General features: G+C 45.8%; 53 protein-coding genes and 2 pseudogenes (2 of these 55 only partly in view). 28 read left to right on the plus strand and 27 right to left on the minus strand.

Going from position 1 to position 57671, the window contains the following annotated elements; all coding sequences use genetic code 11:
• Positions 1-181: the 3' portion of a DsbA family protein gene (locus tag LFX17_RS13935; RefSeq protein ID WP_238747135.1), read on the plus strand. It extends 470 nt beyond the left edge of the window; only the last 181 of its 651 coding nucleotides appear in the window; its start codon lies beyond the left edge, outside the window; its stop codon occupies positions 179-181.
• Here the strand turns inward: LFX17_RS13935 and LFX17_RS13940 are convergent.
• Together LFX17_RS13940 and LFX17_RS13945 are read right to left on the minus strand one after the other, a co-directional pair.
• Positions 178-570, minus strand: a complete 393-nt coding sequence (locus LFX17_RS13940) for a phage holin family protein (protein WP_238730773.1) — start codon at positions 568-570, stop codon at positions 178-180. The two genes, LFX17_RS13935 and LFX17_RS13940, sit on opposite strands and share 4 nt — an antisense overlap.
• 12 nt (positions 571-582) lie before the next feature.
• On the minus strand, positions 583-771 hold the full coding sequence (locus LFX17_RS13945) for a hypothetical protein (RefSeq protein WP_135574830.1): 189 nt from the start codon (positions 769-771) through the stop codon (positions 583-585).
• 133 nt (positions 772-904) lie between these two features.
• On the opposite strand from LFX17_RS13945, the gene LFX17_RS13950 reads away from it, so the two are divergent.
• Both LFX17_RS13950 and leuA2 read left to right on the plus strand, forming a co-directional pair.
• Positions 905-1516, plus strand: coding sequence for a tetratricopeptide repeat protein (locus LFX17_RS13950; protein WP_319941275.1), 612 nt, complete (start codon positions 905-907; stop codon positions 1514-1516).
• 212 nt (positions 1517-1728) lie between these two features.
• Positions 1729-3096 carry a 2-isopropylmalate synthase LeuA2 gene (gene leuA2 / locus LFX17_RS13955; protein WP_406600502.1) on the plus strand — a complete coding sequence of 456 codons (1368 nt, stop codon included), beginning with the start codon at positions 1729-1731 and terminating at the stop codon, positions 3094-3096.
• 252 nt (positions 3097-3348) lie between these two features.
• Here leuA2 and LFX17_RS13960 read toward each other — a convergent pair whose 3' ends face one another.
• The 4 genes from LFX17_RS13960 to LFX17_RS13975 form a co-directional block, all read right to left on the minus strand.
• Entirely contained in the window at positions 3349-3987 is a 639-nt protein-coding gene (locus LFX17_RS13960; RefSeq protein ID WP_238731608.1) for a TetR/AcrR family transcriptional regulator, read from the minus strand.
• Between the two features lie 110 nt (positions 3988-4097).
• Positions 4098-7370 carry an efflux RND transporter permease subunit gene (locus LFX17_RS13965; RefSeq protein ID WP_238747137.1) on the minus strand — a complete coding sequence of 1091 codons (3273 nt, stop codon included), beginning with the start codon at positions 7368-7370 and terminating at the stop codon, positions 4098-4100.
• A gap of 194 nt (positions 7371-7564) precedes the next feature.
• Positions 7565-8263, minus strand: a complete 699-nt coding sequence (locus tag LFX17_RS13970) for an Lcl domain-containing protein (protein WP_238730777.1) — start codon at positions 8261-8263, stop codon at positions 7565-7567.
• 18 nt (positions 8264-8281) lie between these two features.
• A complete protein-coding gene (locus tag LFX17_RS13975; RefSeq protein WP_238747138.1) occupies positions 8282-9037 on the minus strand; it encodes an LIC_13076 family protein in 756 nt (251 codons plus the stop codon).
• Between the two features lie 198 nt (positions 9038-9235).
• On the opposite strand from LFX17_RS13975, the gene LFX17_RS13980 reads away from it, so the two are divergent.
• The 4 genes from LFX17_RS13980 (at position 9236) to LFX17_RS13995 (ending at position 13691) form a co-directional block, all read left to right on the plus strand.
• Complete coding sequence (locus LFX17_RS13980) at positions 9236-10222, plus strand: YheT family hydrolase (RefSeq protein ID WP_238730779.1); 987 nt, start codon at positions 9236-9238, stop codon at positions 10220-10222.
• 98 nt (positions 10223-10320) lie between these two features.
• Positions 10321-10803: a DUF1564 family protein gene (locus LFX17_RS13985; RefSeq protein ID WP_238730780.1), complete on the plus strand. Its 483-nt coding sequence runs from the start codon at positions 10321-10323 to the stop codon at positions 10801-10803.
• A 564-nt stretch (positions 10804-11367) separates the two neighbouring features.
• Positions 11368-12579: an acetyl-CoA C-acetyltransferase gene (locus tag LFX17_RS13990; RefSeq protein ID WP_238730781.1), complete on the plus strand. Its 1212-nt coding sequence runs from the start codon at positions 11368-11370 to the stop codon at positions 12577-12579.
• Between the two features lie 185 nt (positions 12580-12764).
• Positions 12765-13691: a hypothetical protein gene (locus LFX17_RS13995; RefSeq protein WP_238730782.1), complete on the plus strand. Its 927-nt coding sequence runs from the start codon at positions 12765-12767 to the stop codon at positions 13689-13691.
• 195 nt (positions 13692-13886) lie between these two features.
• Here LFX17_RS13995 and LFX17_RS14000 read toward each other — a convergent pair whose 3' ends face one another.
• The 3 genes from LFX17_RS14000 to LFX17_RS14010 are packed head-to-tail and all read right to left on the minus strand — an operon-like array spanning position 13887 to position 16358.
• Complete coding sequence (locus tag LFX17_RS14000; RefSeq protein ID WP_238747139.1) at positions 13887-15047, minus strand: acyltransferase family protein; 1161 nt, start codon at positions 15045-15047, stop codon at positions 13887-13889.
• A 13-nt stretch (positions 15048-15060) separates the two neighbouring features.
• Entirely contained in the window at positions 15061-15288 is a 228-nt protein-coding gene (locus LFX17_RS14005; RefSeq protein ID WP_238730784.1) for a Rho-binding antiterminator, read from the minus strand.
• Between the two features lie 50 nt (positions 15289-15338).
• Positions 15339-16358: a DUF2804 domain-containing protein gene (locus tag LFX17_RS14010; RefSeq protein WP_238747140.1), complete on the minus strand. Its 1020-nt coding sequence runs from the start codon at positions 16356-16358 to the stop codon at positions 15339-15341.
• Between the two features lie 126 nt (positions 16359-16484).
• On the opposite strand from LFX17_RS14010, the gene LFX17_RS14015 reads away from it, so the two are divergent.
• On the plus strand, positions 16485-17369 hold the full coding sequence (locus tag LFX17_RS14015; protein WP_118956471.1) for an LIC_13029 family protein: 885 nt from the start codon (positions 16485-16487) through the stop codon (positions 17367-17369).
• A 60-nt stretch (positions 17370-17429) separates the two neighbouring features.
• Here the strand turns inward: LFX17_RS14015 and LFX17_RS14020 are convergent, their stop codons facing one another.
• A complete protein-coding gene (locus LFX17_RS14020; RefSeq protein ID WP_238730785.1) occupies positions 17430-18020 on the minus strand; it encodes a hypothetical protein in 591 nt (196 codons plus the stop codon).
• Positions 18021-18186: 166 nt separating this feature from the next.
• On the opposite strand from LFX17_RS14020, the gene LFX17_RS14025 reads away from it, so the two are divergent.
• The gene (locus LFX17_RS14025) at positions 18187-19017 is read left to right on the plus strand and encodes an aldo/keto reductase (protein WP_238747141.1); all 831 of its coding nucleotides are present in this window, start codon (positions 18187-18189) and stop codon (positions 19015-19017) included.
• A 9-nt stretch (positions 19018-19026) separates the two neighbouring features.
• On the opposite strand, the gene truD is transcribed toward LFX17_RS14025, so the two are convergent.
• Positions 19027-20250 carry a tRNA pseudouridine(13) synthase TruD gene (gene truD / locus LFX17_RS14030; RefSeq protein ID WP_238747142.1) on the minus strand — a complete coding sequence of 408 codons (1224 nt, stop codon included), beginning with the start codon at positions 20248-20250 and terminating at the stop codon, positions 19027-19029.
• A gap of 103 nt (positions 20251-20353) precedes the next feature.
• On the opposite strand from truD, the gene LFX17_RS14035 reads away from it, so the two are divergent.
• A complete protein-coding gene (locus LFX17_RS14035; protein WP_238730788.1) occupies positions 20354-20803 on the plus strand; it encodes a MarR family winged helix-turn-helix transcriptional regulator in 450 nt (149 codons plus the stop codon).
• Positions 20804-21012: 209 nt separating this feature from the next.
• Positions 21013-21459, plus strand: a complete 447-nt coding sequence (locus LFX17_RS14040) for a DoxX family protein (protein WP_238730789.1) — start codon at positions 21013-21015, stop codon at positions 21457-21459.
• A 274-nt stretch (positions 21460-21733) separates the two neighbouring features.
• Here LFX17_RS14040 and LFX17_RS14045 read toward each other — a convergent pair.
• Positions 21734-23416 (minus strand): annotated as a pseudogene (locus LFX17_RS14045) (GMC oxidoreductase); the annotation flags it as partial.
• Positions 23417-23526: 110 nt separating this feature from the next.
• On the opposite strand from LFX17_RS14045, the gene LFX17_RS14050 reads away from it, so the two are divergent.
• Together LFX17_RS14050 and LFX17_RS14055 are read left to right on the plus strand one after the other, a co-directional pair.
• A complete protein-coding gene (locus LFX17_RS14050) occupies positions 23527-23805 on the plus strand; it encodes a GNAT family N-acetyltransferase (protein WP_238730790.1) in 279 nt (92 codons plus the stop codon).
• Positions 23805-24140 (plus strand): VOC family protein, encoded by a 336-nt coding sequence (locus tag LFX17_RS14055; RefSeq protein ID WP_238730791.1) that lies wholly within the window; start codon positions 23805-23807, stop codon positions 24138-24140. Before LFX17_RS14050 ends, LFX17_RS14055 begins: the two co-directional genes overlap by 1 nt.
• Here the strand turns inward: LFX17_RS14055 and LFX17_RS14060 are convergent.
• The 3 genes from LFX17_RS14060 to LFX17_RS14070 all read right to left on the minus strand — a co-directional run bounded on the left by LFX17_RS14060 (position 24137) and on the right by LFX17_RS14070 (position 26999).
• Positions 24137-25375, minus strand: coding sequence for a BaiN/RdsA family NAD(P)/FAD-dependent oxidoreductase (locus tag LFX17_RS14060; protein WP_238747143.1), 1239 nt, complete (start codon positions 25373-25375; stop codon positions 24137-24139). The two genes, LFX17_RS14055 and LFX17_RS14060, sit on opposite strands and share 4 nt — an antisense overlap.
• Before the next feature lie 133 nt (positions 25376-25508).
• Entirely contained in the window at positions 25509-25937 is a 429-nt protein-coding gene (locus LFX17_RS14065; protein WP_118956195.1) for a DoxX family protein, read from the minus strand.
• A gap of 177 nt (positions 25938-26114) precedes the next feature.
• Positions 26115-26999: a pirin family protein gene (locus LFX17_RS14070; RefSeq protein ID WP_238730793.1), complete on the minus strand. Its 885-nt coding sequence runs from the start codon at positions 26997-26999 to the stop codon at positions 26115-26117.
• Positions 27000-27069: 70 nt separating this feature from the next.
• On the opposite strand from LFX17_RS14070, the gene LFX17_RS14075 reads away from it, so the two are divergent.
• Both LFX17_RS14075 and LFX17_RS14080 read left to right on the plus strand, forming a co-directional pair.
• The gene (locus LFX17_RS14075) at positions 27070-27543 is read left to right on the plus strand and encodes an LIC13081 family protein (RefSeq protein WP_238747144.1); all 474 of its coding nucleotides are present in this window, start codon (positions 27070-27072) and stop codon (positions 27541-27543) included.
• A 67-nt stretch (positions 27544-27610) separates the two neighbouring features.
• Complete coding sequence (locus tag LFX17_RS14080; RefSeq protein ID WP_238730795.1) at positions 27611-29299, plus strand: GAF domain-containing hybrid sensor histidine kinase/response regulator; 1689 nt, start codon at positions 27611-27613, stop codon at positions 29297-29299.
• A gap of 97 nt (positions 29300-29396) precedes the next feature.
• Here the strand turns inward: LFX17_RS14080 and LFX17_RS14085 are convergent, their stop codons facing one another.
• The 4 genes from LFX17_RS14085 to ilvB are packed head-to-tail and all read right to left on the minus strand — an operon-like array spanning position 29397 to position 33327.
• The gene (locus LFX17_RS14085; RefSeq protein WP_238730796.1) at positions 29397-29996 is read right to left on the minus strand and encodes an anthranilate synthase component II; all 600 of its coding nucleotides are present in this window, start codon (positions 29994-29996) and stop codon (positions 29397-29399) included.
• Positions 29993-31375 carry an anthranilate synthase component I family protein gene (locus tag LFX17_RS14090; protein WP_255723646.1) on the minus strand — a complete coding sequence of 461 codons (1383 nt, stop codon included), beginning with the start codon at positions 31373-31375 and terminating at the stop codon, positions 29993-29995. Before LFX17_RS14090 ends, LFX17_RS14085 begins: the two co-directional genes overlap by 4 nt.
• Positions 31281-31619, minus strand: coding sequence for a hypothetical protein (locus LFX17_RS14095; protein ID WP_238730798.1), 339 nt, complete (start codon positions 31617-31619; stop codon positions 31281-31283). The genes LFX17_RS14090 and LFX17_RS14095 overlap by 95 nt, the downstream gene beginning before the upstream one ends.
• Positions 31620-31644: 25 nt before the next feature.
• Positions 31645-33327 (minus strand): biosynthetic-type acetolactate synthase large subunit, encoded by a 1683-nt coding sequence (gene ilvB, locus LFX17_RS14100; protein ID WP_238747147.1) that lies wholly within the window; start codon positions 33325-33327, stop codon positions 31645-31647.
• Between the two features lie 478 nt (positions 33328-33805).
• Between ilvB and tpx the strand changes: the two genes are divergently transcribed.
• Entirely contained in the window at positions 33806-34321 is a 516-nt protein-coding gene (gene tpx, locus LFX17_RS14105; RefSeq protein WP_238730800.1) for a thiol peroxidase, read from the plus strand.
• 10 nt (positions 34322-34331) lie between these two features.
• On the opposite strand, the gene LFX17_RS14110 is transcribed toward tpx, so the two are convergent.
• Together LFX17_RS14110 and LFX17_RS14115 are read right to left on the minus strand one after the other, a co-directional pair.
• Positions 34332-35432 (minus strand): zinc-dependent alcohol dehydrogenase, encoded by a 1101-nt coding sequence (locus LFX17_RS14110; protein ID WP_238747149.1) that lies wholly within the window; start codon positions 35430-35432, stop codon positions 34332-34334.
• Positions 35433-35616: 184 nt separating this feature from the next.
• On the minus strand, positions 35617-37098 hold the full coding sequence (locus tag LFX17_RS14115) for an aldehyde dehydrogenase family protein (protein ID WP_238730802.1): 1482 nt from the start codon (positions 37096-37098) through the stop codon (positions 35617-35619).
• Positions 37099-37625: 527 nt separating this feature from the next.
• Between LFX17_RS14115 and LFX17_RS14120 the strand changes: the two genes are divergently transcribed.
• The 7 genes from LFX17_RS14120 (at position 37626) to LFX17_RS14150 (ending at position 47424) form a co-directional block, all read left to right on the plus strand.
• The gene (locus tag LFX17_RS14120) at positions 37626-39152 is read left to right on the plus strand and encodes an HDOD domain-containing protein (RefSeq protein ID WP_238730803.1); all 1527 of its coding nucleotides are present in this window, start codon (positions 37626-37628) and stop codon (positions 39150-39152) included.
• A 315-nt stretch (positions 39153-39467) separates the two neighbouring features.
• On the plus strand, positions 39468-40754 hold the full coding sequence (locus tag LFX17_RS14125) for an LruC domain-containing protein (protein WP_238747150.1): 1287 nt from the start codon (positions 39468-39470) through the stop codon (positions 40752-40754).
• 82 nt (positions 40755-40836) lie between these two features.
• On the plus strand, positions 40837-41898 hold the full coding sequence (locus LFX17_RS14130; RefSeq protein WP_238730805.1) for a sensor histidine kinase: 1062 nt from the start codon (positions 40837-40839) through the stop codon (positions 41896-41898).
• Complete coding sequence (locus LFX17_RS14135; RefSeq protein WP_118956183.1) at positions 41895-42566, plus strand: response regulator; 672 nt, start codon at positions 41895-41897, stop codon at positions 42564-42566. Before LFX17_RS14130 ends, LFX17_RS14135 begins: the two co-directional genes overlap by 4 nt.
• 406 nt (positions 42567-42972) lie before the next feature.
• Complete coding sequence (locus LFX17_RS14140; protein WP_238747151.1) at positions 42973-45624, plus strand: XrtN system VIT domain-containing protein; 2652 nt, start codon at positions 42973-42975, stop codon at positions 45622-45624.
• Positions 45625-45634: 10 nt separating this feature from the next.
• Positions 45635-47059: an exosortase N gene (gene xrtN, locus LFX17_RS14145; RefSeq protein ID WP_238747152.1), complete on the plus strand. Its 1425-nt coding sequence runs from the start codon at positions 45635-45637 to the stop codon at positions 47057-47059.
• Positions 47060-47100: 41 nt separating this feature from the next.
• A complete protein-coding gene (locus LFX17_RS14150; protein ID WP_238747153.1) occupies positions 47101-47424 on the plus strand; it encodes a hypothetical protein in 324 nt (107 codons plus the stop codon).
• Positions 47425-47431: 7 nt separating this feature from the next.
• On the opposite strand, the gene LFX17_RS14155 is transcribed toward LFX17_RS14150, so the two are convergent.
• The 5 genes from LFX17_RS14155 to LFX17_RS14175 form a co-directional block, all read right to left on the minus strand.
• Entirely contained in the window at positions 47432-48136 is a 705-nt protein-coding gene (locus LFX17_RS14155) for a DUF1554 domain-containing protein (RefSeq protein ID WP_238730809.1), read from the minus strand.
• Positions 48133-48951, minus strand: coding sequence for a fibronectin type III domain-containing protein (locus LFX17_RS14160; RefSeq protein ID WP_238747154.1), 819 nt, complete (start codon positions 48949-48951; stop codon positions 48133-48135). The genes LFX17_RS14155 and LFX17_RS14160 overlap by 4 nt, the downstream gene beginning before the upstream one ends.
• A gap of 1 nt (position 48952) precedes the next feature.
• On the minus strand, positions 48953-50587 hold the full coding sequence (locus LFX17_RS14165) for a hypothetical protein (protein WP_238747155.1): 1635 nt from the start codon (positions 50585-50587) through the stop codon (positions 48953-48955).
• Complete coding sequence (locus tag LFX17_RS14170; protein ID WP_238747156.1) at positions 50584-52866, minus strand: adenylate/guanylate cyclase domain-containing protein; 2283 nt, start codon at positions 52864-52866, stop codon at positions 50584-50586. The genes LFX17_RS14165 and LFX17_RS14170 overlap by 4 nt, the downstream gene beginning before the upstream one ends.
• 95 nt (positions 52867-52961) lie before the next feature.
• Positions 52962-53396, minus strand: coding sequence for a YHS domain-containing (seleno)protein (locus tag LFX17_RS14175; RefSeq protein ID WP_238747157.1), 435 nt, complete (start codon positions 53394-53396; stop codon positions 52962-52964).
• Between the two features lie 81 nt (positions 53397-53477).
• Between LFX17_RS14175 and LFX17_RS14180 the strand changes: the two genes are divergently transcribed.
• The gene (locus LFX17_RS14180; protein WP_238730814.1) at positions 53478-54518 is read left to right on the plus strand and encodes a mechanosensitive ion channel family protein; all 1041 of its coding nucleotides are present in this window, start codon (positions 53478-53480) and stop codon (positions 54516-54518) included.
• Between the two features lie 36 nt (positions 54519-54554).
• Complete coding sequence (locus LFX17_RS14185) at positions 54555-55409, plus strand: LA_0991 family prenyltransferase-like protein (protein ID WP_238730815.1); 855 nt, start codon at positions 54555-54557, stop codon at positions 55407-55409.
• Here LFX17_RS14185 and LFX17_RS14190 read toward each other — a convergent pair.
• Complete coding sequence (locus LFX17_RS14190; protein WP_238730816.1) at positions 55399-56100, minus strand: fatty acid desaturase family protein; 702 nt, start codon at positions 56098-56100, stop codon at positions 55399-55401. The two genes, LFX17_RS14185 and LFX17_RS14190, sit on opposite strands and share 11 nt — an antisense overlap.
• A gap of 77 nt (positions 56101-56177) precedes the next feature.
• On the opposite strand from LFX17_RS14190, the pseudogene LFX17_RS21040 reads away from it, so the two are divergent.
• The 3 genes and pseudogenes from LFX17_RS21040 to LFX17_RS14205 form a co-directional block, all read left to right on the plus strand.
• Positions 56178-56301 (plus strand): annotated as a pseudogene (locus LFX17_RS21040) (DUF2721 domain-containing protein); the annotation flags it as partial.
• 128 nt (positions 56302-56429) lie between these two features.
• A complete protein-coding gene (locus LFX17_RS14200; RefSeq protein WP_238747158.1) occupies positions 56430-57236 on the plus strand; it encodes an SDR family oxidoreductase in 807 nt (268 codons plus the stop codon).
• Between the two features lie 138 nt (positions 57237-57374).
• Positions 57375-57671: the start of a fumarylacetoacetate hydrolase family protein gene (locus LFX17_RS14205; RefSeq protein ID WP_238747159.1), read on the plus strand. It continues 651 nt past the right edge of the window; the window shows 297 of its 948 coding nt (coding positions 1-297); it begins with the start codon at positions 57375-57377; its stop codon lies beyond the right edge, outside the window.

Below are 57671 nucleotides of genomic sequence, written 5' to 3' on the forward strand. Positions count from 1 at the left end.
CGGGGATACGGATCTAGAAACCAAAAACGATTTTTATTTCGGCTTTTCTTTAGGAGTCAGCGCCTTTCCGACGCTCGTGTTTTCGGACGGACTCGAGAACGGAATTCTTACCAGAGGGTATTACTCCTACGAGCAAGTGAATTCCATTCTCAAGGATTACTTTCGATCGGTGAGAATTTAATTCGAGATTTTTTGTTTTTCTTTTTTTCTTTCTTTAGATTCGGTCTTACCGACGTAGTTCGCAAGCACCAGAAGAATTCCTCCCAAAAACGCGGACCAAAATCCGGGCACCGATAAGGTTCCGGGAAACCAATCTCCGATGATGAGAATGACCCACGCATTGATGATGAGCCCGATCAATCCCAAACTCAAATAGTAAAACACGATTCCGATTCCGAGAGTCATGATTATCAGTATAAGACGAAGGATCGCGTTGATCAGTACGAACGCGCAAACGACGATCACGGAATTGACCCAACTGCCTACTATGTGAAAATCGGGATGAATTAAGGGAAAAACGAATTCGACAACGAGAGACATCAGGATTAAAGAAAATAATAAATGGGTCATAGCACTTCCGCGTTAAACGTAAACGTCGATATTGTTTCCGATGGAAGGAGGGGGCGTTCCCGGAGGTACAACTTCCGAATCGGGACTTTTCACTTGGTTGTCCTGAGTCGCGACGATTTCTCTCGGAGACGAACCTGTCGCTACGGGCGCAATCGAATCGGAAAATAGAATTTGTCTGGATCCAACCGCCATGTAAGACATCGCCTTTCTCCTTTTCGGTAATTTTATCGCAGACTTCCCGCGGTTAAAGGGAAAAATGGGTACATCTTGGAAAAAACTTTCCAAAATTGGATATGATCCGCGGCCCTTCGATAAAGTCGTAATCGATTATAACATGAAACTGCAACAAGCTCTTGAATACGTTAAAAAAGGGGATCTCCCCGGAGCGAAAAAAGCTCTGATCGAATTTCTGCAAAACAATCCGGACGATCCGATCGGAAATTATCATTTGGGAATGTGCCATTCTCACTTGAACGAGCTCGATGCCGCGGAGGAGAAGTTGACAAAAGCGATTTCGTTCAACGAATCCTTTGTCGCAGCGCGAGTCGGCCTCGGCGTTTTATACGCGAAGAAAAAGGACAAACCCAAGGCGGAAATTCAATTCACAAAAGTTCTCGAACTCGACGAGAACAACGTAAACGCGAAAAAGAATCTGGCTTCTCTTTATACGGGAACGGGAAACGTTCAAAAGGCGATCGATCTGTATTTGTCCGTTCCGGCCGAAGAACGCAAGGACGTCGTTTCGCTCTACGCGATTTCCTTTTGTTATCTCAAATTGGATCGGCTTCTCGAAGCGAGAGAATTCTTCCGCGAATTGGAAAAACAGCCGATTCCGGAACCGATGAAAAAAGAAGTTTCCGAACTGAAAAACCTCATCGAGGAAAAGAATATCGAGTCCGAAGGGATTTGGACCTTGATCCAAAAACCGGATTCTCCCGAACACTAAAAGAGACAAACTCCAAACTTCTTCGAGTCGGAATTGATAAGCGAACTTAAAAAAATCCTTGTATTTTTTCCCGATCCTTCCGAGTCTAAATCTAACATGTTTCGCAACGTATTTCTACCGACCAGCCTTGAGCTTCTTCTCCTCCTTAGATAGGGGGAGCCGGTAGAGTTGTAAAAGAACACACGAGCCTGCTCCTCCTGGAGTGGGCTTTTTTGTTTCCGGAGAATTCTCCCCGATTCGGAAACCCACTCCTAAGCCGGCCGGTTTTAAGGAGAAAACCAATGAGACAAGATTCGGAACCGGGAAACGTAGACTTCTCCCGCGCGGTCAGCGCATCGGCAAGTTCAAAAGAAATTCAACTCGTTTCGGAAATTCTTCAGAACCCCCTTCCCAAACATCCTCCCTTTTTTATGGATGTGACTTTGAGAGACGGAAATCAAGCGTTGCGTAAACCTTGGAATCTTGATCAAAAGGAAACGATCTTCAAACAACTTCTGAAACTCGGCGTGCAAGGAATCGAAGTGGGTTTCGCTTCCTCCAACGATCAAGAGTTCGAAGCCTGCAGTCATCTTTCTTCCATCGCGCCCGATAACGTAGTCATCTCTTCTCTTTCGAGAGCCGTGGAGAAGGAGATCGAAATTTCCTGGAAGGCGATCCGTCACGCGCCGAAACCGAGACTGCATATCGTATATCCGATCTCTGCGTTTACGATTCAAAACGTGTTGAAGTTGAGTCCGGAAAAAGTTTTGGAAAGAATTTCGGAATCGGTCGCTTACGCAAAAAGTTTGGTCGGTTCGAGTGGAGAAGTTCAATTTTCCGGTGAACATTTCGGTGACGCTCTGGAGAATTTGGATTTTGCCGTCGAAGCGTTTCGCACCGCATTGAACTACGGAGCGGACGTGGTCAATCTCCCCAACACTGTGGAACGATATCGTCCTTGGTTGTTCGTTTCGATGGTGAAGGCCGTAACGAACGCGTTGCCCGAAGATACTAAAATTTCCATCCATACGCACAACGATTTGGGAATGGCGACTGCGACCACCGTGGAATCGTATTTTTCCGGCGCGGTTCAATTGGAAACCGCATTGAACGGTTTGGGTGAAAGAGCGGGAAACACGAACACGTACGAAGTCGCAATCGCGCTTCACAACTGCGGCGTGAACGTACCTTTGAATTTTTCGGCGATCTATGAAACGTCCCGTTTGGTTTCGTATCTTTCCGAAGTTCCGATTTACGAAAAAGCACCGTTGATCGGCGAAGACGTGATCTCGCATCGATCGGGGATTCATCAGGACGGAGTCGCGAAAACGAGGCACCTGCAAAAAGGCGCCTATCGCGCGTTTGACGCCGGCTTGATCGGAAGACCCGAAGGAGATCGGATCGAGTTCACGAGCCAATCGGGAAGAAGCGCGGTCTTCTGCATTCTGAAAGACGCGGGAGAAGATATCACGTTGGAACAAGCGGGAAGACTACAGCCGATTTTAAAAAAGATCTCGGAAGAATCGGGAAGAGGAGAATTGACCTTGGACGAAATTCAAGTCGAGTGGAACAAAATGAAGGCGATCCGTTCGGCAAGTTAAAACGGTCGATGAATGGCTGCGGGAGTTCCCACAAAATGCGGGGAAATCCGCTTGCATTCATGCGGTTTTTCTGATATGGAAAAAATGCCGTAGATTTGCGAACAAATTTGAACTCTACGCCTCACTCTTTAGGAATCACTCGTCACTACTTCCTTCTGTGAGAGGAGCACATTGATTTTTTTTCGAGCGGGGATCGGGCCGTCTTTCTTGAAAGTTTGTCGGAACAAGTTTAAAATCGGACTTGCTTAGAACTTACGATCGTTCCTGTCCGGATACTTTAGAAACGTCGACGTTGGCCGCGGGGCAAGAATTCATAATTCCGTAAAAAAGAATTCCGTGAATCTCGCCTTGCAGCTGCATCATCGAATACGGAGAATTTAAAAGCAGTTCCGGCGTCGCGGTCATTTCGATCGCCGAGTTGATCAGAGCCGCAAAGATCGTCGGGTTAAGATCCTTTCTGATTTCTCCCTTTTCGATTCCCTGTTTCACAAGAGCTTGAATCGATTTGGAAACCGATTCCATTCGCACTTCCTTGATGTAAGCGTAGTGATCCGGAGCTTGATCTCGAATTTCCAAAATGAACTCGTTTGCGCCCGCGGGAAATTGGCTGATCTTGAAGTCGTTGATGGCCCTGATTTTTTCGTGCACCGATAGGGAATCGTCCTCGCTGATCTGCTGCAGCTTGGAACTCATGATCGCATGTTTCAGAGAGAGAATCTCGAAAAGAAGATGATTTTTGTTTTCGAAATGTTTATATAAAGTTTTACGGGATATTTTCAGAATCCTTGCGATTTCCTCCATCTTGGTCTTCGCATAACCGTATTTTAGAAAAAGCTCAAGCGCTTTTTCCATAATCCGAAGTTTTACCTCATCCTGCTCCATCGCACTCATTCTTATCAGTTCAAACATTTTACGAAACTCTTTTTTTATATTCTAACCGAATTCGGAGCCCTTGTCGCATTAACAAAGAATGTGAAACGACTCCGAAATCGGTTCTCTTCTTATTTAACGTCCGGGTCCGGAGAATTTCTTCTTACGAATTGATTCAACTTTTCGATGTAAGAGAAAGCCGCGGGAACTACCACCAAAGTAAGGATCGTGGAAGAGATCAATCCTCCGATGATCGCAACACCCATACTCGTTCTTTGACGGGACGCTTCGTTGAGTCCGATTGCGATCGGGAGCATTCCGGCGATCAGGGCAAAGGAAGTCATCAAAATCGGTCTTAATCTTTCTCTTCCCGCTTCGATGATCGCTTCCTTCATTTCCCTTCCCTGATCCAACAACTGATTGGTAAAGTCCACGAGAAGAATCGAGTTCTTGGTCGCGACTCCGATCAACATGATGAGCCCGATCATCGAAAAGATGTCCAATGATTTTTGCGTAAGGAACAGGGCGATAAACGCTCCGCAGAGCGCGAGAGGCAACACGAGCATAATCGCGATCGGCGTGATAAAACTTTCATAGAGAGAAGCGAGAACCATGTAGATAAAGAGAACTCCGAGTCCCATCGCGATCGCCATGGAAGTTCCCATCTCCTTAAAACTTTCCGCTTGTCCCGAATATCCGATCCGGACTCCCGGCGGAAGAGGAAGTTCGGTTTGGCTGATCTTTGCTACCTCTTCCATCGCTCCTCCCATACCTGGGCCTTTGGGATTTACGTCCGCATAAATTTCCACGGCCTTGTTCCGGTTGAGTCGATTGATCGTCGCAAGCCCCGTGGTTTCTTCCGCTTTTGCAACGTTCTGAATCGGAATCAATCGGTTGTTGAAGTTCGGCACGAAAGAATTATAAAAGTTTTCTTTGAGATCCCTTTGCGATTCTTTTAATCGAACTCGGATATCATACTCGACTCCGTTTTCACGATATACCGCCGGGGTCGTTCCTTCCACGAGAGTTCTAAGTTCGGTTCCGATCACAGTTCCCGGAACTCCGAGAAGGACTTCACGATCGCGATCCGGCACGACTCGAAACTCGGGAGCGCCCGTGCGGTAACTCGTATCGACGTCGAGAAGCGCGGGAGATTTTTGAAGTCGTTTGAATAACTTCTTCGCATAATCTTCGACGACTTCTCCCTTTTGTCCGCTTACGGTGAGAGTGAACGGTCTTTGTCCCCCGCCCACGTTATCGATATCCTTTACGATCGGATTCGCATAAGCGAAGCCCGCAAGTTCCTTACGAAGGAAAGCTTTGAACTGAGTCGTGTTCATCGTACGGTCTTTGGAAGGAACCATCTCGACGAACATGTTCGTATTCCGGTTCGTGTTGAACATCGCGACCAGCTTGATCTCTTTGTAAGAACGGATCTTTTGATCGACTTCCTGCGCGACCTGCGCCATTTTTTCCACGGAAGTTCCCGGAGGCATGTCCAGGGTTACGGAGAATTTTCCTTCGTCCTGCGCGGGTAAGAACGTTTTCGGAATGAATTTGGTAAGAACCAAACTAACAACGAAAATCAATACCGCACTGGATAGAATGAACAACGGTCGTTTGAGAGTAAACTTCAGGATGGATGCGTATTTTTCCTCCAGCCAAGTTTGAAACACATTAAAAATACTTAATACTGAATCCAGACCCGTTTCCAACTTTCCCAGTACGGTTAAGACCGGCGAGAATATTCTCGAAAGAATTCCTTTGGAAGCGTTGTTCTGAGAGCGGATTTTGGAATACGCAATCTCTTCCAAAGCGGTCGTCTCGGCCGCTTTATTCTTCCCTTTGCCTTTCGGAGTCGGAGTCGTAATTTCAGGAATCGCATCGTGTCCGTGTCCTGATTTATTTCCGTGATTCCCTATTTTTCCTCCGAAATACGCGGATAACATCGGCGCGATCGTAAGGGCGTCATATAAGGAAATAAGAAGCGCGAAACATACGGTTAATCCGAATTCTCTCAAAAACTGTCCTACGACCCCGCTAATAAACGCGATCGGCATAAATACCGCGATGACTGTCATCGTCGTCGCAATTACGGCTAACGTTACTTCCTTCGTTCCTTCGATGGAAGCTTCTCTCGCCGTCTTTCCCATTTCCCTGTGTCTGAAAATATTTTCGCGGACTACGATCGCGTCGTCGATGAGCAGTCCGACCGCAAGGCTGAGCGCGAGAAGAGTCATGACGTTTACGGTAAAACCGGCGATCGCCATAAGAATAAATGCCCCCAAGAGGGAGTTCGGAAGAGCAAGTCCCGTGATCAAAGTGGAACGGACGCTTCCTAAAAATAATAATACGACAATGATCGTGAGAATGATTCCGATGATGATCGTTTCCTTTACGTCGTAAATGTTGTTGTCGATCGTGATGGATGAATCGTTTGCCGCGGTGAGTTCGGGAGATCCCTTTCGTTTAGAAAGGTCTTGGTTGATTTCTGCTACCTTCTTTTTTACCGCTTGCGCGACCGCAACCGTGTTCGATCCCGACTGTTTATAGACTAAGAGAAAGACCGCCTTCTTCCCGTTAAAGTATGCTCTGGAAGTTTCATCTTCGACCGTGTCTCTTACTTCTCCCAGTTGTCCGATTTTTACCGGAACCTCGTTCCCGAACAAGGATACAGGTGTGTCTCTGATTTCCTGCGGTGATTGAAATTCGTTGATGGTTCTATAAACGAGTTCCTTATCGGTCTTACTTACTTTTCCGGCGGGAATGTTCATTCCTCCCGATGCGAGTCGATTTGATACGACGAACGCGGGAATCATGTGTTCCTTGAGTTTGTGGCGATCCAGTTCGACGTGAATCTCGCGTTTGCGTCCGCCGTAGATGTTTACGTTTCCGACGTCTTTGGTCGTAAGAAGGACTTGTTTGATTTCTTCGTTGGCAATGTCGTAGAGTTCGGCTTCCGGAAGATCGGCTCGGAGCGCGATGATTAAGATCGGTTGATCCGCGGGATCGATTCTTCGGATCACCGGTTCTTTTGCGTCATCGGGTAATTTAGGTTTAACGCTGGAGACTTTGTCGCGGACTTGTTGTTCGGCGTATTTGACATCGGTTTCTAGTGTGAACTCCACGACGACCGTTCCGACTCCTTCGTTGCAAATCGATTTGATCCGTTTTACGCCCGAGATTGTGGAGAGTTCGTCCTCGACCGGTTTTGCAACGAGGGTTTCAATTTCATTCGGTGCTGCGCCCGGATATGGAACCGTTACTGTTACGACGGGAATAGTCACGTTGGGAAATAAATCGACCCCTAGCTTGTTTAAGGAAAGATATCCCGCGACGAGAATGAGTAAAACCGTGCAGGTAATGAAGATCGGTCTTTTGATCGAGAGCGAGGCTAAATTCATTGTGAATCTCCTACCATTCTTTGGATTCGAAATTGAACTGAAGTCAAATCCGGAAACAGTATTAGTGTTTATTGTTTCCTATTCGGGAAACAATTTTTGGATCAGCTGTTTCCGTCAAGGTTTTTCTGTGATTTGAGGAATGCGCGGGGAGTTCCCGCGATTCTTGAGGGATTGCAGATGTATTAGAGCAGAATTTAGCGGGAACTCACGCAGCGGATATAACCAGCGACGACTTTGCCGGCATTAGGATTCGTAGCTCCTGTACTGAAATTCACCTTCCAGGCTACTGAGGAGCTCAATGGGTCGCTCGTACTTGACCAAAACTCAATTGGATTTCCAGTTGGAATTCCCGGAAACCATTCTTTTCTTACGGTTGGAACATCAAAGCCTGTCCCAGTTGAAGAACAAGTCTTTGAATTATCAGTCGAATTTGCCACATCCGTTCCATTGGAACAATAAACTATTCCTTTCAACTCTGCATGCGTGGGAACTCTCCATGTCATCGTCCTTCCTGAAACACTAAACGAAGCACAGGAATCAAAAGCTGGCCCGGATGTTAAAACTCCGCCCGAAGAACCGTTGCATTGGTTATCAGAAGTAGAACAATATTGCGGAGAAACGACAAATCCAGTGCATGAATCCGTAATCGCATCATATGTTTGACCGCGGGAACACCTCATCCACGTCAGACCGGTCGATGGAAAGAAAATCGTTTCACCTTGAATTACAGGATTTGACGCTGCTACTAAAAGAAAAATCAAAGGCACTGGAGAATCCTTTTCTTCATCTGGAGAAACAGCATCTTTGAAATAAGGATTCAAGTAACAGGAGTAATTGATAAAAATTATTCCGACAAGATAAGCTTTAATGAATAGGATTCTAAAATTTGTCATCGCATCAATGCCTCAGCCTCAATCTTGAAATCGAACTCTTTGAACGTCAGCACGGCGAAAAACTCTTTCTTTGCCTTTATAAAACAATTTAACGCCGTCCCCATCAATTCGCGTTACCGTTCCTTTCGCTATTTCCCCGGATTTTAAAAACAAAACGGAAAGATTCTTAGAATGTTTGATCTCTTTGTTCCAAGAACTTTCCAATTCTTCGCTCAAAGAAGAATGAATCTTCTCCTGCAATTCTTCTTTCCATTGCTTTTCATTTTGCTTGATAAAATCTTCTTTCAATTTTGCCAAATCTGCTTTGGAAAGTTCTTTATCTTGCTGAAGATTCGGATTTGTTGCGGGAACTCTCGCGGAAAATGCAATATCCTTGGAATCACAGCTCTCCACTTCAACCGTCTTCCGAGTAATCGAAGCTGCAATACCCAAAACCGTACTCAGAATTCCATCCAACCAGGTCGTTTTCAGATTTACACGATACGTTTTGTTTGAATCCGGAAGGATCTCGGAAGTGTCCATTTGATTGATTGGAACCGATCCAAAAAGAACATACCACTGAGATTTTCTAATACTCGGCTTACAATTAAATGAAACATTTTCGGAAATGTTAGAATCCTTTTGAGAGGATACAGGTATTTTTGCGTTTTCACCTCCTCGGACCGAATTCAATTCGATCGTAGAACAAGAGAAAAGTAAGAATGATAACAGAACAAAATTACGACGCTCGGATAGAATCAAAATAGAATGTAAAATACCAAATGATTTCTGCACTTTTAGAATATACTCCTAATTCAAGAAATTATGCGCTGTTCGTATATTTTTAGAAAGTGTTTTGAAGGCCAGTTTTTTTCTCTCGTTCTCCAGAACTCAAAAATCAAATTATAAATAAATAAAAGCCTTTGTGAAAAAAACCGAATTCATATAACCAAAAAGACTTTGCTGGAGAATTAATTCCCTTTCACTGATCTTATGCTCAAAGAACTCAAGACCCCAAAATTCAACCCCGCGGGAATTCTGAAATCACCTTTGATTCAAACGACTTTAGCCTCGTTGGCATGGAATTTACCGGAAGAAATGCCATTTTTAGATCACGAGAAAAAAATGATTCTCGATGCCGGAAAAGGCGTAAGGTTGGAAGGAGCTTTGAGCAAACAAAAAGATACGAAACCAAAAGGATTCTTAGTTTTGTTACATGGTTGGGAGGGAAGCATCAATTCAACTTATATCTTGAGAACTTCCCATTACTTTTATGAGAAAGGATTCGATATTTTTCGTTTAAATTATAGAGATCATGGAGATACACATCATCTCAACCCCGAACCTTTTAACGGTAGCCTTATCGAAGAAACGTATGAAGCCGTTCGAAAAGCCACATACTTAGCGGAGAAGAATGTTCCAGTCTTTGTTACTGGTTTTTCTCTTGGCGGAAATTTTGCGCTTCGAATTGCGAAAGTACATTCTCAATCGGAAAAGAAATTAAATCAATTGAAAGAATTCATAGCGATTTCTCCTGCAATTCATCCTAAAGATGCAACAATGCTAATGGATAATAAGCTTATCATTGGCCGATACTTTCTTAAAAAATGGAAACAATCGATTGAGAAAAAACAAAAACATTTCCCTACAATCGTTCCGTATGACTCTATTCTCAAAGAAAAATCGGTAATGCGTATGACGGAAAGATTCGTAGAGTCGACTGAAGATTTTACCGATATAGATCATTATTTCGGAACTTATACGTTAGGAGAAAAAGAACTTTCTCAGATTTTAGTCCCGACGACAATTATTACCGCAAAAGACGATCCAATTATTCGTGGTGAATCATTTTTATCCTTACATCCGAATCGAAATGTTAGAATTTCGATTCAAAATTTTGGAGGTCATAACGGCTTTTTAGAGAACTGGAAAGGTGCTTGTTGGTATTTCCGCGTATTAGAGGAAATTTTATTGTTATAGAAGGATTGCGGGAACTACTCTTTAATTTTTATATCTATATTTTTAGAAAAATTCTACGAAACCATGCTCATTTTTATTCTTAAAAAACTGTACAGAGCATGGCAAACATTCAACACTTAACCGAAAAAGAATTCATCGCATCTTCGTTAAAGGGACCGAAAATCACATGCAGCTTTTTAATTCCTCTCGAATTGCTGAAAAAGCTTCCAAAATCTGATCAATTAAAGATCGGAAAAAATCTGGGGCAACTTCTCAGAACACATTCTAAATATATAAAAAGCAAGAAGCGTTTCAATAAGAGTGCACTAACAGTCAAATATCAAAGAAAAGGAAATTCTTTGGTGAAATTCAATTCAAGAGTATTCCCGGAAGAGTGGGCACAACTTAGTATTCTTTCCGCAATCCACGGGGTTTCCCGCTGCTTACTATATTGCCTATTAATTCAACTACATTTAACCGGCACTTTAATAAAGCCGAATCACAACTTGCAAAAAATTCAAGAAATTGTTTTACCGGCCTTCATCTGGGAAATAAATTTAAAAACGAAGATGATTCGAAGAATAATATATCATAGATTATGAATATTCTATCGATAAAACCAAAAATGTTCTCTTTAGCCTAACCGCCTCTATTAAAAATAGAGAATATTTCACTCGATGTAACATGCTTTCTTTTACATAGGATTACATCTTTAAAGGTAAAGAACGTTGCTCGACACTTTAACATAAATATGATCAGGGTTTCGCTTACAGAAGATCTTTGTTTGAAAATAATAAACCAGAATTCAATCCAGATTTCTGAAGAGTTCCCGCAAAACAGTGTATTTCTGTAAAACCTGCCGCAGGGATGTGAAGGGCTTGGTCCTTAATTCCTTTGAATCGCTTTGTTAAGCCATCACACAAGGACCGAGCGGGACTCCGCGAGCCCGTAACAAGCCCGACCCTCCTGCAAACCCTCCGAATGACGTTCGTTATCAAGAAATATGCAGGAGGGTGCGGCCCAAACCATGCCGTACCTAAGAGTTCCCACAAAAAGAATTGCAAACTCCCCTACCCCCGCAAAATGGAAACCGGAACAACCAAATTTCATTAAACAACCGTTCAATTTTATCTCCAAAAGAAAGAAATGAACATAGAGGTAACCAAATGTCAAACGCCTATGTAATCGACGCCGTAAGAACTCCTAGAGGAAAAGGGAAAAAAAGAGGAACACTCGCGAGCATCCATCCGCAGGAACTCTCCGCAGCAACCTTAAACGCAATCAAAGACAGAAACGGAATCAAGCCCGAAATCGTGGAAGAAGTAGTCATGGGATGCGTATCCCAAGTGGACGACCAAGCAGCGTGTATCGCGCGTTATGCGGTTATGTCCGCGCTCTGGCCGAACTCGGTTCCCGGCTATACCGTAAACCGTTTTTGCGGATCGGGATTACAAGCAGTCAACAACGCGGCGAACCACGTTCAATCCGGTTCCATGCAAATCGCCCTCGGTGGAGGAGTCGAATCCATGTCCCGCGTAAAAATGGGAGCGGACATGAATGGAAGAGATTTTAATGTAGGAAATCCTAATATTCAAAAACACTACAATTTGGTGCCTCAAGGAATTTCCGCGGACCTGATCGCGACAAAATTCGGAATCACACGCGAAGAAGCGGACCGTTTCGCGGAATCCTCCCAGATCAAAGCGGACAACGCGATCAAAGCCGGATATTTCAAAAAATCCATTATCCCCGTTAAAACCGAAGACGGCACGATCGTCGATACAGATGAAAACCCGAGAATCGAATCCACATTCGAGTGGCTTTCCGACTTAGCTCCTGTATTCAAGACGATCGGTGAAAAGGAACTCGACGCGATCGCACTCAAGTCTTACCCTGAAGTGGGAAAGATCAACCACATCCACACGTTAGGCAACTCGTCCGGAATCGTGGACGGGGCCGCATCGGTCCTTCTTGCTTCCGACGAAGGAATTAAAAAATACGGACTCAAGCCTCGTGCAAAAATCGTAGCGATGGCTTCAACCGGAGAGGATCCAACAATCATGCTTACCGGACCCGTATCCGCTTCCAAGAAAGCGCTCGCGATCGCGGGACTGAAACCGGAAGATATCGATATCTGGGAAATCAACGAAGCATTCGCATCTGTGGTGTTATATACTCAGAAGTCGCTTAACATTCCATTGGAAAAGATCAACGTAAACGGAGGCTCCATCTCTCTCGGACATCCCCTCGGAGCGACCGGAGCGATCCTACTAGGAACCGCGTTAGACGAACTCGAAAGAAGACAACAACGTTATGCGTTAATCACGCTTTGCATCGGCGGAGGCATGGGAATCGCCACGATCATCGAAAGAATCTAACTTTACCCGATCCGGACCGAAATTTCGGTCCGGACACTTTCCTTCTCGCTTTCATTCCCCGTTTTTTAAACTTCATTCCGTATTTTTTTAAAAAAAATAGTCAATAATTTCCGTCCTTCCCGTTATCAAATCAGATACAAAAATTTTACTAAGATTCGACTCTTTCGTAAAACGGAACTAAAACGATGGAAGATACAACTTTAGCGCAAATCATCCAGGACAAAATCAAAAAGGAAAACGAGAATTTTCAATTGCCGACTAACACGGATTTGTTCTACCATTTCCGATCCACGCTCAATCTTTCGGAAAAGAAAATCTCGAAAATCCTCGCGTTCCTCAAAGACTCCAACTGCATCTTCGTATTAAATCTCAAAAAGCAGAACCCGAACTTCTCCCTGCCGGGTTTGGATGCTTATGTCGTTGCCGATTCTTATATAGTGGAAAGCCTTTTTACAAAACATCAAAAAGAGCTTGAACTTCAATATAACGCGATGTATCGCAAATCCCTCGGATATCAACAGATTCTATCGAGAGTTCTCGACGAGATCTCAACGATTCAGAATCAATCCGTATTGGAATTATTTTCCTTCTGCATTCTTCTGGAGGACATCCGCAAAATGATGAAACTTCATCCGGAACGATACGAGGAATCGAAACGAATCGCGACACTCAAAGATATGATCCGCGATTCGGAAACCCCGCTTTCATTCAACCCCGATCGGAATTATTCTTCTTCCGAGCCGGTTTCCATCTCCACGATTTATATCGAACCTCAGACTGAGATGGACGTCGATCTTCGCGCAGAAGAACACCAATCTAAACCGAAAACAAAATGGGAATTGATGGCGGAACTTTATTCCGTTCCGTTCCTTTTGAGAATTCACTTTAGAAAAAAAGAATATTCTATTATTCAGCAGCTTCTTCTTTCCTCCAAAATCAGAACCGCTGAGGATTTGAAGATGGTTGCGGTGACTTGTTCGAACCTTCTTTCCAAAACTACTTTGGAAGCGACCCTCAGAATGGAACTGAACAACCTTCGCAACCTCGCCATGAAAAGACTTTTGGATGAGGTAAAAGCTCCTGTCTTCAACGATTTGGAACTCGTGATCTGACATACCGAGCAAACCCATAAAAAAGTATAATTGCTTTTTAGACCTTTGCCGGGCGCTTCTGCTCGCAACGGCCGCAAAACAGAACTTGCCGTTTTAGTCGCAGACCTGGCTTGCTCCGCGCTTCGGCATTCGCCTTCGGTCCTCTCTGCGCGAGGACCACTTCGCGCGCTCCGCATCCATAGCGCGGGTTTTGTTCTAAATCTTGAAGTAAATTTTCTTTCGATCCAAGTAACTTAAGATCAGCCACCATACGATCAGATTCAAAATAGCATACGACAATGAAGCGAAATACGAGTCGCTTAACAATCCGACTAAGCGTAAATAAATCCAAGTTTTAACGCTGATCGCTTTTCCGTTTTCACCGATTGTAGTCCAGAGATTCAAAATTCTTGCGACGATTCCCGAAGCCACAAACACCAAAATGGCGTTTTTTCCGAACACGAGAAAGGGTTGAAACGAGATATTCAAAACGTTTTTGTCCGACTCGGATCGATTTGAAGAAAAAGTCAGAGATAAGAATTCGAAAAAACCCACGCTGAAAAACGCAAGTCCTGCGGTATAAACCGCGTAGCTCGCGGTCCATAAACTTTTATTCATAGGAAAGAACGTATCCCAGATCGACCCGACTAACGTTAACAAGGCGCCGATGCCGAAAAGAACCGCCGTCCTTTTGTTCCATGAAGTATCCTGAACGGACAAAATCAAACCGCAGAGAACGCCAAATAACGAGCTCGCAATCGACGTGATTCCGCTGAAAAATCCTTCCGGGTCCCAGGTTTTGGAAAACTTCCAAAGATGTTTTTCACCGAAGAGAATTCGATCGAACCATGCGCCGATGTCTTTTCCGGGCTCCAAGGAAACGGTCGATTCTCCCGGAGGCGCGACGTTCAACAAAATCCAAGTCGGCACGACCAAAATCGGAATCAAAGCGATCAAACTCTTCTTCCCGGGAACTATAAGATACAACGAAGCGACCGCGAAATAAACGAAACCGATTCTTTGTAAAACGCCCGGAATCCGGAGCTCGGCAAAAGACCATTCTCCGAAAAAGTTCAAAAATAATCCGAGCCCGATCAGAACAAGACTTCGAATCGCTATTTTCGACCAAATCCCGCTTCGACTCATTCCATTTTTTGAATACAATGAAATTGAAATAGAAGCTCCCACCGCAAAAAGAAAAAACGGAAACACCAGATCCGTCGGAGTACATCCGTTCCACTTTGCGTGTTTGAGCGGCGAATAGATAGCGGACCAGGAGCCGGGATTGTTTACGAGAATCATTCCCGCCACGGTCATACCGCGGAACAAATCCAAAGACAGGATCCGTTTTTTGACTTGCGTTGAATTTTTTTCCAAAATGAGGCCTGATTCAAGGATTGATTTTCAGAATCTTATCCAATCGGATTTTTTCACCGTTTTCCAAAACGGCGAATTCTTCCCGATTCACGGATACGAGATCGGAAATTCTCTGTTTTTGAGTCGCGGTTGTTCCCGCATTCCCACCCTCCGAAACTTCCAAAGAAACCCTTCGTTTGGAGAGTACAATTTCCTCCAATCGATCGTAGAAGTCGCAGGAAACGGGAACGTATGCATCCATAAATTCTAATATTCTAATCCGTCACTCGACGCAAAGCGAAACGTTCCGATTCACCAAAGCGATCTGTGAAATTCTGTGAATCCGTAAACGTCCTTGAAGGAAACCTTCTTTCCCTGCGCGGATTCGAATTTGCCGGAAAACTTTCCGACGAATTGTCTGAAATACAGTTTGGTCACGATCAAATTCATCTTATCCTTTCTTTCACCTTCGGGTTTAAACTCGAGATCGACCAAACCTTCCTCATCATAAATTCGCCAGGTTTTGTAAGGATCCTTCTGCGAAAAATCGAAGATCAGCCTCGGAACTCTCGTTCGATTCCGATCGATCCAAAACGCGTTCTCGGAAAAGAATGTTTCGTTTACGAGCGCGGCAAAGTTCGCTCCGATCGTGGTTTTGTTCGGAAGGATGGCGCTGAAAGCGGCCCAATACCAGTTCGTTTCCCTTCTTAGATAACCGCCCGACCAATCGTAGAGAATCGTTGTTTTTTTAGGATCAAAGGAAAGAGGTTTTCCGTTATACGAAAGTTCGATCGAAGACGGCGTGATCGGAGAACATTTTTCAGTGAATGTCCAATGAGTCGGTTCGGAAGGATTCACAACCCGTAACGGCGAGTGACTTTTTAATCCGAAGTCCGCGTTAAACCGAAATCGCAATTTTTTTCCTAAAAACGCTTCGACTTCGAGTTTCTTATCGGAGTGGGATTTATTCACGTTTAAAAACGAAGCCCCTTTTTTAAACCGAATTGAATATTCGTCCGGATTCGCGGGAAAATCCAATTCCTTTCCCGTATCCAAACCTTTGGCATCGAACTCGTAAAGAATCCCTTCCTTATAATGATACAAATAAGCGAAAACGTTATATACATACCCCAGACTTACGGCCGCAAATCCGATCAAGAATTCGTCCGTGATAATCCCGATATAATTGAACCGTTTAAACGCAAATCGCTTCTTTAATCCGCGGATTTCTTTTCCGAAGAAGTCAAGCAGTTGAAATTCTTTGTAATTGAATTCAACCGGACCGTCGAAAACCCCATAGTTTACTTTATTTTCGGCGCCGATAATTTTCATCTCGATCGGGTAAAATACGAGAGAAGCTTTAAAAAGCAATGTAAATATATGCGGTTCGGCAATTTCGCTTTACTTTTCCTTTTTTAAGGAAAGCATTGGCATACCAATTGTTTCATAAAGAAGCCCATGGCAGAAGCGCAAAGCCAGAACCCTCCTAAATCTTCGAATCTCGACGAATCCGATCTTAAGATTCTTAAAGCGAAAAAAACATCCCGTGAACTTTCCGTTCTGCTCTATCGCGTACTTTATAGAACGGACGAAGTCAGACAAGGTGCCGTCAAAGTCTTAAAGGAAACTTTCTTAAGGACTCATACCAATCATCCCGAACTCTTTCCGATTTTGGATCGTGCCAAATTCACAAAGGACATGATCAATCTTTACAAAGCGTCTACGACGTTGCCGCCGGATAAGTTGGAATTATTTTTCAGCGGAATACACGCTTCCTTTCAAAATGAAATCCGTTACTTGGTGGGTAAATCGGCTCAGTTTTCCTTCGACATCATTTTTCTCGTGATTGAAACGATCCTGAACGAAATGAATCTTCCCGAAAATGAAAGAACCGTGAACATGAAGGACCGAGAAACGATTCTTAAAAACTTCAAGGCCTACAACGATCTATCGAAGATCTTCAACAAGATCGGAAACACGAAGGTCGTCATCGATAAGAAGGACGATATCATTACGGAAATTTCCATTCTTCATAAGGACATCACGATCATTTCGATCGAGAGTATGTTTCGTCACATTTTGGCGCAGCTTCTTCTTTCTAAAAAGTACAACTGCGGAAGTTTGATCGAAAAATGGGCTCAGGAATACGGGATGGAGGACAACGCGCCGTCGATGAAACGCGTGATCGCGGAAGCGACCCCGTTGACCGAGTTCCGTCTTCAATTTACGAATGCGGTCAAGATCCTGAAGGACGAGAACGAATTGGATCTGATGTTTTTGAGAACTCTTGCGAACTACTATGCGTCCTGGGTGACTCAGGTTTCGGAACAAATTCCTTCTTAATCTTAGAATATTCGAATTTTCGAATATTCTAAGATTCCCCAAAAAAACTCCCGGAGTTTATCAACTCAATCGTTTGAGAGAAACGCTCAGAGAATACACCGCAACGGCAAGAACGATGTGAAAAATATCCACGTTTAAAATCGGCCCTCTGGAACCGGTTGTTCCGATCACGAGCCCCGCAAGAATAAATAGGATCGCTCCTAAAATTCCGTACAACGCGGCGACTTTTGTCCCGCCGGAATTCTTACGAATGCAAACAAGAATTGCCGTAACCATCGCAAGTCCGCCTAACACGGTTGAAAGCAAAGGGAACGGAAGCAAATATCCGAAAACAACGTAGATCAGAAGCAGAACTCCCGCGATCGGATAAAGGGAATTCTTTTCCAGCTTCTTAATGCCGAGATGAAAAAATCCCACGCCGATCAACGGCACGCCCACAAAGGAAGCAAGTCCCACGGAAAAACGATACACTGGATCCAGAAGCCCGATTCCTAAAAAATGAATCGTCCCTAGTCCGGCAGAAACTCCTATCGTTAAAAATCCTAAGAAACCGGCGGTTCTAGAATACGAAGCGGAGTTTCTAATCTGAAACGCGGCCAAGATTGCAACAAGGCTTAAAATTAAATCTGAAAATACTGTACTCAATTGCATGACGGATGATGATTTCGAAGAAAACGAATTTTGCAATTCTTTCCCAAGGAAGAATCAAAAAAAGATCCGCATTCAAAACACGTCGTTCGTTTCCATCGGATGCAATTTTTATCTTTCGATTCCCCCCTTTCGTTTTCAGAATCGTCCAAGTATCATAGGAAATTTTATGACAAAAAAATCTTTCGATCAATCCGTGACCCTCAACAACGGAGTCTCGATGCCGATCCTAGGACTCGGCGTTTGGAAAACGAAATCCGGCAAAGAATGCAGGGAAGCGGTTTTAAACGCGCTCGAAGCCGGTTATAGACATATCGATACTGCGAAGATTTACGGGAATGAAGAGGACGTTGGTAAGGCGATTCGCGAAAGCGGAATCCCGAGAAAAGAAATTTTCATAACGACAAAACTTTGGAACGCGGACCAAGGTTCGGATAAAACGAGAAAGGCCTTGGAAACGAGTCTTGAAACATTGGGGATCGATTTCGTCGATTTATATCTCATTCATTTTCCGGTAACTTCCAAAAGAAACGATTCTTGGAAAGAATTGGAGAAAGCGTATCACGATAAACTCTGTAAATCGATCGGAGTCAGCAATTATACGATCGCGCATCTGACGGAATTGTTAAAGGAAGCGAAAATTACTCCCGCCGTCAATCAGGTGGAGTTTCATCCCTTTTTAAATCAGGTCGCGTTGTTCGAATATTGTAAAAAACATAAGATTCAACTGGAAGCATATAGCCCGCTTGCTCACGGACAAAAAATCGAGGATCGCCGGATCGCGGACATCGCGAAACAATACGGTAGGACTCCTGCTCAAATTTTGATCCGCTGGGCCGTTGAACAGAATATCGTCGTGATTCCTAAATCCGTTAAAAAGGACAGAATCGTAGAAAACGCCCAAATTTTCGATTTTCAAATCAAAGACGAGGACATGAGGATTTTGAATTCTTTGGACGAGAATTTTAGAACTTGTTGGGATCCGTCGGAAGTCGTTTAATATTTTTATTCAAATATCGGCCCGCAGCATCAATCGTTTAACAAGCATCGTCGCATACGACCCGGAAGGAAGACGAAAGGAAATCGCAGCCTTTTTTCTTCCCGGGTTTTGTTCGTCTTCCATCGGATCTCCCAATTGAAAGTCCTCCGGCACAACGCAAACGTTCCGATCAAAGGATTTCATTTTGACCTTTGGAAACGGAGAACGGTCCAAATCCGATTCTTTCAATCGCAAATCCGCAAGAACACGCTCGATCATATCCATTTCAATTTTAGAATATTCTAATTTTTGAATCCCTGGCGCTCCGGGAACGGGTAAACTTTTAGTGGCCGAAAAAAATTCCCCGGCCGATTCTCCCCAAAAAAACAAAGGGCCGGTCTTTGTTTTGATCCAAACGCCCTCTTTCGCAACGGCAACGGAAAGTCTGGATACGAATTCGTTCCAGATAAAGGATTGTAAAGACGTAACGAGCATCAGCAATTCTTCTTCCGGAAATTGCAAAATCAAATCGGAATACGTTTTTCGTGTAAGATTTCTTTCCCGCTTTAAACCGGAGAAGATCCGATTTTCCAATTTACTTCCCGACAAATGCGCGCATTCGGACCAATTTCCCCAAGCGGTTTGCAAAAGTTTCTTACGATCGCGCGCTTGTTTTTTCTCTCCCGGATATACATCGGTCAAAAGAAGTTTCAAACAAGTTTCGGGATCGCCTTGCAAATACGGAAAAATGGGAAGTAGAAACTCCGGATGAAATCGGCTGAATCTCTGCGAATCGTAGTAATTGGGAAAACCGTTCTTTGCGATGTTGTCAAAATTTTTCCGAATCTTTTCGAACTCTTTCTCGATCAGATTTCGAAGAACCAGAACGAATCGGTTTCCAGCGTTGTCGTCGGGACTCAGAGAATGATCGCTTTTACCGACCGACTCTACCTGTAAAACCTGCGAAAGTTCGGCCGGAACCCGCAACGGTTTTTGGCAGCTGATAAATTGGGAAGTTGTCGCGTGTCGGTCCTTTTTTCCGGCGTAACCAATATCGGAAAGCACTACCTTGGATTCCTTGGAAATTCTTAAAAGAGCGTCGAGCGTATTCCATCCGGATTTTCGAAGTCGGAAAATCGTCCACTTCCCGGCGGGTTGGACCGTATTCGGCCGAAGAATTTCCTCCACTTGAAAATCCTCCGGGTTCTGTTTGAGATCGTAGACCAAAAACCCGCTGAATGGATACTCTGACACAGCTCCAAAGTGTGGGAACTCCCCGCGCAAACAATCGGAATTAAAAAAACATTGACCGGAAAACCCGGTCTAACAGATAATAGTTCAAGTTTAAAGTATTTATATGGGAACCCACTACAAAGGCAACAGTCGAGAAACCGCGGTCTTAAACGCTTTTATTAAGCTGAGCCGTTGTTCCGACTCGATTCGTCAGTTGGAAGAAAAGGTTTTCACAAAATACGGCCTAACGACAGGGCAATTCGGTTGCCTCGAAACGCTTCATCATCTGGGTCCGATGTGCCAAAAGGAAATCGGTCAAAAGCTGTTCTCCTGCGAAGGAAACATAACCCAGATCATAGACAACCTGGAAAAACGAAAATTGGTTCAAAGGGTTCGAAGCGAAGAAGACAGACGGTATATCATTATCCATCTGACTTCGGAAGGAAGCTCGCTCGTTCAGAAAGTATTTCCTGCAATTCTCGATTCTTTGGTACATAAATTCGATCCTTTGACGGAAGCTCAACTGATCGATCTTGGTGATTTTCTCAAGGAAGTAGGTTTAAAAGCAGTATGATTTCATTTTTCCATGGTTATACTTTGAATATAAACCATTCACTATCAAAACATGAGCCACTCTGTGCCTTACTACGCGGAGTTCCCACAAATTCAAAATCATAAGGAAAGATCTGCAAACATACAGCTCATTCTCAATACTTTAAATTTAAATCATTCAGCATCAAAGATTCGCGAATGATAAACTTGGAATCATTTAGGAGGAAACAAATGCTTCAAAAATTTTTTAAAACAGATTCGGATCTCGGATCCCTCATTCTCAGAGTAGTTGCAGGAGTTGTAATGTTCCCGCACGGCGCACAAAAACTCTTGGGTTGGTTCGGCGGTTACGGTTTCACAGGAACTATGGGATATTTTGTCGGAACTGGAATTCCCGCACCGATCGCATTTCTCGTCATCATCGGCGAATTTTTCGGCGCAATCGGATTGATCCTTGGATTGTTCACGAGATTGTCCGCATTCGGAATCGGATTGGTGATGATCGGAGCGACATTTCTCGTTCACTTGCCGCACGGCTTTTTCATCAACTGGGCGGGGAATCAGCAGGGAGAAGGATACGAATACCATCTTCTTTTGATCGGAATCTCGATCGTCCTTTTTATCAAAGGCGGCGGAAAAGCTTCCGTAGATTCTTTGATCGAAGAAAAACTCGACTAAGAAAGAATTTCTTCGGGAAATCCGTGGAACGAAAATCCACGGTTTTCCTTGTTCAAAGAAATAATTCCAATTTTAGAATATTCTAATTACATTATGCTCTTTACTTTTTTTACTTTTTAGAGGATTTTGCTTTTGAAGTCTTTGCGGCCTTTGTCGCTAAACCCGACTTCTTTGCCTCGCCAACCTTAGTCACGGGTGCGGACTGATTTATCTTTCCTTTTTTCCCCGAGGAGTTATTTGACCTTCCACCGTCCTCCGTCGCGTTCCTCGGAAAGGAAGAATTTTTTGCCTTTCCGAGCAATCCGATCACACCCCATTTCTTTTCAAACTGGAACTGAAAGATTTCCTTTTCTTTCGGAGGGACAAAAGACATCGCCCGCTCGGACAAAGCCGCGATCGTCAGACTCGGATTGACGCCTAAATTCGCCGGGATCATGGAGCCGTCGCAGATCGTAAGATTTTGATAACCGAAAACTTTGTTCTCAAGATCGATTACCCCTTCCTCGGAAGATTCCGCTATATTACATCCGCCTAATATATGAGCGGTCGCCGGTATATCGAGCAACGCTTCGTTGATGCTGCTTCGTGCTACGCCGCCCGTGATCTGAGCGAGTCTTCTTGCAAATTCGTTTGCGATCGGTATGTAGGTTGGAATTTTTTCTCCGTTTTCCTGCGTCGAAGAAAGCGTTCGTTTAAAAGGCCAGATCCATCTTCTTTTACGCACGATCTCGATGCTGTTGTCGACGGTCTGCATAACAAGAAGAATGATCGTCCTTCTGGCAAATCCGATCGGATTGAGCAAGCTCACACTGTGGATCGGATGTTTTAAAACTTCGATCAAGAAGCGGAGTTGCCTCGGAATACTCCCTCCCCCGTCTACGAGAACTCCGGCCGCCAATCCGTTCATCGCATCGGCTCCGTCCGAATAACGCACCGGTTCGATATGCGTGTGTTCATCGGGAAACACGCTCGAAGTGATCGCGATTCCGTGCGAAAGATCCGCCTTCTTATCCTTCAGAGTGACTCCGATTAAAGACTCGCTGTTGGTTCGAACTACGTGTCCGAGACGTTTTGAAAGTTTCGGAAGAATTCCTTCTTCTTTCATTTTTAAAAGAAGTCCTAACGTTCCGAGAACTCCCGCGGAAAGGACGACCGACTTCGCTTTGTAAATTCTTCTCGGAGAACCGAAAAAAGAAGTCGTTCTTTCGGTATGCAACTCGTAACCGGCGGAACCGTCTTCGTTTAACGGAAGTAAACGGGAAACTTTCGTTTCAGGCAAAACTACCGCCCCCGCTTTTTCGGCGAAATAAAGATAATTCTTATCGAGCGTGTTCTTCGCATTGAATCGGCAACCGACCATACAACCGCCGCAATCGTTGCAGGAATTCCTTTCCGGTCCTTCTCCGCCGAAGAACGGGTCGATTCCGCTTTTACCGAAATGAACTCCGACGGGAGTTTTGTTAAACGACTTCTCGATCCCGAAGGTCTTTGCGGTTTCCTGCATATACCGATCCGATTCCCAAATCCTCGGATTCTCCACAACGCCAAGCATCTTCTTTGCAAGCTCGTAAAAAGGAAGAATCCCCTTTTTTCCTCCCATCTTTTGAACGAGGGCTTTTTGCCAGAACGGCTCGGGCGGGACATACAACGTGTTCGCGTAAACGAGACTGCCGCCTCCGACTCCTGCGCCGCTCAATACCATCACGTCATTCAGAAAATTGATTCTCTGAATTCCGAAGCAGAACAATTTCGGGAACCACAGGAACTTGCGGAGATTCCAATTCGTCTTGGGAAATTCGGAGCTGTTCCAGCGTTTGCCCGATTCCAATACGGCCACCTTATACCCTTTCTGCGAAAGGCGAAGAGCGGAAACGCTTCCACCGAAGCCCGAGCCGACGACGATATAGTCATAATCATAAATAATTTCTTTCTTTTCCGAAGCCGATTCCGTTTTCATTTTCAGTCCTGTCGAAGTTTTAACGGATTAGGTTTTTTTATTTCACGCGGATGGAAAGACAAAATTCTCTTTCGGCTTGATGAATTCTTCTCCGATCTAAAAGTTGAGGAATGAATCCAGAAGTCGTTCACTCCGAATCGGAATCGAAATTTTACGCACAAGTAGACGGATACGAATCCCATCTGTTTTATCGGGAAGAAGGAAACGAAGTGTGGAATCTTCTTTCGACTTACGTTCCGCCGGAACATAGAGGCAAGGGCCTCGCCGCAGATCTCGTCCGAACTGCTTTGGACAAAGCGCGTTCCTTGAATAAAAAGATCATTCCGAGCTGTTCTTACGTTGTGACCTTTTTAAACCGAAATCCGAATTATAAGGACCTCGTCGCCTAATGCTGCATCATATCGCGATCGGATCTCCGCATCCGGATTCTCTCGTTTCGTTTTACGAATCCTTGCCGGGTCTTACGAAATCGAAGGAAAACCGCAATCCTGACGGTTCGTTGCGCTCGGTTTGGTTTCAATCCGGGGAAATCATTCTCATGCTGGAAATCGATCTGAAGGTGCAAGGCCCGAAAGCCCTCATTTTTTCCGCGGCCGTTCTGAAGCCGGAAGATCTGAAACGACTTCCCCAATGGATTCAAGAAACGGAATATACGAAATACTTTAAAGATCCTGACGGGAATCTTCTGGGCTATTCTTCTTATCCGAACCCCTGGCCGTTCTAAAAACTTTCCGAAATTCCGCGCGCGGCGATGTAAGAAGTCGTCCACGCGTTTTGAAAATTAAATCCGCCCGTAACCCCGTCCACGTCCAAAACCTCTCCGGCAAAGTAAACTCCGGGGATGACCTTGCTTTCCATCGTTTTGAAGTTCACTTCTTTGCGGCTTACGCCTCCGCAGGTTACGAACTCGTCCTTAAATTCTCCCTTCCCGGAGATCCTGAATCGTGCGTCCGTGAGTTCTTCGGTGATCGCGTGCAAATCCCTGGAAGACAACCCTGACCATTTCTTCGAGAAATCTATAGAATGAATTTCTAATATTCTTTCCCAGTATCTTCTCGGGATTCCTAGAACGGGCGTGTTGACGATCGATTTAGAAGGATGCAATTCCTTTTCCTTCTCGATCTTTTTGCGGACCTCGTCCTTTTTCATACCAGGTATAAAATTGATCTTTAAGATCGTATCGTATTCTTTCTGAAAAAGTTCCCGAGCGCCTTTTGCGGATAGTTTCAAAATCGCGGGTCCGCTCAATCCCCAATGCGTGATGAGCGTCGGCCCGATCTGGGAATATCCGAATTCGACGAGAGAACATTCCGTCTGCTCGAAGGAAAGACCGGATAAATTCTCCAGACGGGAATCGGAAATCTTAAACGTAAACAACGACGGAACCGGTTCCAAAATCGTATGACCCATGGCCTGCAACCAACCCCACGCCTTTCTCCCCGAACCGGTCGCAAAAAGAACTTTATCGAATTCTAATATTTCTCCGTTCTTAAACTTGATTTGAAAACGACCCTCGTCCGTCGGAGTGACGGAGTGAATTTCGGTCGTCGTTTTGAGTTTAACTCCAACCTTCTTTGCTTCCTGAAAAAGCGTCTGTAAAATCGTTTCGGAAGAATCCGTGATCGGGAACATTCTCCCGTCGGCCTCGGTTTTTAATGCGACACCGCGCTCCTCATACCACCGGATCGTGTCTTTCGGTCCGAAAGTTTCAAAGGCCCAGCGAAGCTCCCGTTCCCCTCTCGGGTAATTCTTACTGAGAGTTTCCGGATCGAGACAATGGTGCGTAACGTTGCATCTTCCGCCCCCGGAGATCTTCACCTTGGAAAGAAATTGTTTGCCTTTTTCCAAAAGCGTGACGTTACAAGTTCCCTCGGAAGCGATCTGAATCGCGCCGAAAAATCCGGCGGCTCCCCCTCCGATCACCGCAACTTTATGTTTTTCATTTGTATGGTCGGTCATGTAGAAAATTTATCGGAATAGCAGGAATAAAACCCGTTCTCATTCCATACAAAATCGGGCGCCGGAATTTGCACTCCGTTATTCGTTAGGGAAGCTTGGAGAGATTTGCTCTCCAAGCTAGATTAGATTTTTATTATACGCTTTTGTGCGTTTCAATATAGTAATCGGCCGAGATTCTTCCCGAACCATATAAGGAAAAGTGAAAAAGTAAGAGAAGAATCATCGCCGCATACGGAAGATTCGATCCCGGAGCCATAAAACCTTCTTTACCGTGAATGAATAAAACCGCACCGATCAACACGGGCACTTGAAGGATCGCGGCAAAGCGGGTCAACAATCCGGATAGGAGAAGAATTCCTCCGCAAATATGCGCGATTACGATATAATGCGCAAGCAGCGCGGACGCCATGGGAGCATTGTTCATCTCCATCAAACGAATCAGCGCGTCCGTATCGTATAGGAACTCCAGACCTTTATAGATTAAAACTCCGCCGAGATAGATCCGCAGGAAGTCGACCAACCAATCCCGATGCTCTTGCAGCCAATGGTTCAAGCGATCCATAGCGTACCTCCAGATTTTTAGGTTTGCAAAATTCATCTTACCCCTTTCCGAAACTTTTGCAAGGGGAGAATCCGCCGAAAATCCCTAAAAACCGAACGACAAAACCGCAAATCCGGAGCCGAAACCTCGTTAAGAATGTTTCCGTTTAACGGATTTACGGTTTAATCCGACATCGTTTTACGAATGGATCGCGCCCATCTTACCCGCTTGAAAATCATGGAAAGCTTGATAGATCTCCTCTTGTGTGTTCATCACGAAAGGGCCGTATCTCGCCACAGGTTCCTCAACCGGTTCTCCTCCGATCAAAAGAAGTTCCCATTCTTTCGAGGCGTTTTCCGGCAGCGAAAATCGAACGTCGCCTTCGTTACGTTCGAACCAAACCATGTCCCCTTCGCGGACGTTCTGCGTTCCTTCTTCCGTATGAAGAACTCCGTCGCCCGAAAAAGGATATGCGAATACGTTGTACGAATTCGGAACGGGAATCGTAACATCCGCTCCCGGCGATAAACGAAGATGATAGTAAAGGATCGGAATTTTCGTTTCGATCACGGCTTTGGTGCCCAAAACTTCTCCCGCGATGACTTTGACTTTCGTTTTTCCGTCGGACGTTTGAACGACAGGAATTCTTTCCGAAGGCGTATCCTGATATCTCGGATCGCTCATTTTTTTTGCGGAAGGAAGATTGACCCAAAGCTGAAAGCCGTGCATCGTTCCTCCGTTCCTTTGAAATTCGTCGGAAGGCATTTCGGAATGCACCAAACCCGAACCCGCGGTCATCCATTGAACGTCTCCGGATTTTAATTTTCCGTAATTTCCCCAAGAATCGCGGTGTTCCATTTCACCAGTCAATAAATAAGTGACCGTTTCGAACCCTCTGTGCGGATGTTCCGGAGCGCCGATCGCTTTTCCGGGTTTGTACTCCACGGGTCCCATTTCGTCTAATAACAAAAAGGGATCGAGCTGAATCAGATCCTGAACGGGGAAAGGTCTTCGAACCGGAAAACCTCCTCCTTCAATCGTTCTCAGCGAAGGTCTGATCGTTTTTATTTTTCTCAGATTCATAGTTCAAGCGCTCCTCTCGCTTTCTGGTCATGGTGCAAATTCTTTTTCGAAACGGATAACGGCAGGTTCCATGATAACAACTACTGTAACTTTTTTAGTTTCATATTCTTTAGACGATGCTTTTCGTTTTGTGGCCGATTTTAGAAATTTAGTTCATTGGGTCGACGGAATCTGCGGAGTTTCCCCGATGCCGTCCAACAACGGAACACAGCTGCCGACGTACGAATTACTCTATTCTTTCGGGCCATTCAAACTCAAGGCGAATTATTTCGCAAAAGAATGGATTCCGAATTCGAGACTGATCATGGAAACGAACCATCCGTTTTTAGAGCAGAGGGACATTTATACGTTCCAGTCTTCCAAGAGCGGAACAAAAATAACGTTCACCAATCATTCTAAATTGAAATTTCCGTACAGCGCCGGAGAGCGGATTTTAAATTCGGGAATTCGAGGAAGAATCTGCAGGGAAATGCGGCAGTTACAGAATTGTCTGTACGAAAACGGATGCGGCTCTCCCAGACATTTTCAGGTGATCCGAATTTAGAAGTTCGTATTAAATTCCTCTTGCCTAATTTTATTTTTTTTAAAGAAAATGTTTCCGGTTTCCTATTGTGAGCATTTCGGAAGAACAATTTTTACCCGTTCCGGATAACGAAAACGAACGACTTAAATCTTTGGATTCGTATCAGATCGTGGACACGGCTCCGGAAGAAAAATTCGATTCTCTTACGCAAATCGCGGCTTTTATCTGTAATTCTTCCACCGCGCTGATCTCCCTGATCGATGTGAATCGTCAGTGGTTTAAAGCGAAAGTAGGAATGACCGACTCCGAAACTCCGCGAAGTTTTTCCTTTTGTCAGTATGCGATTCTTCAGGACGATATTTTCGAAATCGAAGACGCGAAACAAGACGCCCGTTTTAAGAATAATCCATTGGTTTTAGGCCCCCCGTTCATCCGTTTTTATGCGGGCGCTCCTTTGAAAACCCCGGACGGATTCAACATAGGAACGTTGTGCGTCCTCGATCAAAATCCGAAACGGCTCGACGAAAAACAAAAAATCATTTTGAAGGTCCTGTCCAATCAGGTGATCGCAAATTTCGAGCTGATCAAAAAGAACCGCGAACTGATTCTCATCCGTACAAAGGAGGAAGAGCTGCAGAATTCCAAAAGCCAATTTTTCGCGAATATGAGTCACGAAATAAGAACGCCGATCCACGGAATTCTCGGAGTCGCCGGACTTTTGGCCGAAACGGATCTGCATCCGGAGCAAAAAGAATACGTCGACACGATCCGCAGAAGCGGAGGCCTTCTCTTGGGGCTGCTCAACGACATATTAGATTTTTCTAAATTAGAATCCGCTCACATGAAAATCGAAATCGTTGCGTTCGACCTGATGGCGCTTTTAAAGGACGTATACTCCCTGTTCGAAGCGGATACGAAAAAGAAAAACCTGGAATTCAGATTGGTCACGGAAAGAACCACGCCGCTCACGGTTTCGACCGACCCGAATCGTCTCCGGCAAATTCTGGTCAATCTGATCTCCAATGCCTTTAAGTTTACGGAAAAAGGAAGCGTTTCGATGGAATTCGAATCGTACATTATCGGAGAGGAATGCGACGTGAAAATCCGAGTCCGCGATACGGGAATCGGAATTCCCAAACTCAAACTCAACGAACTCTTTCAAGCATATACGCAGGCGGATACGTCCGTATCGAGAAAATACGGAGGAACCGGTCTCGGACTCGCGATCAGCAAAAATCTCGCGGAGATGATGGGTCTCGAATTGACCGCGGAAAGCATCGTCAACAGAGGGAGCGTGTTCGAAATTTCGGGAAGAATTCCGCTTGCCGAAAAATCGGAAATCGACTTCGAACCGAAATCGATTTCGGATAACGCGAACGGAAAACCTCAGCAAACGGATCTGAAAATTCTTGTTGCGGAGGACAACGAGATCAATCAGATGCTGATCCGAAAGGTTCTCGAAAAACTCGGATACGAACCCGTAATCGTTCCGAACGGAATCGAGGCGCTTCATCACATCGAAACGATGCGGACGGATATCTTGTTCTTGGATATTCAAATGCCGGAGCTGAGCGGAATCGATACCGCAAAAATCCTCACTCAACACACAAACCAATCCCTTCGTCCTTATATCATCGCAATGACGGCTAACGCGGATCAATCGGATCGGGACAAATGTATGGCAGCCGGAATGGACGACTTTATCAGCAAACCATTCCGCAAAGAAGAGATCGCCGACATACTCAACCGTTTTATTTCGGACCGAAATTCGGAATAGAACGGACGAAAATAAAATCAAATGGCGTTGCCTCTCCGCTGCCGGGCTCTCGGCAAACTCAGCAATTCTCCCTATGAATCGAAATACAGTTCGAAATTTATCCCAAAAAGTTCTCGATCATAATTCTCCCGCCTTCGGTCGCGAAGGATTCCGGATGAAACTGCACGCCTTCTATGGGAAGCGTTTTGTGTCTGATTCCCATCAAGGAAGAATTCTCCGATTCGACGAACGCGGAAATTTCCAAACAATCCGGCAAAGACTCGGGAACTCCTTCCAAAGAATGGTAACGCATCACACGGATCGCATCGGGAATACCTCTAAAAATTCCAAGCCGATCGTGCGTGATCTCGGACGTTTTTCCATGAAACGGAATTTTCGATCTCCGCAGACGACCCCCGAAAGAAGTGACGATCCCCTGCATACCGAGACAAACGCCGAAGATCTTAATATAAGGATTTCTTAATCTAAGAATCGATTCGGAAACCCCGAAATATTCCGGATCCTCCGGATGACCCGGCCCCGGGGAAAGAAGAATGTGGGTAGGATTCAAGGAAAGAATCTCACGCAGATCCGTTTGATCCTGTCTGAAAATCGACAAAGAGAATCGTTCCCCGGATGTTTGCAAACAATCCTCCAGAAGATGAACGAGATTGTACGTAAAAGAATCGTAATGATCGACGACGATGCAGTTTTTCATGCGGTAAAATCCTCCATGGATCGGTTCAATGCCTTCAATTTATTTAGAATTTCTTGATATTCTAATTCTTCCAGAGAATCCAAAACGATGCCGGAGGCGGCTCTCGAATACGCGGAGTTTCCCGATCGGAACAGACTTCGGATTAAAATGCAGAATTGAGAACTTCCGTCCAAAGAGAAATAGCCGAGAACGCCTCCGTACAAACCCCGATCGTCTCCTTCGGTTTTGGCAATCAGCTTGATCGATTCCACTTTGGGAGCGCCCGTAAGAGTTCCCGCGGGAAACACTGATTCCAAACCGCCGAAAGAGTCCTCGTCCTTCCTCATAATTCCGGAAACTTCGCTCGTGATATGCTGAACGTACGCGAACTTTAAGATCTCGAATTCCTTTTTGACGCGTACGGTCCCCTTTTCACAAACCCGGCTGAGATCGTTCCGATGCAGATCGATCAGCATCGAATGTTCCGCGATTTCCTTTTTGTCGCTTAACAATTTCCGCGCAAGAATCCTATCCTCTTCCGGAGTCGCGCCCCTCGGATACGTTCCCGCAAGAGGATATGTTTCCGCGATCCGATCCTTATGAGAAAACAAAAGCTCGGGACTCGAACCGAAGGTTTCGATCTCGTCGTCCTTGTAAAAGAAAAGATAAGGGGACGGATTTCCCTTCTTTAAATTTCCGTATATCGGAACGAGACTTCCCTCAATTTCAAATCGTTCTTCGAAACCGATCTGACATTGAAACGTTTTGCCTGCGAGAATCTCTTCCTTCGTTTTCAGAAAAAGATCCGTATATTCTTCCTTTGTTTTGGAAAATCCGAGGGATCGGACTTTCGTATCGCGCGGAATGGTATCGCTCGAATCGAGAAGAGAGGCAAGTTCTTCGATCCGGTTCCGCGTATAATAAAAATACTCGGACGATCCGGTCAGATGATCGATTACGATTCCATCCAAGTACAAACCGAAAGAAAAAAGAGGATAACCTTTCCGCGGATTCAAAGCGGTTACCGGTTCAAAGAGCGAAGCCGAATCGTAACCGAGACACCCAACGAGACCGCCCGTGTAACGTTTGCAGTTTTTTTTCGGAGGAAAAATTTCTTGGAGTGTTCGGTAAGGATTCGAAACGGAGAAGGTTTCTCCGTCGAGGACGAGCTTTCCGGGATAACCGCGGAATTGGACGAAAGGCGAAAAGCCGAGAATCGAATAACGGTAGTTATCCGGATATCCCGGATGGCTCTCCAACAGGAAACATCCGGGATACTTTTTTGTTAAGCGAAATAGAAATGTTTCAGTTTCCTCCTCCCGCAGCGGAAACGGTAAACTCTTCGGCTTTTCCGGGAGAGAGTTCAGGGATTGTTTCAGATTCGAAATCCGATTCGACATAGTGGACTCCTGTGATTTCCGGAATACTCCGGAACAAGTTCAGTATTTTTTCCGGTTCCCCGGTATGAATGACGATAGCGATCCTTTGTGTTTTGTTCTCCGTGTCGCGCCAGAGGCGCCAATCCTTCCAATCGATCGATTTGCGGGATAAAATTCCGATCAGACGTAAAATTGCGCCCGCGCCTTCTTCGGACGCGATCTCGTATGAATAACTTCTTTCCTCTTTTGCGGGTTGGATAAACATGATCTTTCTCCTATATTCTAATATTTTAATGAATCATTTCTCGATTCGGCTTTCCGGGTGGAACCATCGGCAATACGTGCAGTTCGGGCGCGACCCTCAGCGTCACAAAAGAAGGTCCTTTTCGGTTCAACGCCTCTTCCAGAACTTCCGAAACGGAGTCTTCTTCCCTTAGCTCGAAAGAAGGGATTCCGAAAGAAGATGCAATTTTCGTAAAGTTCGTGGGAAGAGCGAATTTCGACGCGGAGAATCGGGACGAAAAGAACAGTTCCTGCTGTTGTCTTACGAGTCCTAAATGTCCGTTGTTCATCAAAAGTACGGTCACGTCCAAATCGAGTTCGCGGAGAGTATCCAATTCCTGAACGTTCATCAAGATCGATCCGTCTCCAGAAATGCAAACGATTCGTTTGTCCGGCGAAACAAGCGCAGCTCCGATCGCCGTCGGCAATCCGAATCCCATCGTTCCCAAACCGCCCGAAGTCAAAAGAGAACCCTGCGTTCGAAACGGATAATACTGAGCCGCCCACATCTGATGTTGGCCCACGTCGGTCGTGACGATCGCACGGTCCTCTAAAATTTCCGCGACGCGTCGAATGATCGCGAACGGATGCAACATTTCTTTTTTTTCGGGCATCGGAAACGCGTATAACGTCTTCAGAGTTCGAACTCGATCCAGCCATTCTTCCTTTGCCGAATGTGCTTCCGCGAACGTTTCGTTCAACATCTGTTTTAGAAAATCTCCGATATCGTGTTTGAGGAAAAGATTCGGATTCTTTAATTTACCGATTTCGGTCGCGTCTATGTCCACGTGAACGATCTTTGCGCTCGGACAAAACTCGTTCAGTTTTCCGGTCGCGCGATCGTCGAAACGAACTCCGAGCGCGACCAATAGATCGGTTTCTTCCAGGACGAGATTGGTAGCGCGCGAACCGTGCATTCCGAGCATTCCCAAAAAACGAGGATGATCGTCGCGACAAATTCCCAAACCCATCAATGTGGAAACCGTGGGAAAGCCGAGTTTCTCGTGAAGTTTCCGGAACGACTCCGCGGACTCCGGACGATTCAAACCGCCCCCGATATAAAATACGGGACGTTCGGACTCCGACAGCAAATCCTTGAAACGTTCGATCCAATCCGCGCCGATCTTCACAGAAAATTCATCTTTTTGAATATTCCATAATTCTTTTTCTTTTTGTTCGTTCCATTCGATTCTTGCGGAAGCGACGTCTTTGGGAACGTCGATCCAAACCGGGCCCGGACGTCCTTCGATCGAAGTCTTCCAGGCTTGCGGAAGAATGCGGATCAGATCCTCGACGTCTTTTACGAGATAACTTCTTTTTGTGATGGGAACGGACAGACTGAGAGTATCGATTTCCTGAAAGGCGTCCGTGCCGATCATCGAAACCGGAACCTGGCCGGTGATGGCGATCAAAGGAATGGAATCCATCTTAGCATCGGCGACCGCCGTGATCAGATTCGTAACGCCCGGCCCGGAAGAGGCGATGCAAACCGCGGGTTTTCCGGAAGCCCTCGCCATTCCGCCTGCGATAAATCCCGCTCCTTGTTCGTGTCTGGCAAGAATATGGCGGATCTTACTTCCGTGTAACGCGTCGTAGATGGGAAGACTCGCGCCTCCCGGAATTCCGGCGACGACTTCGATTCCTGCGTATTCTAAAAATCGAACGATGAGTTCCGCTCCGTTTAAATTCATATCTCGGTCCCTTCTTCCGTAAACTTTTGATTTCGTTCTCAAGTTCATTCAACGAGCGCTTTAAAATAAAAAAGCCTCCCCCGGCTTTACACCGGAGGAGGCTTTTCTTAGGATTGCGCCTGAAGTAAATCTCTACAGCGTAAAGCGGGGTCCCGGTGGCCAGACGACCACCACAAGCACGAGCCACACCATTACGGTGACGAGAGTATCTTGTGTTGTTACGCGATTGAGATTCATAAAATTGAGTTCTGTCGCCAACTTATCCGAATGTTATTTTCGTTAGCAAGCGCTTTTTTAAACCGATCTATAAAATAAAGAGCATTCTCCATTTTACTTTCAAATTTGAATTCTATTTCTTTCTTTTTTGCGTTCCCTTCCACAGACATTCGATGGAAATCCTGCTTTCTAAACTTCCTTCTTCCGTTAGAATTGGTTCTTCTCATATATTCTCGAAATTGAATGGATTAGGAAAACTCAAATGGCACAAGTCACTCTCAAAGGCAATCCGGTTCCGCTGGAAGGAAAGATTCCTTCTCCCGGTGAAAAGGCTCCCGACTTCAAAGCGATCAAACAAGATCTTTCCGAGTTTGGTCTCAAAGACTACGCGGGAAAAGTGAAAATTCTCGTGGCGGTTCCGAGCCTGGACACTTCGGTCTGTGCGATCGAAACCAAGGTCTTCAACGAAAAAGCGGCCGGACTTTCGGACGTCGCAACCCTCATCATTTCCGGAGATCTTCCGTTTGCGATGAAACGTTTTTGTTCCACCGAAGGAATCAATTCTCCGAACCTCGTGACAGGATCGCAGTATCGCGACTTTTCCTTTTCCAAAGCGTACGGAACTCATATCGCCGACGGGCCTCTGAAAGGACTTTCCGCGAGGGCCGTGTTCGTCGTGGATAAATCGGATACGGTGCGTTATGTGGAGCTTGTTCCCGAGATCGGTTCCGAACCGAATTACGCGGCCGCTCTTGCGGCAGCCAACGCTGCGCTTTAAAAATCGAATCTCAAAACCGTCTCTCGATTACGACCTTGGGTCCGGAATCCATCAGAGCTTCCGGAGCTTCTTCCCAGGAAGAAGTCAAGGTCGTAATCTTGTGGGGACAGAAATGCGGATTTTCCGTCAAAGGAAGTAAATCGTGCAAACACGGTTGAACGTTAACCCTTCCGGTGGAAAACGTAATTCCTCTTCCGTACATTTCCAACAAAGGAATCGGAGTCTTCTTACTGTAGTAAATTCCCACACTCGTACAATGACCTCCCGGCAAAAGGGATCGGAGAGCGAACGCAAGTCCGTCCTCATTCGCGCTCGCATCCACGGTAATCGGATATTGAATCACAGGTTCGGGATATTTTTTAGTGAGGACCAAGGCTCCTAACTCCGAAGCGATTCTGATTCTCTGCGGTTCATCGTCGACATAGGTTACGGGCGAACCCATCGCAAGGGCGATCATGACGGAATAAAGACCGACACTTTTGGCTCCGCCGCCCACGACTAAAACGGGACTTCCCGGATTTCGTTTTAAAAAAGGCGCAACGGTTCTATAACCGTCCGGAATATTATCGCTCATACTCGCGGCATCGGCGGGAGAAAGCGACTTCGGCAAAGGAATCAGCATATAATCGGCAAACGGAACTCGAACCAGATCCGAAAAGGCTCCACCCCATTTTTTTCCTCCAAGATCTCCGAAACCGTACATCGATCTAGCCGGAACCCCGGTGCAGCTATTGGTCAAACCTTGTCTGCATCGATCGCATTTTCCGCAGGCGATCTGAAACGCGACGATCACACGATCTCCTTCTTTTACGTTCTTCACCTTGTCCCCGACTTGTTTTACTTGAGCGACGAATTCGTGTCCGAACGCATATGGACCGCGAAACGGCGCTTTCCCTAAAGCGGTGTTGGAAATCAGACCGTGCGCGTGATTTCGTATCCAATGAAGAAGTTTTCCTCGAAACGGCGCCTCGCCTTGCAAAATCGCCAGATCCAAATCGCATCTCGCAACCGCAAGCGGTTCCACCAAAGCGTCGTCGTCGCTTTCCAACCGAGGTTCCGGAACATCCCACCATTCCAATATGCCGGGGCGAATAAACGTAAGTTGTCGCATTCGAATTCTCCATAGACCAACAAGTCTATCCAAACTAAAAACGAACAGACAAGTCTGTCTATATTTAAAATCCGAAATGCACAAAAAAATCCTTTGAAGTTTAGGCGTTGTCGCCTACCTCAAAGGATTTTCATAAACCGCCGGCTTCCGAATGCGGTAAGCCGGAAGAATTTTTCCTATCGACTCAAACGAGAAACTTCTTTGTCAAAGAGACGAGGCGTTTTACGAAATTCGTGTAAGGCGGATACATCAGATCGATCGAACTCAAAGCTGCCTGACGCAGAACGGAACGTTCGTGCGAGAATGCTTTAAAACCGAAGTATCCGTGATAACTTCCGTGACCGGAATGATTCACACCGCCGAACGGAAGGTTCGGATTCACCAAGTGAAGAATCACGTCGTTGACCGCAACTCCTCCCGAGGAAGTCTCCTTGAGAATCTTTTTGATCGCGCGTTCCTTTTTACCGAATACGTAAAGAGCGAGCGGTTTCGGTTTGGAGTTGATCTTAGCGATCGCGTCGTCGAGATCCGTATATGGAATCATCGGGAGAACGGGTCCGAAGATTTCATCTTCCATAATATTCGAATTTTCTGGTACGTTGCTGAGGAGTGTCGGTTCGATGTAGTTTTGAGAAGCGTCCGTGTCTCCTCCCATCTCGATCTTAGCGCCTTTTTCCACGGCTTCGTGAATGTAACCGGAAACGCGGTTGAAGTTGCGATCGTTGATGATTCTACAAAAATCGGGATTCTCCTTAAGAGATTTGCCGTCCTTAGTATAGAATTGTTTTACGACCGCTTTTGCTTCTTCCACAAACGGTTTGATCATGTCGTTCGGAATAAGAAGATAATCAGGAGCCACGCAGGTTTGTCCCGCATTCAACACTTTTCCCCAAACGAGTTTTTTAGCCGCCTTTTTGAGATCTGCGCTTCGATCGATAACCGCAGGCGACTTACCGCCTAATTCGAGAGTCACCGTCGTTAAGTGTTTGGCCGCCGCGGCCATTACGATCTTACCGACTTGGGTGCTTCCCGTAAAAAAGATATGATCCAGTGGAAGTTCCATCAACGCGCCTGAAACCTGATAGTCTCCCGGAAACACGGCGACTTCTTCTTTTGGAAATACTTCGCTGATGATCTTTTGCGTGATCTCGGTCGTCGCGGGGGTAAACTCGGACGGTTTAATGAGAACCGTATTCCCCGCAGCGATCGCAGCCGCAAGAGGAGCAAACGTGAGATAGAACGGATAGTTCCAAGGTCCGATGATCAACACCACTCCGCGCGGTTCATAGATCATCTGGCTCTTCGCCCCGAAAAGAGTCATCGGAGTTTTTACTCCAACCGGTTTCATCCATCTACGTACGTGTTTGATCGCGTCGTTGACTTCGGAGATCGAAGGCATGATTTCGGAAATGTCGACTTCCCTTTCGTTTTTGCGGAAGTCCGCGTTCACAGCCTTTTCGATTTCGGGCGTGTATTTATTGATCGCGTCTCTGAGCCTTTTCAAACGCTGAATCCGCTGACTTGCGGTGGTGAGTTTCATCACCTTATGGAAATGTTCTTTTTGAAGCTTGAACACACGTTCAATCTCGGCCTTATCGACGGGCGGGTAATTGGGAGTCTGTTGAGAATTCGGCGTTTTTACCGGAGATTCCTGTAAAGTTGGCATCGGAAGCGGCTCCTTAGATCTAGTTCTGGGATTGAAATTCGGGAATAAACCCGATTAGGCGGCCTCATTCTATCATCGCGGAATCGGAAAGCAATTCTTTTTATAGGCGTTTCAGTCCCTATTCCTTAAGTAGACCGTTTGGATCGGATAACCGTTCCAAGGAATGAAATAAGTCCCAAGTTTCCCGGAGCGTTTTCCGCTAGGAAAAATCGAACGGAATTTCGGCGATTTTCACATACGTTAGACGTTACGGCCGCCCAACAACGCAACTTATATTATAAGTTGCGACTTCGCATTAACGGATTTGCGATGCCGATCGCAACCAAGGGAGAATTGTATGCGCCGGCGAGGATTCAGTTTAAGAACGAAAAGGAAATGAGACGGAATAAAATTCAAATTCCTTAACAAAGATTTCTTTCATGAATCATAAAAACGGAATAGAATTAGGAAATATTTTTCCAGGAATTTCCATGCGGGATTTCCGATGACTTGACAAGAAAAGAACGCACACGGAAGAATCAAACTATATGAGTCAGAGCAAGGCGTTAGAACTGCATCATCACCGAGACTTAAATCTTTACAGCAATCTTAAGGATTTAAACCATCCCGTTCTTGAAAATTCTCCCGTTCATTACAGATTTCATAACCTTACGGAAAATGTGGACTCCATCATCAGCAGAACTCTGGACCGTTATCTGCTTCAACTCGACATCATTTACGTTCGTGATTCCGTTTTCGCCGCTCTGAAAGAAACGATCGCCAACTCGATCAAAGCGAACATCAAACGAATTTATTTCCGCGAACTCGAAGCCGACATTCAGAATCCGGAAATCTACAAACAGAAGATTTTAGGATTCAAAAAGAAATACATCGACGAAAAGGAAAAATACGAGGAACTTCTTTTTAAGAACAATTTCGTGGTTCTCGTTTCCTTTATCCACAACAAGGACATGATCCGGATTCGGGTGATGAACAACGTCAAACTCAGCCCTACCGAGGTGGAACGGATCAATCAAAGGATCGAAAAGGCGAAACAATACAACGATCTTGCCGAAGCGTTTCTCGAAGCGGGGGACGAAACCGAAGGAGCCGGACTCGGCCTCATCATGTCGTTGATGATGCTGAAAAACGACGGACTTTCGACTTCTTCCTATAAGATCGAAAGCCAGGGAAACAACACGAGCGTCATCATCGATATTCCTTTGAACGTAACAAAGGACAATCACCAGCTTCAGAAAACGCAGGATATTCTTAAGAACATAGACGGACTTCCGACCTTTCCGAAATCGATTCAGGACATTCAGGCGATGATCGAAAGACCGAACTCTTCCATCAGCCAGATCGCCGAAGTCATCAAAAAGGACGTGGCGCTTTCCGCGAACATTCTGAAACTTGCAAACTCCGCCGCGTTTATCCGCGCGAACAAAGTGGAATCCTTGGACAGAGCGATTCAACTCATCGGACTCAAAGAACTCAGTCAGCTTTTATACTCTCTCGGAACAAAACAGATTCTGGAGGATAAGTTCCCCGCCTTTCTTTCCATCTGGGACAAATCCAATCAATGCGCGTTCTATTGTAAATTGATCGCCGCAAAGATGAATCTTCCCAAGGATACGGTCAGCAATCTGATGTCCGCCGCATTGTTACACGACATCGGGGAAATCATACTTCTTTCTTTGGAAGAAAGGACGATGAAGAGCATCGGCAAAATCTCCGCTTCCAAGGAGATCGCTTCCGCGGTTTCCATGGAAGAAGCCGCATTAGGAATCACTCATACGAAAGTGGGTTCTCTCATCGCCGAGAAATGGAACTTTCCGGATATTTATGCAAAGGCGATGGAATTCCATCACAGACCTTTGATCATCGACGAGGAATTCGCGCCGTATATCTATCCGATTTACATCGCGGACATGATGATCAAGATCAACAACGAGGAAGCGAAATACAGCGAGATTCCCGAAAAGATTCTTCAGTTTTGCAAGTTCGGAAGTTCGGGAGAATTTCATTCCTTTAGAACGAAAGCGCTCGAAAACTTTCTCGCGACCGCGAGATAAGGGAAACCGCCTCTCCGGGCAGTTCGAGAACGACGAAAAAAATCCGATTTTTTTTCGAAAAAACGCAAACGATTTCCCGGCGGTTTGTTAAAGTTGAAGCAGAATCCGTAATTTATTATATTGTAAAATTCGAATCCGTTTTGGCCGCAAATAGGGCATTTCCTCTTAAAAGCCTATTTTCCGTCATTTATTGAAAATTTAATCCGACATCGTTTTATACCTGTTCGCTTAACAAAATACACCGTTCGGACTATTGCCCCCGTTATTCCGACATGCGAGAATAGGTCTCGTTAAGGCGACATGCCGGAGGGGACGATGAAAGGGTTTCAAAAAATAACGGGGACGGTTCTGGCGGGGGTTCTTCTTTTCGGAGCGAACGCTTGCACGAATTCACAGGATCCCAATCTTCTCTGGCTCCTGAGCGCTACGCAGCCGAATCCTTCGGCCGCTCCGGACGGAGAGCAACCGTTCAGCATCGTCATCAACGACGAAACGGCTCCGGTGGATTTCGTCTTCGATACGACCAAAACGGTGAACGTAAACATCCAGGTTTTAAGTCCCGAATCTCCCGTCTCGGGAAGTTTAGTACAAATCTTTAATATAGATAACACCGCTCAGAAATCGATCTTCCGCGCGGCGACCTCCGAAAACGGAGAAGTCAAAGGAAGTTTTACGATCGACGAAGCGACCCGCAAGGTTTTCCTCAAAGTGGAAGCCTTCGGTCAACTCTACGAAGCGGAAGTGGAAATCATCAACTCGTACAGCATTTCCAGAAGAATCACGGTCGTCATCAAAGGAAACAACGTGATTCTCCCCGATACGGACGGGGACGGAATCGTGGATCGGGACGACACGTATCCGAACGATCCGACCCGCGCTTCCACGTTTCGTTATCCTACCGAAGGATATTACACGATTTCTTACGAAGACTTATATCCGGCTCAGGGAGACGCGGACTTCAACGACTACAATGTTCGAGTCGTGTTTGAAGAGGACTGGAACGCCAAGGGTGAAGTCGCGAGAGTTCGCGCCAACTTCACACACGTAGCGAAAGGCGCGGGTTACAACCATACTCTGCATCTTACGATTCCGGGAATCACCGCTTCTTCGTATGCTCTGACTCGATACGGTTTTGACGGAACTACGGTAGAATCCAACACGACCGGAAATGATACGGCGATTTCATCTTTCGAAATTCTCCCCAGATCCAATACGACGATTCAATCCTCGAACTCGGCGAGAAACAACACTACGTTCAAAAAAGGCAAGTCCGCGAATCTGGAAGTCGTTTTACAAAATGCGATCAACCGCGTAAGCTTAGGTCCGGCTCCGTACGATACCTTCGTCAAAGTCATCAACACGAACAAGGAAATCCACTTTCCGAGAAGATACTTCGACGCGCAGGGAAAGGATATTTATCTGGATTCCACAGGATTCCCTTGGGCGCTTTTGGTTCCGGGAAATTTTCTCTGGCCCTATGAAAGCACGGATATCCGTAAATCCTATCCTTCTTTCAAACCTTGGTATGAATCCTCAGGAAACACGAACCAAGACTGGTATCTCAGTCCGGTATCTTCCGAGGTTTTCCCCGCTACGAATTGAACTCATTTCCCCGGGATTTTCTTCCCGGGGCCTCTTTTTTTCTTTTCTTTCTCGCGCCGCCATGAGATTGTTTTAAGCTCTTATGCGGGACTTGAAACTGAAGAATCGAAAACTTCCTTCGTCGACTGCAATCTTAGAATCCGGTCTTTCCCCTAAATTCTTCCTCAACCTTTTGAAAGAAATCTCACCGATCGTCGCGATCGACGACCATAGAACGATTCTTTTTGCGAACGAATCCTTTCGAAAAGAATTTGCGGGGAGTTCCCGCAACCTAATGGGAAAGAATCTGTTTCGGATCTTCGGTTTAAATCCCGTCGATCAGGAAGAGATGGAAGCCAACATCAATCTTTCCAAACGAGGAAAGGTTCAAAACCAAGAGTTTCGAAAACAAAAGATCTATTACGGTTATTCCGTGTTTCGATTCGGCGAAAGCATCGGAATCATTCTCAAGAACATTACGGAAAACAAACGGTTGGAAAGAAAAATCGCCAACCTTCACACCAAACTTCTTCAGTCGCAGGAAGAAGAGAGAATCCGACTTTCTCGCGAATTGCACGACGGAGTCGGACAAACGATTCTCGCGGCCAAACTCAACTTTCAAGCCTACAGCAGAAATCCGAAAATCTACGAAGCTCAATTCGATACGGGACTTCTTTTGATCGACAAAGCGAGTCAGGAACTCAGGGACATTTATACGAATCTGCACCCTTCCACTCTGCGTGAAATCGGGTTGGAAGCGGCGATCCGTTCTCTCAGTTCCGATCTCTTTCCGCCTATGGACGTTCAGGCGGAGTTGGATCTGAATCTCAAACCGGATCTTCAACAAACGGTCGCCAATCAGGTGTTTCGAATCGTGCAGGAAATTTTTCAGAACGTGATCAAACATTCGCAGGCGAGAAATATTTATCTAAAGATTCACGTCAAAGGAAGGCAGTTGTTTCTCGATGCGAAGGACAACGGAATCGGCTTTCAAGAAAGAAAGGTCAGAGCCAGGTCTTCCGGTTTTGGACTTGAAAATATACGAAGAAGAGTGGAAGATTTAAACGGTAAATTTAAGATTGATTCTTCGGCCGGAAAAGGAACTAAGTTTATCATTCGGATTCCTTTAGAGAAAAATAAAAATACGAACGCTAAAAAAATATGAAACCTGCAATCACAAAAGTATTCTTAGTCGACGATCACGCCATTCTCCGCGAAGGGCTGAAGATGATTCTTTCCGGACAAACCGGTTTTGAAATTTGCGGCGAGTCCGGAGACGCCGAAAAAGCCTTGGATCAAATCGGCAAATTGAATCCCGACTTGGTCATCACCGATATTTCGATGCCCGGCTTAAGCGGAATCGACCTCGTAAAGAATCTACGCAAATATTATCCGAACATACGCACCATCATTCTCTCCCGTCACGACAACAAAGAATACGTTCAAAAATTATTGGAGTTAGGAATCAACGGTTACGTTCTCAAAGACGACGCGGGGAACGACCTTCTGAGAGCGATCGAAGCGGTTCACAAAGGCGAAACGTATTTAAGTCCGGGGATCACCGCGCACTTTCTTTCCGGATTTGTCGGTTCGGGAAAACCGGGGGAAGAAAATCAAGACGCGAAGAAGGCGTTTTCCGTTCTTTCGGATCGCGAACGCGAGATTCTAAAACTTGTGGCGGAAGGAAATTCCAACGAATCGATCGGCAAAATCTTGAGAATTTCTCCGGCTACGGTCAAAGTTCACCGCGCGAACATCATGAAAAAACTAGATCTCCATAAGGTTGCGGATTTGGTCATGTATGCGATCCGCGCTGGTTTGATCGAATCGTAACCGCGAAAACGAAACACGGCTCCTCATACATTCAAACATTATAATTTTCTCATTCTCCTTTTAAACGGGAGAATGACGAACATTTTCCCTGGATCGGAATTCGCACGCGCCTCAAATGAAATTTTCCGCGAGAGGTCGTTTTCGGTCCGCGTTTTTTGCCGGTCGGGGAACGATGCGAAAACGAAATTCCTCTAATGAACGGAAGATTCGCCTGATAAATTCGATCGTTTCTCGATAAAAAAAGCGTTCGCAGGCTGACCTTGTTTGTTATAGGAAGGAATAGTTTTCAGAGGGGAAACTTCGCGTCGTCAAGCACCTGAGTGCTTGGAAACGAACACTCAAACGGGCGAATCTTTCCTGTTTTTTCGGTATATTTGAATCCTACTTAGGAAGGAAAACAATCGTTATGGCGATCGGCAAAAAAATTCAAGACTACTTTTTAGGCGAAGTGAATCTTTTAGGATTCAAAATACACAATAGGATATTGGCGATCTTCGGATTGATCGGGATCATTTTGACTCTGATCGGTGTCGCGTACGGAATTATGGAACTCAGCTGGAGAATTCAATACCACCCTTCGGAGTTCGCCAACTTTCTCTTTTTCGGATTTCTTGCGATCGTATTCTTTTCTCTTTTTTCCCTTCTTCTTTACGCGTTGTTTCCGAGTTACAAACCGTTTTTGATCTTCACTTTGATTCTTTCGGCGATCTGTTTTACCGCGAATTCGTACATCCTCAATCACGAGGTCTTCCCTCCGTTCACGGAAAGAACCGTATGGGCTCTTTGGATTTCGTTTTTTTTGCTGGCCGCTTCGCTGATCCAGGAGCGGATTCATCCGATTGTGTTGTTGTTTTTTCAACCCTTCTTAGTGATGGGCGCGTTTATCTCGCTTTCGTTCGCGCTCGTATTGGCGCCCGTAATGATTTTCAGTTGGGTTTTAGTTTGGATGGCCGGATTAGGTTTTCTTCCCTACGGTCCTTTGTTCGCGATGACCGCATTCGGAAAAGCGGTTCATAAGATTCATTCTTCCTTTCCGAGAGAGAATCTAAAACGAATTTCGGCCGCCTTGATTTTAGGAACGACGGTTCTTCTTTTGAGTTACAGCGTTTATTATTTTTTCCAATGGAAACACGCGGAGCATATTCTTACCAAACCCGAAACGATCCAAGGTCATAACCGCATCGATGCGGATTTACCCGAGTGGGTTCAAAAAGCGGCGCATCTCCGTGTCAATCACGTGACCGAAATGGCGCTGCAGCCGGATCGCAGATCGGCGATGGGTTTGTTCGCGGCGCAAAGTCAATTCGATCCGCTCGCGTATTTCGCTTCGCAGGGTTTTCTTTCCCTCTTTCGCTCCGACGCAGAACAAAGGATCACAGCCGAGGACGCGGGAAAAACTCTCCATCTTCTATTCGGAAAATCGCATGCGTTTTTGGATCGTCTTTGGAGAGGAACTTCGCTCATTACGACGGATATGGATTCGCACGTTCAGATTCATCCCGAACTCAGAGTGTCTTACACCGAAACGACTCTTTCCATTTATAACGAGAATTCTTCCTCTCATACTTGGGTCGGTTTGGGCACTTGGAATTCCTCTCCCGAAGAGGCGATTTATACGATCACCGTTCCTCCGGGAAGCATCTGCACGAAACTTTCCCTTTGGATCGACGGCGAGGAAAGACCGGCGAGGCTGACTTTCAAATCAACGGCGCATAACGCGTATCAGACGATCGTAGGCGGGGAAAGAAGGGACCCTTCTTATGTCGAATGGCTGGACGGAAATCGTCTGCGCCTGCGAGTATTTCCGGTGACCCCGGAAAATTATAGAATGGTCCGCATCGGAATCGTTTCGCCTCTCAAGGCGGAGCTTACATCCGATGGAAAAGAAATTCTTTCCTATGAAAGAATCAAAATCGAAGGTCCGGTTGCCGATTTTGCGGATCAAAAGGTGAACGTGGATTTGTTTTCCAGCGCGCCGATCGAACTCGACTCGAACGGAATTTCTCTCAAGGAAAAAGTCGTGTCGGATTCGCAAGTGCGTCAATGGACCGGAAACTCCGGTTTTCGAGGCTGGTCGTTTTCCTTTCCGGCGACAAAACCGGGTGGAACGATTTCCGCCGGAGGCGTGACATACAACGTTCTTCCGGAACAAACCGCGATCAAAGACTTTCAACCCGATCGTGCTCTTGTCGTATTAAATTCTTCGCTTTCCCGTTCGACTTGGAAGGAAGTCGTTCAAAAAATTTACGACTCCGGAATTCCGGTTACGATTCTTACCAACGAATGGTTTTATACGAAAGACGCGGATAAGGCGATGAGGTATTTGGACGAATGCGAAATTCCCGCCTTCAATCTGTTTCCGCTGCACTTGGATTCAATTTCGGAAACTTCTAAGATCGCCGGAAAAAATCCTCTGTGGATCGTATCGGGTGAGAATCAATCGATCCCTTTGGGAGAACTCAGAGGTTCTGCCCGATTTGAGGGGATTCAAAGCGCCGCAGGCAAACGGAGCGAGCCGCATAAGATCGCGATCCTCAACGGAAAACGTTCCGAATACGTCGCGAGCCTAATCGATCTGAATCAAGTCGTGTCGGTCGCGGATAACGAAGACGAACTCTTTGCGGTTCTCAAGAATAAACGAATCCGTTTGCCGATCGAAAAAGAAGGAATCGTATCCCTTCCTCACGCAAAACTCACTTTGGAAACGACGAACGGCTCGAACGTAAAACGTCCCGGAAGCGATCTGTTAATCCGAATGGCGATTCAAAGAAGGATTCTAAAACAACTCGGCAAACGATTCTTTGACCGTGATTTGGAAAACGGGGATCTCGTCGATTTAGCAAGAGACGCGATGGTCGTATCTCCCGTTTCCACTTTGATCGTATTGGAAACGGAAAACGACTACGATCGTTTCGGAATCAAATCGGGCAAATCGGCGCTCGGACAAAGCAAACTCGAAGCGCCCGGCGCCGTTCCCGAACCGGAAGAATGGCTGTTGCTGGTCTGCGTCGTCTTCGGTTTGATCGTATATTTCAAAACGAGAAGACAATTCGCTTAACAAAAACGATATGATCGCGACTTCAGTTTTCACCGGTTCCGCCAGTCGACCCGCCTTTTACGTCGGACTTCTCGCTTTCGTATGCGTGATTCCGATGTTTAAGGTCGGTTTCGATTCTCTCGGCGCACGCTCGATCGCGGAGTTGTATCCGGTTTTGTTTCTTCCTTTATTCGTTCGTTCGACGAAGGACGGAGAAGGAGGGATCACATCGCTTGCAATTCATAGAATATTCAAAAGATGGAAACTGTTTTCGATCGTATCGGAAAAGGTTCTTTGGTTCGTTCCGGGCTCTTCGTTTCTGGTCTGCGGAATCCTTTTCCAAAGATCGAGTTTGATTTGGATCGGTTCCTTTTGGAACGCATTGGCCGTTTTGCATACAGGCGGAATCCGTTTTTCTTGGCCCGCGCCCTTTTTAATCTTTGCGATTCCTCCGATCACCGGATTCGGTTCCCTTTTTCTGGGATATAAACTTCGATTGATCGTAACGGAAATCTGCGTTCAAGGGATACGCTGGATCGATGCGGGTTCGATCGCGGTCGGGAATCAAATTTTCTTTCACGGAGAGTGGTTCGTAGTCGATCGTGTTTGCGAAGGAATGAAGATGGGACTCGCCTCCCTTTTGATTGCGGCCGCGCTCGCGCTCCGTTCCAACCGCTCCGGTTTTGTTCTGATTCTTTTGTCCGTTTTCCCGCTTTGGTTTTTTTCGAATTTATTCCGCGTCTTTACGCTGGTTTTATTTCAAGTTCCCGCTTCTTCCTGGAGACACGAGTTTATCGGAATCGTTTTGTTTCTCTGCGGAGTTTTCATCCCGCTTTCGATCATTTCATTGATTTTTCCGAATATTCAAAAATCAGAATTAACTCCAAGCAGCGCCGCCCTTCCCCTACGATTTCCTTCCCGGTCGGCGCGGCTGATTCTCCCCTTACTCGCGACGATCTCGCTATTTGGAAACCGGATCGCACCCGTTCCAAAACGCGACTGGCCTTCGCAAGTTTCTTCCTTTCGACTCGAATCCGGCTCCACTGCCGATGATCCTCGAATCGCCGTTTATCGTTCGGGAGAGAATTATCTGATTATAAAGAGGGATTTGTTCGCCATCGGAACCGGCCATGATCCGAGAATCTGTTTTGAAGCGGTCGGTTTTGCCTTTACGGAACAAACAGGAGATAAGGGATTGAACAGAGGTCAGCTCAAAAGTCCTTCGGGCGCGGCTCCGATTCTTTTTTGGTGGTATTCGGTTACGAAAAACGAAACCATGGAAGGAGACAAGCTCTCGAACATTCGTTCGTTTGCGCCATTCCGATCGGCGTCCGATTTTCACTGGAGATGGGAACGTCTCTGGGGAGCCGACGCGATTCAATGGAACTTATACGGACCGGACGAGAAGGAACTCCGCGCGGTCATCGAAAAAATTTCCAAAGAACCGATCGAATAGCGCACGAACGAAAAACGGATCCTGACCCAAGGACTTCTTTGTTGAAACACGAAATCACATTCAAACATCATTCTTTTCTAAATCAGATCCCCCAGCCGATTCTCGAGGAATTGGATTTGAACGTTCTTTGGATTCCGAACGAGGAACAAAAAAAGAAGATTCTTCTTTTAGAAAAGAAAACAGGAACGCACATCGTACTCTACAAAAAAGACGTCGAACCGCAAGGAAGACATCTTTGCAAAACGATCCGCTCCGCGGATCTGAACAAAAACGAACTCGATGCGATTCAAAATTTTGAATTCAAGGTAAACGAAACGGCCGATCTAATCGTTGTCGCTTATCAAAGGCCTGTAGTTTTATTTTAAAACGAAGTCATTGGCGAACGCAGATCAGCTTTTTGGTTGAGTTACAAGGATCCGAAAATCCGCCTGAATTGATTGAGTTTAAATTGCTTACAGCACCAGATCCGAATTCACCCGTAGAACCTGCCGTTCCATCCACCCAATCGCTACAAGTATCACCGACGCTGATTCTCCAATCACTGGTCAATCCGGTCCACCAAATATTAGCGCCATTAGTATCTATCGCCGCTGTAATTGGAAATGTCGCAATTCCAGCAGTGTTCGTAGTAAATACTTTTATAGGATTCGCAACTGTGCCTCGATAATAATCCCGATTGGGCAACAAAACCCAGTTACTATTTTCAGTGGGATCCGTACAATTTGCAGTACCATTGCAAGCTCTTCGAAGCGGTACAGTTGATACGATCAAAGCCTTGTATTCCGTTCCCGTCCCGGGCAAAGAAGCGAAATTGTTATTCTTTTGAGTGGCGCAAGTAGAATCCGCTCCCGTCACATCTCCCAGGGCTCCCGTCGTGCCTGGACCGGTCGTCACAAAAAGAAATTTATACGAAAGAACCGGATCGGTAGTTCCGCTGCCGTTGTTTGAATTCGAGTTCAAAAGTGCGAGCAGTAAAACGCCGGAAGCATCTCCCGGAAACGGAACCGAACAGCCGATTCCAAAAAAACATAGTATAAAAAAAGAATATACGAATTTCAGAATATTCTTTCGAATCATTCGAACTCCTTTCGGAAGCTCAACTCGATTCTTCCCAAGGAAAGAAACGAATTCGGTTGCAGGTTCGGAGAATTCCATCGCGTAACGCCTTCCGACTTCGATTCTATCAAAACGGTTGCGGATTGAAAAGAACGTTTTTCCAACCACACATTCAAGCCGTATGTCAAAAGGGCTAACGCGCCTATGCCGACTTGATTATTTTGATGCGTTTTGTATTCTTTTTTATCCTCGTCCCTTTGCTGAAGAAGATACAACGTAACCGGCAGCGGAGCGGTCAATGCGGCTAACGTCAAAAAACCGGGATCGTTCGCTGAGGATAGGGCGAGAGAATTTCCCGCCGTCCTCTCCGCGTTACCCGCAACCGCCAAGGCGCCGAACCACAAAAAAATCAAAGAGGTCTTCGTGTATTCTTTTCGTTCCAAAGGAAGAAGTCCGGGAACCCAGACTTTCCACGATGCGACGCCCACGGCGGCCTGTTTTTTTTCGGCTTCATACACGCTCTTCGGACGATCGTGTTCGACAAGAAACGCGGACCATTGACTCCAGGAGGACGGTTTTCCGAAACGATTGAGCGCCGAGATTCTAAACTCGTATTCGCCCGCGGGAATCAGGAATTCCAAGCTGTTCGTTACGACCTTTTCTTCCGCGACCAAGGTCGTCGGATCGGAAGGTTTTCGTATTTCCACCTTGTATCCGTTGTTTCCTTTGACCTCGTTCCATTCTATGTAAAACGTATACTTTCTTTCTTCCGAATATGCAGAAACGCTTATGAACAAGCAGATCAGCGCCGGAACGAATCTTGCGATCGATCTCAATCTATTCCCCTTTTTTGCCCGTTGTTTTTGTTTCCGGGGCGGCCAAGTCTTCTCTCAGTACGATTTTAAATTCCGCCTTAGCCCGATTGGATTCGTTGCCTTCCTGAATCAAGGCCCAGGAGAATTTTCCAACGTCCAGAACGCTTAGGTCCGTCAAGCGGAAGGATTCTCCGTTTACGGATCGTTTGAATATGGATTCTCCGTTTCCTCCGTAAAGATTTAGACTCCATTTTTGTTCTTTGGAATTCGTGTTGTGTTTCCAGCGGAATACGATCGAGTTTTTTCCGGTCATATCCACGGTTCTTCCTTGAATCGGAAATACCAAGGCCGGGACTGGCGAAGTTTCTTTTTCGGTTTTCTTTTCGGCCGCATCGTTCTTTTTCTCGGCAGTCGTGTTCTCTTCTACTTTCGCCGATGTCGCATTAGCAACAGGCAAAGTTGGAGTCTCGGACGTTTTAACCGGAATCTCCGTCTTTTGAACGGTTTCCGTTTTTTCAACCTGGAACGATCTCGCTTCGGATACGGCTTCGGTTCCCGGTAAGTTCGAAAAGGACTTTACTCTCCAATGATATTTTCCTCCCGATAACGGGATGGAAATCGAAGTCTTAAAAACCGTGAGTTGCCTGAGCCCCGATTTGAAATCGGACGAATCCGAAATTTCCAAAATATAACCCGTCGCCAACCGGGAAGGTTTCCATCGAAACGATTGCAGCTCGCCGCCTTCCAAGCTCGTGTTCTTCAACGGAAACAATAACGTTACGGGAGGGTTGGGGAGAATGCGAAACTTCCTGACCTCGGAGAGTTTCGTTTTGTCCGCTGAGATGAGTCTCCAATAATAGATTCCCTCCGGAAGGCTGGCATCCGCAAAATCCCCTTTGGATTCCTTTTTGAAAATCAAAGGATGAAAACTTCGGTTTAACGAAACTTCTAATACGACATTGGGAATGGAAGGGACCGGCTTCCATCGGAATAAGATTTTGGCCTCTCCGGTTTCCGGAAAAATCCGATGATTGTCCACGGGTTCGAACAAGGTCCATTCTTCTTTGATCGGCTGAAGAGATTCGTGACCGACCCTCACCTTTTCCCCTTCTTTGATTTCCTTGGTTTTCTGATCGGAGCCGATCCACTTCAAGGTTCCCTGGGTGAGTTCGACGAGATTGTCCCCGCCGGTTTCATCCCGCGTTATGCGAAACAGACTGGATTTGTCCGCCGACTTCAGAACCGTTTTGCCGGATGCAAGACTTATCGATCGGGTAGATTGCACTCGAACCGAACCTTCCTCCAATTCCAGAAGTTCCTCTTCTTCCTTGAGATTGATTACGATCATCGATCTCGGATCCAATTCGAATTTGGTTCCCGAAGTCAGCGTGACGACGGCTTCGGATAATTCGTCGGTTCGGACGGAATCGTGATTGAAGATCGGAAAGTTCTGCTCCACGTCCTGCCAGATCATACGATCCGAAAATTTTCTCTGCGCGGTTTTGTATTTGAACGTGATGTTACCTACGGTTTCCTTCCTGCCTTCCCCGAAATCGGCCGCGCCCTCCCTCCAAAAAAGAAAAAGGGAAACACAAAGCGCGAGAAGGGACAGAACGCCCACTTGGATTTCCTTTCGAAATTTCGAATATAGGTTCATGCCAAGGACCGGGAAGGCGATTCGGGGTCGGGAATTCCGCATAACACGCGTAATTCTTCGAGAGATTTTGGGCAATCCTGATCCTCTTTCCAACCTAACACCGCGTAGATGGACTGCGGCTTTTCCTTTCCTCGAATCCATACGGGAGGAAGTTCGACGAAATTGAAATGATCCTTTGCCAGTTGATACGTGCTTTCCGAGATGAGAATGTCGGTTCCGAATTCCTTGTTCAAGTATTCGATTCTGGACGCGAGATTGACCGTATCGCCGATCACCGTGAATTCAAGCTTCTTCTCCGAACCGATCTGCCCGACGATCACCGGGCCGGAATTGATTCCGCAACCGAAACGGGTAAACGGACGTCCGATCTCGTGTCCTTTGTCGTTGAACTCGATCAACGCTCTTCGCATTAACAAGGCGGCATTGATCGCGTTCTTCGGTTCGTGACCATCGTGAACGAGCGCGCCCCAGTGAGCCATCACCGCATCTCCGATGAACTTATCCACGATTCCCTGGGTGAGATAAATACATTCCACCATCTCCGTGAAATATTGATTCAGGAATTCGACGACTTCTTCAGGTTTCATCTTTTCTGACATTCCCGTAAAGTTTCGGAGATCGGAAAAGAAGACAGTAACGTCTCGGTTTTCGCCGCCGAGCTTGAGATCGGAAGATAACGCGCGTTCGGCGATCTCCTTGTTTACGAATTTACCGAAAGTGTTTTTGATCTTTTCGCGCTCCTCGAGTCCGCGCGCCATTCGTAAGAACGAGTTGGTAAGAACCCCCACTTCGTCGTGCGTCGTTGGACGGATATCAACGTGATAATTCCCCTGTTCCACTTTACGCGTCGCACTTAGAAGTTGAATGATCGGAATCGTCAGAGTTCTTGAAAACACGAACACGACGAAGAATGCCACTGACAAAACCGAAATCATGATGAGAAGATTCTGCTTTCTAATTTTGTAAACCGCCTCGAAAGCGAGATCGGCGTCCAACGTGGAAAGAATTCCAAGCCCTCCGACTTCGAGCTGTTGATACGAACCCAGCATTTCCCTTCCTTCAAAATCGAAAAGCTGCGAACCGTTGTCCGAAGGACTGCGAAGCATATTCTCCACAAGAGGATGTTTTTTATAATCCTTACCGGAAATCGCTTCCTTATCGTTCGAGTGCGCGATCAGATTTCCGGAAGAATCCACGACGAGCATTTGGAAGAAGTCCGTTTGCCGAACGGCCAAAAAAGAATCCAAAAATTCCGTGGCGGAAAAAACCAGACCCGAAATTTCAGCGCCTTCGGACACGGGCAGAAGTACCGCAACAGCGGGGAATCCGAATTCGGAAGAAACATTCAATACTTCTAATGTTCCGGACAAACGGGAAGAAGCCTTTTCCAAAGCTACTTTCAACGTCTCCGGATCGGGAACTCCCGAAACCGAATTCGTCTTTAAAAATTTCAGATTCCAAAAAAGAGAACTAATCTCGCGGACGGAATCTCCGGGTCTGGATCGAAAACGAACATACGCGACCGCGTTCGCGTTCGCACGGAAGAATTTTTCGGATTCGGTCGGACGAAAGTCCTGGATCTTACGAGTGGTTTCCTTCAGTTGTCCGCTCAATTGCAGACCGGTCATTCTCGCGAGAGAAAGATTGTATTCCTGAATGAGAATCTCGCTGTATTTTCTGAAAAAGTACGTCGCCATCGTGATCATCAAACTCATGCTGATCATGATGATCGCGGAAACGATGGAGAGAAGTTTTACTCGAATCGTAAACCGGGAAGGACGGAACGGCTCGTCGTAACCGTGCGGATGACGAGGATGTTTTAGAAAATCATAATATTTTGATTCGATCGTGGAAGCGAGTCCGTTGCCCGTCCAAATCAGACACGGGCTGTTGTGCGAACGGTTTTTCAGGAATTGAAAGAATTTTTCCGAGGATTCTCCGCTGCCGGAAAGAATCTTATCGCTGTCCGCGGAAGAAATCGTGAAACCTCCGTGTTTCAGATCGCGCACGAGTCTTAAAAAATCGCGGGACTTTTTGAGAGTTTCCGCTTCCTTTCCCGGAAGACAAAAAACGACTTCTCTGATTCCGAGCGCGAGCTTTTCGCCAATCAGACTTCGGATTAATAAATCGGGATCGTCTCCGTCGGAATGAAGATTCGGTAGTTCTTCCCAACGAATCGTTTTATCCCGTTTCCGTATGAATCGATCAAGCAGCCTGGACATCCGTTCCCTGTTCTCCTTAATTCTGGAGAAGAATGAAGATGTTTTTTCTCCTGTCATCCTAAAATCGAAAATTTAAACAGAAGACATAGTTAAACCAAACGATTTGAACGAAAATCGACACAGATCGGACAAAGAAAGCCGGGAAGATCTTTTTATTTCGTCTTCATTCCCTCCCATTTTTCCGCGGCTTTCCGAATGAAACCCGGAATATCCTTTTCCCAAAGCCCCTGAGTTTCGTGGTCGTAGTTTAAATACAACTTTCCGTCCACGATCTTCCATTGATTGGGATCGATATTTACTTTTTCGCCGAGTGCGATTCCGTACGCGCAGTAGCCGCCGAACTGAGGAACATATCGTTCGGGATTTTCGCGGAATCGTTTCAAATTTTCGGCCGAAGAAAAATACCAATCCGCTCCCTTCCATTTATAGGAGAATTCTCCCTTTCCTTCGATCGGTCTGCCCGATACAAAATAAGCGACCGGATCATAACCCTCGATCGCTACGCCCTTCAAAAATGTCTTATTGATTTCCGAAGCGGAAACCGCAGAACTTAGAAATAAAATCGTAATCGCTAAAGCAGTTTTCATTACCACCTCTTCGTGTTAATTCGGTTTAAAACGAAATCGATTTGGTCTTGCCCAATCCCGATCGGAGTGAAAACTGTTCCTATGGATTGGAACGGAATTCAAACCTGGATTTCGAAGGAATTCTTTTTGGAATTCGGAAACGCTTTCGGAATTTTTCTCTTCGTATTATTTTTCGGTTATATACTCGGAGACAGAATCGTTCCGAGACTTTCCGCAGTTCTTTTTCAGAATAGAATCCCCAGCTCTCATCCTCTTTTTAAAGCGGGAAGAAGAATCATCCGTTTGCTTTTCTTCCTTCTCGCAGCGTTTTTATTTCTAAAACTTCTCAAACTTACCGCGGGTTCGGGAGAATTCGTCTTTTTAGGATACAAAATTCTTTCGATCGTTCTTTTGACATTTTCTCTCGTTCGTCTTTTTTCGGCGGTGTTCGAAACGTATTCCGAAAAAACGGACGGTTTGATTTCTTCCGCGTCGATCATCAGCAACGTAATTCGGATCACGTTATTCGCCATCGGAGTTTTGCTGATCCTTCAATCGCTCGGAATTTCCGTCGCGCCGATTCTCGGAGCGCTCGGAGTAGGAGGTCTTGCGGTCGCGCTCGGTTTGCAACCGACTCTTTCCAATTTATTTTCGGGTCTCAGCATTCTTCTCGGAAAGCAGCTCAAAAAAGGGGATTATGTTCGTTTATCGGGAGAAGGACTCGAAGGTTACGTGCAGGACGTCACGTGGAGAAGCACGACGATCCGCAGATTCAACAACAGCACGATCGTGGTTCCGAATTCGGTCATGGCTTCCTCTGTGTTTACGAACTTCGATCTGCCCACGAAAGAATTTTCGATACAGATCGAAGCCGGTGTCGCTTATCAATCCGATCTCGAACGAGTGGAAACTCTCGCCGTGGAAATCGGAAACGAAGTATTGAAGAAGTTCTATCAATCTCCTTCGACCAAGGACGTTTCCTTCGCTTATCAAAAGTTCTCCGAAAATTCGATCGATTTTAAAGTCGTTCTCCCTTCACAGGAATTTACGGATCAGTTTCCGATCAAACACGAATACATCAAACTTCTCCATTCCCGTTTTCAAAAAGAAGGAATCGAATGGAGGTTGCAAAACAAGAAATGACAGGAGCGATCGAACGCCTTAAATATACTTGCAAACATGAAAGATTCTTTTTTTAAAGACGCGTTTTATTACTGGAACGTATTGAGCGTCGATATAGTATGCGGCGCGGTCGCTTCGGCGTGGTTCGCTTCCTCGCTTCTCCAAACGCAAATGAGAACGGCATTTTGGATTTTATTACCCGCGTCCGTTTGGGTCATCTACAGCGCGGATCATCTGATCGACGGCTGGAAATTGGGAGAAAACAGCGCGAACGAACGGCACGCATTCCATTACAAAAACAGAATTTTCTTAAGTTGGATTACGATGATCGCCGCAGTTTTGTGTTTTGTCTGCGGGATTCTGTTTCTGCGGGAATGGGTCGTAAACGTCGCTTTGATTTTGGGAATCTTCGTGTTTTTGCACGTCGTTTTTGCCTATCTTCAAATTTCCTTCTTTTGGAAAGAATGTTCCGTTTCCGTTCTTTATACCGCCGGAGTTTGGTTCGGTCCGATTTTGCTGACGCAAAAATCCGCCTTCGAAACCTGGACGCCCTGCGCTCTTTTCCTTTTAACGGCACTTTGCAATTCTTTCGTGAATTCTTATATGGAAAAGGAAATCGATCGCAAAGAAAACGTGGAATCGATTCTCAAACAAATTTCTCCCGTCACTTTGAGAAAGACCGTTTATACGTTAGCCGCAATCGGAACGGCCGGAATTCTTTTTTGGTTTTTCGAAAGTTCGGAGCGGATTCTTCCCGAATGTCTGTATTTGGGCTTGGGTTATGCGATTTCTGCCGGGATTTTACGATTTGAAACTTCGTTTCAGAGAAACCGGTTTTACAGACTTTTCGGAGAAGGTTATTTCATCCTGGCCTGTATTCCGGTTCTGATTCGAAGGTGGCTTACGGTTTAACCGCGGGAGGAATTCTTAAAATCCAACGAAGCGCTTCGTAAAACTTCGTAGCTTTTAAAATCGGGTTCAGCCATCCGGTTGTGATGCAGAAATACGTGTCGTGAGGGGCCGTGTGATGAACCTTGTGGTGTTCCGGCCCTAAAATCAGTTTATATTTTTGTAATATTTTTATCACGGGCAAAGGAGAATCCTGATGCGCCCATTTATGAATCTGGTTGGTCGCGAAAATTCCCCACAAAAGGAAAAACCAGAACAACGCGAAAAGCGAACTGAAAACGCCCGCAGATTCCCAAAAGAAAACATAATATACTAATATAGGTAACGAAACGAGACAATTGTTTCCGTTCGTCTCGATAAAATCGTGTCTCGTAATTCCTTTCGGGTCCACGTGATGATCGCGGAAAGGAAAGATGAACGCGGGGCCGAGAACGGGAGTGTTTTCCGAACCGATGCTATCCCCCAAAAAGTGGACCAATCCGGAAACGAAATCGGCTCCAAGCCAGGAAAGGAAAATCACGGCAGGCACGGCCCAGATCAAATACGAATGGGCCGCGAAGTCGTTTTGAAAAAGGTTCGCGAGTTTATAGCCGAGATAAACGGAAAGAAAAACGAACGCGATTATGCTGAGTGTCTCGAAGATTCGATGAACGGTTAAGTCCGGTTTCGGAACGGGAGTAAGTTCGGTATTCATACGATTGCCTGGTGTATTCTTATCACAAGTAAGAATTCAGGCGATATTTTTTCCGTCAGGAAACTCTTGAATCGTAAAAAAATGAAACTTTACAGCCGAGTCCGCGATTCGATCCTTCTTGATATGAGCCCTCTTTCCTTCAATACGCCCGGTCTTTTGTTCCCCGCGATTTCTCTTCTGATGCTTGCTTATTGGATGCGAAGGATCGCGGACGAACAAATTCCGATTCGCACTAAAGAATTCTTGAAGTAAGAGAGTTTCTCCGTAATTCTCGCTTTTTAAAAAGAAATCGGAATCCGGAAATCGGCGTACGAAAGCGGGAGTTCAATATGAGCGCGGCGTTTTACAAAGACAAGGTGGTGTGGATCACGGGAGCCTCTTCCGGCATCGGGGAAGAACTCGTAAAGGAAGCGGCCAAACGGGGAGCGAAAATCGTTCTTTCCGCCAGAAGAACCAAGGAATTGGAAAGGGTCAAAAAAGAATGCGGCCTCACCAAAACGAACAGCCTGATTCTTCCTTTAGATTTAGAAGATTATAAAAAACTAAAGAACGTTCCCAAAAAGGCGATCGATCAATTCGGAAGAATCGACGTTCTCATCAATAACGGGGGAATCAGCCAACGTTCCTTCACGTATGAAACCTCGATCGATACGTACGAGAAGCTGATGGACGTGAACTACTTCGGAAACATCGCGTTGTCCCTCGCCGTTCTTCCGATCTTACGCAAACAAAAGAGCGGAGTCATCGCTTCGATTTCGAGCGTAGCCGGATTGTTCGGAGTTCCTCTACGCAGCGGTTACAGCGCGACAAAGGCGGCCCTCACCGGTTTTTACGAGGCCCTTCGCGCGGAAAACGTCCGGGAGAATATTCAAGTTTCCTTAATTTATCCCGGCTTTATAAAAACTCAAATCTCCAACAACGCCCTTAAAGGCGACGGAAGCAAACAAGGTAAAATGGATTCCGTGATCGAACAAGGAATCCCCGCGGACGAATGCGCCCGCAAAATTCTGGACGGAATCGCGGAAAAGAAACACAAGATCATCATCGCAGGTTCGAGAGAAAGGTTCGGAATTTTTATGTATAAATTTTTTCCGGGGATTTTTGCGAAGATGATCGCAAAAGCGAAAGTCCACTGATGGATCGTTGTGCTGACGATCAAGTGTTCGGATTTTTGCAAACGAAATTTCGACTTGGAAATAATTTGTCGGAACAATCGTTGTGATTTTTTTAAGTTGCAATCGATTCAAAAAAATCTTTAGGCGGACTTCGCATCCATGGCAAAGAATTATATTCGGTTTCAGAAAAAGAAGAACATCGATTGGGCTTTACTCGATAACGGAAGAATTCTCCCGTTGGGCTGCGGAGATCTATCGACAAAAGACTTTCTCGAATTTTTACGGAAGAAAAAGAAATCAGCCAAACTCAAATCGATCTCTTCGGAAGGAGTTTCGATTGTATCGCCGATCACGGCTCCTTGTCAGATCATTTGTCAAGGCGCGAACTATAGGCAACATCTGATCGAATCGGGTTTGAATCCGGACGATAAGAATTACAATCTCTTCTTTACGAAA

It is taken from the genome of Leptospira sanjuanensis (assembly GCF_022267375.1).
Classification (GTDB): Bacteria; Spirochaetota; Leptospiria; order Leptospirales; family Leptospiraceae; genus Leptospira; species Leptospira sanjuanensis.

Coding starts and splice junctions, on each gene's coding strand:
- LFX17_RS13940 (WP_238730773.1), bottom strand. CDS start 570: ATGACCCATTTATTATTTTCTTTAATCCTGATGTCTCTCGTTGTCGAA.
- LFX17_RS13945 (WP_135574830.1), bottom strand. CDS start 771: ATGTCTTACATGGCGGTTGGATCCAGACAAATTCTATTTTCCGATTCG.
- LFX17_RS13950 (WP_319941275.1), top strand. CDS start 905: ATGAAACTGCAACAAGCTCTTGAATACGTTAAAAAAGGGGATCTCCCC.
- LFX17_RS13960 (WP_238731608.1), bottom strand. CDS start 3,987: ATGAGTGCGATGGAGCAGGATGAGGTAAAACTTCGGATTATGGAAAAA.
- LFX17_RS13965 (WP_238747137.1), bottom strand. CDS start 7,370: ATGAATTTAGCCTCGCTCTCGATCAAAAGACCGATCTTCATTACCTGC.
- LFX17_RS13970 (WP_238730777.1), bottom strand. CDS start 8,263: ATGACAAATTTTAGAATCCTATTCATTAAAGCTTATCTTGTCGGAATA.
- LFX17_RS13980 (WP_238730779.1), top strand. CDS start 9,236: ATGCTCAAAGAACTCAAGACCCCAAAATTCAACCCCGCGGGAATTCTG.
- LFX17_RS13985 (WP_238730780.1), top strand. CDS start 10,321: ATGGCAAACATTCAACACTTAACCGAAAAAGAATTCATCGCATCTTCG.
- LFX17_RS13990 (WP_238730781.1), top strand. CDS start 11,368: ATGTCAAACGCCTATGTAATCGACGCCGTAAGAACTCCTAGAGGAAAA.
- LFX17_RS13995 (WP_238730782.1), top strand. CDS start 12,765: ATGGAAGATACAACTTTAGCGCAAATCATCCAGGACAAAATCAAAAAG.
- LFX17_RS14005 (WP_238730784.1), bottom strand. CDS start 15,288: ATGGATGCATACGTTCCCGTTTCCTGCGACTTCTACGATCGATTGGAG.
- LFX17_RS14010 (WP_238747140.1), bottom strand. CDS start 16,358: ATGAAAATTATCGGCGCCGAAAATAAAGTAAACTATGGGGTTTTCGAC.
- LFX17_RS14015 (WP_118956471.1), top strand. CDS start 16,485: ATGGCAGAAGCGCAAAGCCAGAACCCTCCTAAATCTTCGAATCTCGAC.
- LFX17_RS14020 (WP_238730785.1), bottom strand. CDS start 18,020: ATGCAATTGAGTACAGTATTTTCAGATTTAATTTTAAGCCTTGTTGCA.
- LFX17_RS14025 (WP_238747141.1), top strand. CDS start 18,187: ATGACAAAAAAATCTTTCGATCAATCCGTGACCCTCAACAACGGAGTC.
- LFX17_RS14035 (WP_238730788.1), top strand. CDS start 20,354: ATGGGAACCCACTACAAAGGCAACAGTCGAGAAACCGCGGTCTTAAAC.
- LFX17_RS14040 (WP_238730789.1), top strand. CDS start 21,013: ATGCTTCAAAAATTTTTTAAAACAGATTCGGATCTCGGATCCCTCATT.
- LFX17_RS14050 (WP_238730790.1), top strand. CDS start 23,527: ATGAATCCAGAAGTCGTTCACTCCGAATCGGAATCGAAATTTTACGCA.
- LFX17_RS14055 (WP_238730791.1), top strand. CDS start 23,805: ATGCTGCATCATATCGCGATCGGATCTCCGCATCCGGATTCTCTCGTT.
- LFX17_RS14060 (WP_238747143.1), bottom strand. CDS start 25,375: ATGACCGACCATACAAATGAAAAACATAAAGTTGCGGTGATCGGAGGG.
- LFX17_RS14065 (WP_118956195.1), bottom strand. CDS start 25,937: ATGGATCGCTTGAACCATTGGCTGCAAGAGCATCGGGATTGGTTGGTC.
- LFX17_RS14070 (WP_238730793.1), bottom strand. CDS start 26,999: ATGAATCTGAGAAAAATAAAAACGATCAGACCTTCGCTGAGAACGATT.
- LFX17_RS14075 (WP_238747144.1), top strand. CDS start 27,070: ATGATAACAACTACTGTAACTTTTTTAGTTTCATATTCTTTAGACGAT.
- LFX17_RS14085 (WP_238730796.1), bottom strand. CDS start 29,996: ATGAAAAACTGCATCGTCGTCGATCATTACGATTCTTTTACGTACAAT.
- LFX17_RS14090 (WP_255723646.1), bottom strand. CDS start 31,375: ATGTCGAATCGGATTTCGAATCTGAAACAATCCCTGAACTCTCTCCCG.
- LFX17_RS14095 (WP_238730798.1), bottom strand. CDS start 31,619: ATGTTTATCCAACCCGCAAAAGAGGAAAGAAGTTATTCATACGAGATC.
- ilvB (WP_238747147.1), bottom strand. CDS start 33,327: ATGAATTTAAACGGAGCGGAACTCATCGTTCGATTTTTAGAATACGCA.
- tpx (WP_238730800.1), top strand. CDS start 33,806: ATGGCACAAGTCACTCTCAAAGGCAATCCGGTTCCGCTGGAAGGAAAG.
- LFX17_RS14110 (WP_238747149.1), bottom strand. CDS start 35,432: ATGCGACAACTTACGTTTATTCGCCCCGGCATATTGGAATGGTGGGAT.
- LFX17_RS14115 (WP_238730802.1), bottom strand. CDS start 37,098: ATGCCAACTTTACAGGAATCTCCGGTAAAAACGCCGAATTCTCAACAG.
- LFX17_RS14120 (WP_238730803.1), top strand. CDS start 37,626: ATGAGTCAGAGCAAGGCGTTAGAACTGCATCATCACCGAGACTTAAAT.
- LFX17_RS14125 (WP_238747150.1), top strand. CDS start 39,468: ATGAAAGGGTTTCAAAAAATAACGGGGACGGTTCTGGCGGGGGTTCTT.
- LFX17_RS14130 (WP_238730805.1), top strand. CDS start 40,837: ATGCGGGACTTGAAACTGAAGAATCGAAAACTTCCTTCGTCGACTGCA.
- LFX17_RS14135 (WP_118956183.1), top strand. CDS start 41,895: ATGAAACCTGCAATCACAAAAGTATTCTTAGTCGACGATCACGCCATT.
- LFX17_RS14140 (WP_238747151.1), top strand. CDS start 42,973: ATGGCGATCGGCAAAAAAATTCAAGACTACTTTTTAGGCGAAGTGAAT.
- xrtN (WP_238747152.1), top strand. CDS start 45,635: ATGATCGCGACTTCAGTTTTCACCGGTTCCGCCAGTCGACCCGCCTTT.
- LFX17_RS14155 (WP_238730809.1), bottom strand. CDS start 48,136: ATGATTCGAAAGAATATTCTGAAATTCGTATATTCTTTTTTTATACTA.
- LFX17_RS14165 (WP_238747155.1), bottom strand. CDS start 50,587: ATGAACCTATATTCGAAATTTCGAAAGGAAATCCAAGTGGGCGTTCTG.
- LFX17_RS14170 (WP_238747156.1), bottom strand. CDS start 52,866: ATGACAGGAGAAAAAACATCTTCATTCTTCTCCAGAATTAAGGAGAAC.
- LFX17_RS14175 (WP_238747157.1), bottom strand. CDS start 53,396: ATGAAAACTGCTTTAGCGATTACGATTTTATTTCTAAGTTCTGCGGTT.
- LFX17_RS14180 (WP_238730814.1), top strand. CDS start 53,478: ATGGATTGGAACGGAATTCAAACCTGGATTTCGAAGGAATTCTTTTTG.
- LFX17_RS14185 (WP_238730815.1), top strand. CDS start 54,555: ATGAAAGATTCTTTTTTTAAAGACGCGTTTTATTACTGGAACGTATTG.
- LFX17_RS14190 (WP_238730816.1), bottom strand. CDS start 56,100: ATGAATACCGAACTTACTCCCGTTCCGAAACCGGACTTAACCGTTCAT.
- LFX17_RS14200 (WP_238747158.1), top strand. CDS start 56,430: ATGAGCGCGGCGTTTTACAAAGACAAGGTGGTGTGGATCACGGGAGCC.